Source organism: Pseudonocardia sp. ICBG162 (genome assembly GCF_020496225.1).
GTDB lineage: Bacteria > Actinomycetota > Actinomycetes > Mycobacteriales > Pseudonocardiaceae > Pseudonocardia > Pseudonocardia alni.
Genome location: NZ_JAHLJD010000017.1, coordinates 448,917 through 503,538 on the forward strand (window position 1 = coordinate 448,917; position 54,622 = coordinate 503,538).

Consider the following 54,622-nt stretch of genomic DNA (forward strand, 5'->3'; position numbering starts at 1 on the left):
GGCGAGCTCGTGGGCGTAGACGGCGCCGAGCCCGCGGCTCGCTCCGGTGACCAGTGCAGTCGGCATGTCGACGACGCTAGGGACGGTTCGCTGTGGCGCCCCTGAGAAGGCCCGCCCCGCTGAGAGCCCGCTGAGACCGGCCCCGCCCCGGCGGTACGGTCGGGGCCGCACGGTCGAGGGGAGGTGGTGTGGTGCAGCAGATCGGTGAGGTGGCCACGCGTGTCGGGCTGTCGCTGCGCACCATCCGGCACTGGGACGAGCTGGGGCTGGTCACGCCGTCGGCCCGCAGCACCGGCGGCTTCCGTCTCTACACCGAGGACGACGTCGAGCGCCTGCGGTTCGTCAAGACGCTCAAGCCGCTCGACCTCGGCCTGGACCAGATCCGCGCGCTGATGGCGGTGATCGACGGTGCCCGCGCCGACCTCGACGCGGGCCGCCCGGTCGGCGACGACGCCCGGGACCGGCTGGCGCTCTACCGCACCGCCGCCGAGTCGCGGATCGAGGCGCTGCACGCCCGGATCCACGGGCTGGAGCTGCTCTCCCGCGAGCTGCGGGCGCTGTCCGAGCCGCGGACCGGCGACGCGGACGACTAGCGCGGCGACGGCAGTCCGCGCACCGCGCCGAGGTCCTCGGGCACGTCGACGTGGCGCCACAGGTCGTCCAGCCCGGTCAGCGGGCGGTCCGGCAGGGCGGCGTCGAGCACCTCGTGCAGACGGGCCCTGGCGTCCTCGGCGCGGGCCGCGGCCAGCAGCGCCGCACGGGGCACCGGACCGTGGCCGAACAGCTCACCCACGAAGTCCAGCACCTCGACCCGGGTGACCGGTACCCGATCGGGGTCGGCGGGACGGTCGTCCTGACCCACGGCACCCTCCCCTTTCCGCCGGGACGGCCCGGCACGTGCACCGGCCGGACTGCCGGAGGACCGGACTCTACCCTCACGCGCCGGGAGGGTTGCCCGGCCCGCCCCGACGAGGGGCACACTCCGTTGCCCGTCGCAACGCCATCTGGGCTAACGTGCGCGGCCATCCGCACCAACCAGCGGTGGTCGATCAAGCCGAGGAGGCCCCCTGTGGCAGGCAAGTTCGAGGTGTACGAGGACCGGGGCGGGAAGTTCCGGTTCCGGCTGAAGGCGAGCAACGGGCAGGTCGTCGCCGTCGGCGAGGCCTACGAGAGCAAGTCGGCCGCCCACAAGGGCTGCGAGGCGGTCCAGCGCGCCGCCGAGGGCGCCACCGTCGTCGAGACCGACGCCTGAGCGGACCTGCCGGGGCCGGTGTCGCGGCCCCACCGGCAGCCCGCCGGACGCGTCCGCTCCGAGACGGGTCGGAACGCCTCCGGCGGGTAGTCGCGCACCATGCAGCGACACACCGCACCGCACGACTCCGGCCGCGACCACTCCGGCCCCCAGGACACGGGACTCACCGACCGGCGGGTCCGCGCCTTCGCCGACGCACTGCAGGCGTTCGAGCGGGACGGCGGGGCGGAGGACCTGCTCGCCCGCTTCCGCGACGGTGCGACGGCCGAGCGCCTCGACGGCCGCGGGGCCCGCACCGATCTCGGAGCGTTCTGGCAGGAGTACCGCTCTCCGTTCGACCACGTCGCGACGACCTTCCGCCACGCCGTGCAGACCGAGGACTCGGTCGCACTGGAATGGCACAGCGACGCCGTACTCGCCGGGGGTGGCCCGGTGACCGTGCGCGGTGTCACCGTCCTCGATCTCACCGACGCCACCGACGAGGACGGCCTCGGCACGGTCACCGCCCTGCGCACCTACTACGACACCGCGGTGTTCGTGACGCCGCCGCACGCCCGGGCCTGAGCCGCACCGCGGTCCCCCGCCCCGGGTTGTGGACCGCACGGGCCGGGGTTACGGTCGGGCTGCCGGAACCGGGCACGCAGGACACCGCCGACGCGGGTCCGCCCGCCCACCGGTCCACACGAAATCCGTTCAACCGTGCAGCGGACCCCGCACCTGCCATCGGCGATTGCGAGGGACCATGCGAAGTCCCACTCTGCCCACCCGGCCCGCGACGACCTCCCGCGACGGCCGACGGGGCTACGACGACCTCATCCCCGATCTCGACCAGCTGGCCGGGACCCCGCCGGGCACGCCGGGCCGCGATGCGTTGCGCGAGTACGTGATCCGCGAGTTCCGTCCACTCGTGCGCAACCTGTCCCGCCGCTTCGCCGCCCCCGGCCGGGGCGTCGAGGACATCGAGCAGGCCGGCATGCTCGGTCTGGTCAAGGCGGTCGACCGCTACGATCCGTCGTCGGCGACCGGCGGCCCGCTCGGCTACCTGGTCCCCAGCATCCGCGGCGAGATGAAGCGCCACCTGCGGGACTACTCCTGGGCGGTGCGGGTCCCGCGTGACCTGAAGGAGCTCGCCGTCACCGTCGGCCGGGTCGCCGACGAGATGGGGCAGCGCCTCGGCCGCCCGCCCCGCCCCTCGGAGATCGCGGCCGAGGTCGGCGTGCCAATCGGCGAGGTCGTCGATGCGCTCGGCGCGCTGGAGTCGCACCACGCCAAGTCCCTGGACGCGCCGGTCGGCGACGACGGTTCCGGTGAGGGCCTGTCGCTCGCCGAGCGGATGGGCTCCGACGACCCGGCCCTGGACCTCGCGGCGCACGGCCCCGGAATGCGGGCGGCGCTCAACGAGCTGCCCGAACGGGAGCGTCGGATGCTGGTCCTGCGCTTCTACGGCGACCGGACCCAGTCCCAGATCGCCACCGAGCTGGGCATCTCGCAGATGCACGTCTCGCGACTGCTGTCACGGACCCTCGCGCGGCTGCGCGAGCGGCTGGCCGACGACTAGAGCTGGCCGACGACTAGAGGAGCCCCGCCGGGCCGCAGGCCGCGGCGGGGCCCGGACGCTCAGCCCGGCAGGGTCTCCCCGCCGACCGGTGCGAGCACCTCGCCGGTGTAGTACGACGACAGCCGCGGCGCCGCGAAGAACACGAAGGACGGCGCGATCTCGTCCGCGGACGCGGGACGACCCATCGGGGTCTGCTCGCCGAACCCGTCGACCGTGTCGGGCGGCATCGTCGCCGGGATCAACGGCGTCCACACCGGACCCGGGGCGACGCAGTTGACCCGGATGCCGCGGGGGGTCAGCGACTGCGCGAGCGAGTAGGTCAGCGACTGCACCGCGCCCTTGGTGGCCGAGTAGTCGATGAGGCTCCTGTTCCCGCGCAGGCCGTTGATCGATCCGGTGTTCACGATCGCGCCGCCGTCGGGCAGGTGCTCCAGGGCCGCCTTCGTGACCCGGAAGTAGCTGTGGATGTTGACCTCGAAGGTCCGCAGCCAGGCGTCGTCCTCGATGTCGGTGAGCGCGTCGACCGGTTCCTGGGTGGCGACGTTGTTCACGACGGTGTCGAGCGCACCCAGCTCCTCGACGGTGCGCCGCACGATGTCGGCGCAGTGCGCGGCGTCTCCGAGGTCCCCGGGAAGGGTCAGGCAGCGCCTCCCCTCGGCGCGGACGAGCCCGGCGGTGTGTTCGGCGTCGTCGTGCTCCTCCAGGTAGGCCAGGGCGACGTCGGCGCCCTCCTTGGCGAACGCGACGCACACCGCGCGCCCGATGCCGGAGTCACCACCGGTGACCAGGGCGACGGTGCCGGCGAGCAGGTCGCGGCCCTGGTAGCCGCGCATCTCGTCGCGGGGCCGGGGGTCCATCGCACCGGTGTCACCGGGCGGGCTCTGCTGCTGGGCGGGCGGACTGTCGGACACGGGGCTCCCTCTCGATCGGTCCGTGACCGGCGACGGGACGAACCCGTCGACGGGCCGGGACGGTGCGCCGGCGGTGCGACCGGGGAGGACCACGGCCGCACCCGTCGGCCACGCCGCGCCTACCCGCGTCGCCCGGGGGGAAACGGCGTGCGTGTGCGCGCCCGCCGGTGGGGTAGTCCGGTTCCCGTGCGGCCGTCCGGTCGCGCGGCACGAGAGGAGACCCGATGGACGCGCAGCGGGCACGCACCCTGCTGACCGAGGAGCTGGACCAGCTGGAGGACAGCTCGGCGGTGACCGAGCGGCCGGCGCCGGGTGACGACCGCGTCGGCGAGGGTCTCGACTTCGGCGACGAAGGCTCGCGGGCCTACGAGACCATGGCCCACGACCTCGACGAGAACACCCGCCGGGCCCGCACCGCGCGGGTCCGGGCGGCGCTGACCCGTCTGGACAAGGGCGAGTACGGACGCTGCGACGTGTGCGGCGAGCAGATCGACGACGAGCGGCTGGAGGCACGCCCCGACACCGACCGGTGCCGCGACCACCCCGAGGACGTCGCACAGATGGCCGGCCCCGTCGAGGGCTGACCCGGACGCGGACGGGCCCGGCCCCCGCTCGGGGTGCCGGGCCCGTCGCGTCGTGCGGGCGGGTCAGGCGGTCGCACCCTCCGGGTGCACCGGGTGCTTCCCCTCGGCGAACTCCTCGATCAGCTTCGCGCAGAACGCGTCGAGGTCGTCGGGGTTGCGGCTGGTGACCAGGCCCTTGTCGTTGACGACCTGCTCATCGACGACGGTCGCGCCCGCGTTGCGCAGGTCGGTCCGGATGCTCGGGAACGACGTGAGGGTGCGGCCCTTCACCACGTCGGCCTCGACCAGCGTCCACGGGCCGTGGCAGATCGCACCGACCGGCTTGCCCGCCGTGAAGAAGGCCTTCACGAACGCCACCGCGGTGGCGTCGGCGCGCAGGTTGTCCGGGTTCACGGTGCCGCCGGGCAGTACCAGCGCGTCGTAGTCGTCGGCGGACACGTCCGCGACGGCCCGGTCGACGTCGAGCTTCTCGTCCGGGTTGATGTCGGCCGACATGGACTGGATCGGGTCCGTGGACAGCGAGACCACCTCGACCCGGGCCCCGGCCTTCTGCAGCTCCTCGCGGGGCTGGACCAGCTCGACCTTCTCCACGCCGTCCGCGGCCAGGATCGCGACGGTCCGGCCCTGCAGTTCGTTCGCCACCGTGGGTTCCTCCTCGGTCTCGTGCTCGTGTGTTGTCCCCTCCCGGCTTCCCGCTGTGCGCACGATCAATCGCGCACGACGGGACCGGGCACTGTCGCCGTCCGCCGCGCCGGGCTACTCTGCCTCCTGAGTAGCGCAGCGATACCCAGGAGGCGGGGATGGACGCACGGACGGCGGCGGCGTCCCAGGTGTGCTCGGTGGCCCGCACCGCGGCGCTGCTGGCCGACCCGTGGACGGTGCTGCTCGTGCGCGACCTCGGCCGCGGGGTCACCCGCTTCGACGAGCTGGCCCGCGGCCTGGGCGTCGCACGCACCGTCCTGAGTCGACGACTGTCCGAGCTGGTCGGCGACGGCGTCGTCGAACGGGTGGACTACCGCGAGCCCGGCGCCCGGACCCGCGCCGAGTACCGCCTGACCCGCCGCGGCCGCGACCTGGGCGTGGTCCTGGCCGCGCTCATGGACTTCGGCGACCGGCACCTCGCCGGCGACGCCGGCCCGCCCGTGGTCCGCGTGCACACCGGCTGCGGCGCCCCGGTGCGCCTGGTGAGCGTGTGCACCGCCGGGCACCGCCTGGGCCGCGCCGACGACGTCCACCTCGAACCGGGCCCCGGAGCCCCCGTCACCGATCAGGAGCCACGATGACCTCCGCAGCAGAACCCGTGACCGATCCGGCCACCACGCGCCGCCGCGAGCACGAGTGGACCGACCCGATGGTGCTCGCCGCCGCCGCGTCCGGTCTGGACGGACTGGAGTACCTGCGCCGGATCGTCGACGGCCGCCTCCCCGGGGCGCCCATCGCGAGCCTCGTCGGGTTCCGAGCCGTCTCCGCCGAGCACGGGCGGGTCGCGTTCGCCTTCGAACCCGGCGAGCACCAGTACAACCCGATCGGCTCGGTGCACGGCGGGGTGTACGCCACGCTGCTCGACTCCGCCTGCGGGTGCGCGGTGCACTCCACGCTCCCCGCCGGGACCGGCTACACCAGCCTGGACCTGTCGGTGCGCTTCCTGCGCCGGATCACCGTCGACACCGGCACCGTGACCTGCACCGGCCACGTCGTGCAGGCCGGGCGCCGCACCGCGCTGGCCCGGGCCGAGCTGACCGACGCCGAGGGCCGGCTGCTGGGCGAGGCCACGTCGAGCTGCCTGATCCTGCCCGGCGGCTGAGCCCGCCTCGGCGCGGTGCGACCGGGCCCCGGGTCGACCCCGGAACGGTCGGCTCAGCGCGGCGCGACCGGGCCCTGGGTCGGCGCGGTGCCGGAGCGGTCGGCGCGCTGCGCGGCCTCCACGCAGGTCGCGGCGCGGACCGCGCCGGCCGCGTCCGGGCCGGTGGCGTAGAGCGACGGCCCGGGGAGCTCGGGGGTGAGGGCACGCGCGTCGTCGGTGACGGCGGCGAAGCCCTGCCGCCCCCACACCCACACGGCGCGGTCCCCGGCGCCGCGCAGCGTGCCGGTGATCGGCGCCGAGACGAACGTGAGGTCCCCGTCGGTCGCGGTGAACCGGTCGGCGCCGGGCACCGCACCGAGCGGGAGCGCCCCGGACAGCGCGTCGACGAGGGTCCCGCGGGCGGGGGTGCACGAGCGCAGCGCGGCGGCCGGGTCGTCGACGGCGAGCCGGGCGAACTCGGTGGCCGGGTCGATCTCGCGGGACGCGCGCGCCTCCCCCGGTGCGACGAGCGCGCCGAACCCGACGACGACGGCGGCCAGCACACCGGCACCCACCAGCAGGACCCCGGCACACCAGGCGACGGTCCGCAGGACCACCGACCCGGATGCGCTCATGGCACCAATCTATCCGCGTACCGGGGCATCGGCCCCGCTGAAACATGATCGGTTACCGAGCGGTGACACCGGCCGGGTCGCGCACGACCCCGATCGGGTCGGCACGGTTCCGTTCCACATTCGTGTGGGGTAATGCGCGGAATGAGATCACCGGACCATTCCGTCACCACCGGTATGCATTCTCCTACCGAACGTGACCGTGGCCGTGACCGGCGTGGTCGTGGTTGTGGTCGTGACCGGCCGGGCGGGCGGCGAGGCCCGCGGCGCGGGTGGACACGTCGTCCCCGTCCAGCCGGCCCGCGGCAACGAGCGCGTCCTCGCAGGCGGCGAGCCAGCAGCCGTAGTAGGGGGCGGCGATCCGCGCGACCAGCCGGTCGCGGAAGCCGTCCCAGGTGAACACCCCCGCCTCGGCGAGCGCGACGGCCAGCCCGAACGCGCGTCCCTCCCAGGGCGCGGTGAACACCAGCTCGCCGTTGGCGCGCGGCGGGGCGGCGGGGCCCGCGACGTCGAGCAGTGGAGCGCTCACGACGGCTCCACCGCCTCGGCGACCCCGACCATCGCGTCCCGCCCGACCAGCCCGGCGAGCTGCTCGGCGGTGAGTCCGTCGGTGCCCGCGGGCCGGCGCGGCAGCACCAGGTAGCGGACCTCGGCCGAGGAGTCCCACACCTCGATCCGCCGCTCCGGGGGCACGTCGAGCCCCATCTCGGCGAGCACGGTCCGCGGCTCCCGCACGACCCGGGCGCGGTAGGCGGGGTCCTTGTACCAGCTCGGGGGCAGCCCGAGGACCGGCCACGGGTAGCAGGAGCACAGCGTGCAGACCACGACGTGGTGCACCTGCTCGGTCTGCTCAAGCACCACCATGTGCTCGCCCTGCGGTCCGGTGAACCCCAGCGAGGCGATGGCCGCGGTGCCGTCGCGCAGCAGCCACTCCCGGAACCGCGGGTCGGTCCAGGCGCGGGCGACGACCGTCGCGCCGTTCAGCGGGCCGACGTCGCGTTCGTAGGTGCGCACGAACCCGTCGACGACGGCCGGGTCCACCAGCCCCCGTTCGACCAGCAGCTCCTCCAGCGCCGCGGTGCGCAGCGCCGGACCGGGATCGTCGTCGGTCATCGTGGCTCCAGGTAGGACTCGAACAGGTCGGCGTGCACGGTGACGTGCGGGTCCGCGCCGGGGCCCCACACGTCCGGTGCGGCGAACGCGACGGTGTACACGTGCTCGGGGTGCTCACCGGCGAACACCGCGTGGGTGTCGGGCAGCACGTGTGAGGGCCGCACCGCGGTCACGGCGCCGGGCGTCCCGCGCAGGTAGCGCGGGAGCTTGCACGGCCCGCGGCCGACCGGGCCCGCCGACGGCGCGGGCGGGGCGACGTCCGGGGGCTCGCGGCGCGCGCGGACCGGGTCGCCGGGGGCGAAGCGCGGGGCGGCCTCGACGGTCCGCAGCGACCCGGGCGCGGTGGGCGCGTAGTCGGGCTTCGCGACCGGAGGGTCGGCCGGCTCGGGCACGTCCTCGCCGCGACCGCGCCGGGCCCGTGCCTCCACCGCGCCGGGCGCCAGGACGCCCGAGTCGACGAGCATCAGCTCGGCGGCGTGCAGCCAGCGGCCGTAGTAGCCGTCGTCGAGGTAACGGGTGCGGTCCAACCGGGACAGTGCGTGCCGGAACGCGTCCAGGTTGCGCCCGGAGATCCGGCCCATGGTCAGCGCGGTCATGGCGAACGCCCGCCCCTCCCAGGGCCGGGCGAAGGGCGGCTCGGGCTCGACGTCGGGCGGGGCGACGACCCGCCCCCAGCCCGTCGTCCCACCCAGGTCGGCCGGGTCGGCGGAACCGTCCACTCAGGACCCCAGGGCGAGGACGTTGCAGACGTCGCCGCGTCCGCCGGTCGAGGTCAGGCCGCGCTGCGAGCGGATCCGCTCGGCGAGGAACGCCGCGTCGGCGCCCACCCCGGAGAACCGCCCGGACCCCCAGGTCCACTGCCAGGGCAGGCCGAGGAAGAACAGCCCGGGGACACCGGTCGCGCCGCGGCTGTGCACGGGCGAGCCGCGGCCGGTGAACACGCCCAGGTCGATCCAGGAGAAGTCCTGCCGGAACCCGATGCACCAGACCACCGAGGTGATCCCGGTGCCGGCCAGCGCCAGCTCCGTGACCTCGCGCTCCGGGCGCCACACCGGGGTGTAGCGCTCCTCGACCGGGGCGTCGATCCCCTCGTCGGCGATCCAGCCGTCGATGGTGTCCTTGATGGACTCGCTGACCTCGTCGGCGTGGTCCAGTGAGGACTCCAGGTCGGGGGCGAAGGTGAGGCTCCCCGCGGCGTGGTCGGTGAGCGCGCCGTAGAGCCGCATGCCCTCGGCGGCGAAGCGGCGCAGGTCGATGTCGCGACCACCGTCGCGGCCGGTCACGTAGTGGTTGGCCTGGGCGCGCACGGCCTCGCGGCGCGGGTGCCGGGTCACCGGCATCCGGTAGTAGCCCATCTCGTCGAGCCAGTCGGTGACGTCACGGCCCCGGTAGAAGCGGGCCACCCGCGGCGCGTGCCCGACGACGAGGTGCACCCTGCGCCCCTCCAGGTGCAGGTCCTCGGCGATCTGGGCGCCGGACTGCCCGGATCCGACCACCAGCACCTCCCCCGGCGGCAGCTGACCGGGGTTGCGGTAGTCCTGGGACCCGATCTGCGTGATGCCGGCCGGCAGCGGCTCGGACAGCGGCGGGGTGAGCGGCGTGTGGTACCCGCCGGTGGCGACGACGACCTGGTCGGCGGTGCACGTCCCGGCGGAGGTCTCCACGACGAAGGTCCCCCGCTCGTCGCGGTGCAGCCGGGTCACCGCGACGCCCTCGAGCAGCGGCGGGTCGACGAACGCCCGGTAGGCCTCCAGGTAGTCGACGATCTCGCCGCGGACCATGAACCCGTGCGGGTCCGGCCCGGCGTAGGGGAAGTCCGGCAGGTCGCACTGCCAGTTCGGCGTGACCAGGCTGAACGTGTCCCAGCGGTGCCGCTTCCAGGAGGAGGCGACGACGTCGCGTTCGAGCACGAGGTGGTCGATGCCGCGCACGTCCAGGCAGCGGCTCATCGACAGCCCCGCCTGCCCGCCGCCGACGACGACCACCGTCCGGTGCTCGCCGTCCAGCCGGGCGGGCGGGGTGCGCCGGTCCTCGCGCCGGATCACCGCGGTCATGGGGCCTCCTCGTGGGGGATCAGGGGAACGGCCCCACGGTCGACCCGTCGTATTACCGGATCGTGTCGTTCGGACGACGGGAGCATTGCCCCGTGTTACGCAACACGGCGGTCACACAAGGCGGATCCGGAATTGTCGTCGTAGTCCGCTCTCAACGTTCCGGCAACAGATCACTGGTGTCGTAGTGCTCGCCGGAAACGGTGGGACCCGATTCCATCGCATTCTCCCTCCCCCGGCGCTCCCACGCACCCGTATTCCCGGCGTGGATCCGTCACACCACGAGGAGCATCCCCATGACCAGCGCCGAGCTGTCCGACATCGAGAAGAAGAGCCTCGAGGAGATCCCGCACCCCTCGCTGCCCGAGGGTTCGAGCATCTACGGCGGGACGAAGGTCTTCCCGGACCTGCAGGCCGAGGACGGCGAGACCTACTTCACCCTGGTGCACGGCATCGCGCACGAGTCCTCGGTCAGCTTCGTGGCCGTGCTGCAGGCGACCCGTGCGCTGCGCAAGGGATTCGAGTCGGCCATGTACTTCTACGGTCCCGGCTCGCTGAACTGCCTGGCCACCCGCGGTTTCCCGACGACCGGCACGTCCGCGTTCCCCGGAGAGCACAACATCAACGACCAGCTCAAGACGTTCATGAGCGAGGGCGGCAAGGTGTTCTGCTGCCGCTTCGGGCTGTCGCTGCACGGTGCCCGCGAGGAGGACCTGATCGAGGGCGTCATCCCGACGCACCCGCTCGACGTCCAGGACGCGCTCATCCACTACGCCCGCAAGGGCGCGATCATCAACTCGACCTACCAGCTCTGACGACGACGGGACGCCATCGCGTCCCGGATCCGTCCCGGGATGCGGCCCGATGCCTCGGCCACGGGCTGCATCCCGGCGGGTCCGGGCGCGGGCGGTCCCCCGCCGTACCCGGCCCGTCGCATCCCCGGAGGTCCGCCCCCATGTCCGCACCGTCCCGTACCGAGCCCGGTCTGCGGGCCCGCGCCGAGCTCGCCGTCCGCGGCGTGGCGCTCGACCCCGACACCGGCACCGGGCCGGACCGGCCCTCCGGCGTGACCGACCTGGGCTCGGTCATCCCGCTGCGCCGCCCCGGCGGGGCGGGCCCGTCCGCCGACGGGCACGTCCTCGTCGACGGGCTGGCGACCACCGTCCCGATCGTCGCCGACTCCCCGTACCGGCTGCGGGACGGGCGGCTGCTGCGCCGCGAGCCCGGCGGCGGCGTGACCGACATGGGCGTCGCGGTCGACACCGTCGCCCGGCCGGCGTTCTACGACCTCACCACCGCCGACGGCGTGCCCTACGAGAAGATCGCCCGCCTGCACGGCGACGACGTGCTCGCCTCCACGGTGGTGCAGACCTGCGTGCGCTACGGCGAGGCCGACCGCTGCCGGTTCTGCGCGATCGAGCAGTCCCTGGCCTCCGGCGCGACGACGGCGGTGAAGACGCCCGACCAGCTCGCCGAGGTCGCCGAGGCCGCGGTCCGCCTGGACGGGGTGCGCCAGATGGTGCTGACCACCGGCACCTCCAACGGCCGGGACCGCGGCGCCCGGCACCTGCTGCGCTGCGTGCGCGCGATCCGCGAACGCGTCCCCGCGCTGCCGGTCCAGGTCCAGTGCGAGCCGCCCGCCCCCGACGACCTCGGTGTGCTCGCCGAGCTGGCCGCCGCGGGCGCCGACGCGATCGGCATCCACGTCGAGTCCCTCGACGACGACGTCCGGCGCCGCTGGATGCCCGGCAAGGCCACCGTCCCGCTGTCCCAGTACCGGGCGGCCTGGGACGAGGCCGTGCGGGTGTTCGGCCCGAACGCCGTGTCGACCTACCTCATCGTCGGCCTCGGCGAGGACCCCGACGAGCTCGTCGCCGGCGCCGCGGAGCTGGTCGCGGCCGGGGTGTACCCGTTCGTCGTCCCCTACCGGCCGCTGCCCGGCACCCTCGCCTTCGCCGACGGGGTGCCCGCCCCCGACCCGGACCTGCTCGCCGACGTCACCGGCCGGGTCGCCGCGGTGCTCCGCGCCGCCGGGATGCGCGGCGCCGACCAGGCCGCCGGCTGCGCGGCCTGCGGGGCGTGCAGCGCGCTGTCCGCGGCGGGGGGCTGAGCATGAGCACCACCGACCCGCGCCCCCGCTTCGTGACCGGGGCGCCCCGCCACCTGACCCCCGCGCCGCGCTGGATCGCCGACGAGCTGCTCGGCGGCCGCCCGGCCCGCACCGGCGGAACCCCGGCGGTGACGGTCCGCGAGGCCCGCGCCGACGACGCTCGCGACCCCGGCGTCGCCGGGTACCGGGCGCTGCGCCGCGCGGTGTTCTGCGTCGAGCAGGGCCTGTTCCCCGACCGGCCCACCGCCGACCTCGACGACCACGACGCCGACCCGCGCGTCGTCGTCCTGCTCGCCCACGACGCCGACGGGACCCTGCTCGGCGGGGTACGCCTCGGCCCGGCCCGGGCGGCCCACCCCGACATCGGGTGGTGGACCGGCAGCAGGCTGGTCGTGGCTCCCGCCGCGCGCCGTCGCACCGGTGTGCGGGTCGGCGCCGCGCTGGTCCGCGCCGCCTGCGCGCGCGCCGAGGCCGCGGGCGCCCTGCGCTTCGACGCCGACGTGCAGGCCGCGGGCGCGGTCCTGTTCGAGCGGCTCGGCTGGACCCGGGTGCGCGACTGCGTGGTCGCCGGGGCCCCGCACGTCACGATGCGCCGGCCCATGACCCGCGTCCAGGACCTCGTCGTCGCCACCAAGGCCCCGCTGGGTGCGCTGGTCGGCGGCGTCGGCCCGGCCGGGTTCATCGGCGACGACGGCGCCCCCGTCCCGGGCAGCGACCTGGTGGCCTGCTGCGACGCGATCGTGCCCGCCATGGTCGAGCGCGACCCGGAGTGGGCGGGCTGGGCCGGGGTGCTGGTCAACGTCAACGACCTCGCCGCGATGGGCGCCGCCCCGGTCGGGCTGCTCGACGCCGTCGGCGCCCGGGACGCCTCCTTCGCCCACCGCGTGCTGAGCGGCGTGCGCGACGCGGCCGCCGCCTACGGTGTCCCGCTGCTCGGCGGGCACACCCAGCTCGACGTGCCCGCGGCGCTGTCGCTGACCGCGCTCGGGCGCACCGACCGGCCCGTCCCCGCCGGTGGCGGGCGCGCCGGGCACCGGGTCCGGCTCACCACCGACCTCGGCGGCGGCTGGCGGCCCGGCTACACCGGGCGCCAGTGGGACTCGACGACCTCCCGCACCCGCGCCGAGCTGGCCGCGACCGTCGGCGCCATCGGCCCGGACGCACCGCACCGCCCGGCCGCGGCGAAGGACGTGTCGATGGCCGGGCTCGCCGGGACCCTCGGCATGCTCGCCGAGGCCTCCGGGGTCGGCGCCGTGCTCGACGTCGCCGCCGTCCCCCGCCCGGACGGTGCCACCGCGGGCGACTGGTTCACCTGCTTCCCCGGGTTCGGCCTGCTCACCGCGGACGACCCGGGCTCCCCCGCCCCCGACGCCGGTCCCGCGGTGTCCGCCGAGTGCGGCGAGCTCGTCGCCGGTGCCGGGGTCCGGCTGCGCTGGCCCGACGGCGAGCAGACCGAGGCCGTCACCGCGGGCGTCACCGGCATGGGCCGCGCCGGTACCCCCGCCCCCCACCCCGAGGAGACCCGATGACGCCCACGACGTTCGGCGCCGCCGCGCAGGGCTTCGTCCGCGACCTCGACGAGGACTTCGCCCGGATCGCCGCCACGATCGCCCGCGCCCGCGCGGCCGGGGTGCAGGTGCTCGCGCTGCCCGAGGCGGCGATGGGCGGGTACCTGTCGTCGCTGCACGACGTGCCCGGCACCCCCGCCGACCGGCCCCCGCAGCTGGACCCGGACGGGCCGGAGGTCCGGCGGCTGGCCGCGCTGGCCGGGGACATGGTCGTCGCCGCCGGGTACTGCGAGACCGGGGACGCCGCATCCGGCGGGCGGCCCTACAACTCCTGTGTCGCCGTCACCGGGGACGGGGTGCTCGGGCGGCACCGCAAGGTGCACCAGCCGATCAACGAGAACTCCAGCTACGCCGCGGGCGACCGGTTCGCCGCGTTCGACACGCCGTACGGCCGCACCGGCATGATGATCTGCTACGACAAGGCGTTCCCGGAGGCGGCCCGCGCGCTGGCCGACGACGGCGCCCGGACCGTGCTGTGCCTGTCGGCGTGGCCGGCGTCGCGGACGAACCGGGCCCCGGTGCTCGCCGAGGACCGGTGGGCCCGCCGCTTCGACCTGCACGACCGCTCCCGCGCGTTGGAGAACCAGTTCGTCTGGGTCTCGGCGAACCAGGCCGGTAGGTTCGGCGACATGCAGCTGGTGGCGAACGCCAAGATCGTCGACCCGGGGGGCGAGGTGCTCGCGGCCACCGGCAGCGAGGCCGGGCTGGCCGTCGCCACCGTCGACGTCGACGCATCCGTGGACGCCGCCCGCCGCGTCATGGGGCACCTGCGCGACCGCCGCCCGGCGGCCTACGGGCCGGGTCCGGTCCGCGCGGGGGTGTGAGGTGCGCGTCGCCGCGGCGGCCGCGAACTTCACCCGGGACGTCGCGTTCGACCTGGAGCGGATCGGCGTGATCGTCGCGCACGCCCGGGAGCAGGGCGTGAGCGTGCTGGTGCTGCCCGACGGCGCCCTCGGCGGCTACGTGCACGACCTGCGCAGCCCCGATCCCGCCGACCCGGACGACGGCGCGGTGCTGCCGCCCGAGCTCGACCCGGACGGCCCCGAGGTGCGCGCGGTCGCCGCGCTCGCCCGGGAGATGGTGGTGTGCGTCGGGTTCTGCGAGGCCGGCCCCGAGCCGGGCGTGCGGTGGAACTCCGCGGTCTGCCTGACCGGGGACGGCGTGCTCGGCAGGCACCGCAAGGTGCACCAGCCCGCGGGTGTCGCCGGCCTGTTCGCCGCCGGGGACGGGTTCACCGCGTTCGACACCCCCGCCGGCCGGATGGGGATGCTCATCGACCACGACAAGACCTTCCCCGAGTCGGCCCGCTCGCTCGCGCTCGACGGCGCGCAGCTGCTGGCCTGCCTGTCGGCCTGGCCGACCTCGCTGACCAACCGGGCACCCCGGATGGCGCAGGACCGCCAGGCCCGGCTGTTCGACCTCTACGACCAGTCCCGCGCCGCCGAGAACCAGGTGCTGCTGCTGTCGGCGAACCAGAGCGGGCGCAACGGATCGCTGCACTTCCTGGGCCGGGCGAAGGTCGTCGGGCCGGGCGGGGACATCCTGGCCCGCACCTGGTCCAAGGGCGGGCTCGCCGTCGCCGACGTCGAGCCCGAGGAGATGATCGGCTCCGCCCGCGCGGTGCTGCACCACCTCAAGGAACGCCGACCCGACCTGTACCGGGGCTGAGCGGTGCGGATCCGGCTGTCCACCTACTCCACCAAGCCGCGCGGCGGGGTCGTGCACACCCTCGCCCTGGCCGAGGCGCTCGCCGCCGCCGGCCACGAGGTCACGGTGTTCTCCCTGGCCCGGGGCGGGGACACCGGCTTCTTCCGAGCGGTCGACCCCCGCGTCGCGGTGCACCTGGTCCCGGTTCCGGAGATCGACGGCGAGACCGTCGGCGCCCGCATCCTCCGCTCGATCGACCTGCTGGCCGCCGGGCTGGCCGACGCCCCCGCGGTCGACGTGCGGCACGCCCAGGACTGTCTGTCCGCCAACGCCGAGGGCCGCGCGCACGGCTACGGCTCGCTGCTGCGCACCGTGCACCACCTCGACGAGTTCAGCACCCCCGAGCTGGCCGCCTGCCACGAACGCGCGCTGGTGCATCCGGCCGCGCTGGTGTGCGTCTCCCGGGCCGTCGCCGCGGAGGTGCGCGCCGGCTGGGGCCGAGAGGCGACGGTGATCGGCAACGGCGTCGACGCGGCCCGGTTCGCCCGGGCCGCCGACGCCGGCGCCGGTGCGCCGTGGCGGGCCCGGTTCGGCCGCTACGTGCTGTCGGTCGGCGGGATCGAGCCGCGCAAGGGCACCGCCGACCTGGTCGAGGCGATGGCGCTGCTCGGGCCCGGTACCCGCCTGGTGATCGGCGGCGGCGAGACGCTGTTCGACTACCGCGACTACCGCGCCCGGGTGCTCGCGCGGGCCGACGAGCTGGGCGTCGTCCCGGACGTCCTCGGCCCCGTCGACGACGACGCGCTGCCCGGCCTGATGGCGGGTGCGGCGGCGTTCGCGTTCCCGTCGGCCAAGGAGGGCTTCGGCCTGGCCGCGATGGAGGCACTGGCCGCCGGGGTCCCGCTGGTGACCCGGGACCTGCCGGTGCTGCGCGAGGTGTTCGGCGACGCGGCACGGTTCGCCCGCGACCCGGCCGGGTTCGCCGCCGCGCTCGCCGACGCGCTGGCCGTCCCCGACCCGCGGCGGGCGGCCGCCGGTCGCGCGCTGGCCGCCGCCCACACCTGGACGGCGGCCGCGGACCGGCACGCCGACCTCTACCGCACCCACCTCGCCGACCGCGGCGTGACGACGACGGGGTGACGGGGGCCACACCGACTGCGCTAACCTGGGGTGACCACACGACGACGACGTCCCGGGGGTACGCCGATGCCTGCTCACGAGGCACCCGCTCCGGCCACCGTCGTGCCCCTGTGCCGCGCCGCCCGCCACGGCGACGCCGCCGGGGTCCGCTGCCCGCACTGCACCCGCCCCACCCGCGACGACCGCGACGCCGTCGTGCTGCGGCTGCCCCGGCTGCGCGGCCACGAGGTGCTCGCGGGCGAGCTCTGACCCACCGCCCGCCCGCCCGGCCCCGCCGCGCCCGCGCCGGTCCGCCGCTGCCGCAGTGCTCCGCCGCTCCTGCATCGACCCGCCGCCCGCGCGCTGGTCCGCGGCTGCCGCAGGGCTCAGATGCCCCCGCAGGGCTCCGTTGCTCCCACATCGACCCGCCGTCGGCGCGCCGGTCCTTCGCCCACGCGGTGATCCACCGCCCACACGCTGATCCTTCGCCCGCGCGCCGGTCCCCCGCCCAAGCCCTGATCCGCTGCGCGCGCTGATCCCCCGCCCGCCCGCGCGCTGATCCTTCGCCCGCGCGCTGATCCGCTCCGCGCGCGTGTCCGGACGCGCGCGCCGAGCGGATCACCGCGCGAGAAGGCGATCATCGGGTGCCCGTCCACAATCGCGGGAATGCTCCACAGGTGGCGGATCCGCTCCGGCGCGGGCGCCGGGCGCAGGCAGGGTCGGAACCGTGGACGAACCGCTGCTGCGCCGCGACCTGCTGAGACTCGGGACGACCGAGGCCGAGATCCGCGCCGCCCTGCGCACCGGTCGCTGGACCGGGCTGCGACCCGGCGTGTACCTGGAGACCGGCGACGAGCGTCTGCGGTTCGCCTCGACGCGGCACGCGACCCTGGTGGAGGCGACGTTCCCGACCCTCGCCCCCGGGGCCGTGGTCAGCGGCCCGTCCGCCGCCGTACGACACGGCCTGCCGGTCTGGGGCGTGCCCCTGACCACGGTGCACGTGGCCCGGGACCGCGTGTCCGGCGGGCGCGGCGGACCGCGGTTGCGCGTGCACGCCTCCCCGTTGCCCGCCGACGACGTCGTCGACGTCCGAGGCATCCCGACGACGTCGGTGGCCCGCACCGTCGTCGACCTGGCCCGCACCGCGCCGTTCGAGACCGCCGTGGCCGTCGCCGACGCGGCCCTGCACCGCCACCTCGTCACGCCGGACCGGCTATGCGACGCGGTGCTCGCCGCCTGCGGACGCCACGGCGTCGGCCGGGCCCGGGCGGTCGTCGCCTTCGCCGACGCCCGCGCGGACGGGCCCGGCGAGTCGCGCAGCCGCGTCCGGATGGCACGCCTGCACGTGGCGAGGCCGGTGCTGCAGCACCCCGTGCTCGACGGGCGGGGCCACCGGATCGGGGTCGTCGACTTCTGGTGGCCGGACCACGGGGTGGTCGGGGAGTTCGACGGCCTCGACAAGTACGGGCGGCCGGGGCACCCGGGAGACAGCGCGGCCGACGCCGTCGTCCGGGAGAAGCGGCGGGAGGACGCGCTGCGGGCCCGGCCCGGGGTGCGCACGGTCGTGCGCTGGACCTGGGACGACCTCGACGACTTCGCCGCCGTCGCGCAACGGCTCCCACGGGCAGCATGATCCGCTCCGCGCGCGGTGATCCGCTGCCCGCGCGTGTCCGGACGCGCGCGCGGAGCGGATCACCGCGCGAGCAGTGGATCAGCACGCGGCCAGCCGGTCGATGAGCGGCCGGCCGACCAGCGTGGCCGTGGACCAGCGCGATCGGTGGGCCTGCTCAGCCGACGGACCAGCGTGGTCGCCCGACCAGCGCAGCCGGGGGGGGGCGGCGCGCAGACCCGGTCAGTCGGCCGGGCGCAGCACGGCCGTCCCGAGGACCCGGCAGGCCAGGAGCGCCACCTCGACGTCGAGCCGGTCGTCGCCGAGGGGCCGGCCCCGCACCTCCTCGGCGCGGCGCAGGCGGTACTGCACGGTGTTCTTGTGCAGGTGCAGCTCGCCCGCCGCCGCGACGAGGCTGCCGCCGCCGCGCAGGTAGGCGGCGAGGGTGTCACGGAGGCGGGCGTGCTGCTCGTCGTCGATCGCGAGGTCGCCGAGGATCTCGGCGACCCGGTCGGCGAGCAGGTCGGTGCCCGCGTCGAGCAGCAGCAGCGGGCCGAGGTCGTCGGCGGTGGTGACCGGGAGCCGGGCGGCGGGAGCGGCGGCGGTGACCACCTCCTGCACCCGGCGGGCCCGGCGGTGCGCGCCGCGGAACCCGTCGAGGCCGCGGCCGGGGCCGCCGAGCGCGACCGACACCGGTCCGGGCGGCAGGGTCACCGGCCCGCCCGCACCCGGGTACCAGGCCCAGGAGGTCACCGCGTCCGGGGCGACGACGAGCGGGGCGCGGGTGCAGCCGAGGGCGGCGCCGACGTCGGCGACGGCACGTTCCAGGGCCCGGCCGGGATCGGGGGCGTCCGGGTCGACCCAGAGCACCGCGGCCAGGTGCTCCCCCGCGACCGGGTGCCCGAGCGCCGTCTCGACCTCGGTGACGGTGCCGCCGCGCCCGGCGAGCACGGCGTCGACCATCGCGAGCCGGGCGGCGTCGCGGCGGCGGACCCAGCCGTCGCGTTCGGCCTGGTGGACCGCGACCATCTCCTCGGAGACCCGGTCGACGTAGCCGAAGGCGACCGCGGTGAGCGCCCGGACGGCGTCGCCGACCTCGGTGGTCCCCAGCCCGGACCCGGCGATGCGGCCGATGAGCTCCTGCTGGAACACCGACTGGCCCAGCCGGTAGGCCCGCAGGACGACCGTGACCGGGACCCCCTGCTGGGCGAGTCGGCGGGCGAGCTCCCCGGCGACCGGAGGCAGCGGCACGTCGTCCGGGGCCCGGCCGGTCAGCACGACCAGCGCGCCCTCCAGCGAGCCCTGCACGGTGGCGACCAGCAGCTCGCGCACGCGGGGGTCGCGGCCGAGCTCGGGCAGCCCGGCGTCGATCTCGACGAGCACCCGCGCACCGAGCGCCTCGACGTCGTCGCGGACCTCGGTGGCGAGGCGGGCGAGCAGGGCGGTCACCGTCGACACGGGACCGACCGTAGCGCGACGCCCGCCCGGCTCCGGGGATCCGGTGCCGGGCGGGCGTCGGGTGGAGGGCTCAGTTCTCCAGGGCCAGTGCGCGGGCGGGGCAGGCGCGGACGGCGGCGTCCACGTGGGCCCGCTCGGACTCGGGCGGGTGCTCGTCGCGGACGACGACCACGTCGTCCTCCCCCACCTCGAACCAGCCGTCGGCCATGGCCTCGCACATCCCGATGCCCTGGCAGGCGTCGAGGTCGGCGACGATGCGCATCAGACCTCCTCGGTGGTCAGCGCGACGAAGTCGACCTTCTCGCGGACCCCGCAGTCCGGGCAGCACCAGTCGTCGGGGATCTGCGACCACGGGGTCCCCGCCGGGAAGCCCTCGGCCTCGTTGCCCGCGGCGACCTCGTAGGTGTACCCGCAGCCGGGGCAGCGGGCCGCGGTGACGGCGTCGCTCTGCGCGCGGCGGGTGACGTCGGCGGCGGTGTCGGCGACCGGAGCCGGGTCGGCGGGCGGCGGGTACGCGGCGAGGAGCTTGTCACGCTTGCCGGGCTGCAGGTTGGCGAAGCGCAGGTCGCCGTCGTAGTGGGCCACCACCAGCGGGTCCATCAGCCGGCGGAACACCGGCGGGACGGTCGCGGCCAGCATCATCCCGGTGTAGCCGGTCGGCAGGACCGGGGCCTCCGGGAAGTCGCGCAGCGTCTGGAACCGGCGGACCGGGTTCGCGTGGTGGTCGGAGTGTCGCTGCAGGTGGTAGAGCAGCACGTTGGTGGCGATGTTGTTGGAGTTCCAGGAGTGCTCGGGCAGCACGCGCTCGTAGCGGCGGCGGTCCGGCGGGCCGACCTTCTGGCGCAGCATCCCGTAGTGCTCCATGTAGTTCACCAGCTCGAGCAGGGTGAACCCGAAGACGGCCTGGATCAGCAGGTAGGGCAGCACGCCCCAGCCGAACAGCGCGATGATCGCGCCCCACAGCACCACCGACATCAGCCAGGCGTTGAGGACGTCGTTGCCGATCCGGAACGGGTGCCGGTCGCGGCGGGCGTAGCGCTTGCGCTCCAGGCGCCAGGCGCTGGTCAGCGAGCCGAACACGGTGCGCGGCCAGAACCGGTAGAAGCTCTCGCCCATCCGGGCCGAGGCCGGGTCGTCCGGGGTGGAGACGCGCACGTGGTGGCCGCGGTTGTGCTCGACGTAGAAGTGGCCGTAGAACGCCGGGGCGAGCGCGATCTTCGCGGCCCAGCGCTCCACGTCCTCGCGCTTGTGGCCCAGCTCGTGGGCGGTGTTGATGGCGACGCCGGCGACGGTGCCGAGCGTGACCGCGAGACCGATGTTGCCGACGACCGGCGCCCCGGCCGTGGCGATGTAGAACATCCCGGCGAACAGGCCCGCGTACTGCAGCGGGAGGTAGGCGTAGGTGACCCAGCGGTAGTAGCGGTCCTCCTCCAGCTCCTCCATCACCTCGTCCGGCGGGTTCGTCGGGTCCTTGCCCGCGAACAGGTCGATCGTCGGGACGATGCCGAGCACGACGATCGGACCCAGCCACAGCGCCACCGACCAGCCGGTGGCCAGGTGCAGACCGATCGCGAGGAACGGCAGGACCGGGACCAGCAGGCCCAGCAGCCAGGCGTAGCGCTTGCCGTCGTGCCAGGTGTGTTCACCGTTCACCGGTTCGGACAGTGCGTAGGTCCGCATCGGATTCCTCCTCGCGTCGGCTCTGACGGGATGTTGTGAGCAGACGTTAGGGAGATCGGCCCGCGATTCCTCGGTCGTCGGGACCGAAGATCGGCGCCCCGTTCGGTCCCGCGGACCGAACGGGGCCCGCCTCAGCGGTCCCAGCGGAACAACCGGACCGCGCCCACCCCGCCGACCAGCAGCGCGACGACCAGCCCGACGACGGCGCCGGTGTCCGGCGGGACCCCGCGCCACGCCGTCCCGAGCACTTCCGACGTCGCGCCGTAGGGCAGGGTCCGGCCGGTCTCGGCGAGCGGGCCGGGCAGCTTCCGCGGGTCGCCGAGCATGCCGCCGAGCAGCCCGGTGCCGAAGAACAGCAGGACCCCGCCCGCGACGGCCGCGTTCGCCGTCGGGGCCAGCGCCGCGACCAGCGCGCCCACCGCGAAGAACGCCGCCGTGGCCAGGACCAGCCCGCCCAGCGCCGCCCACGGCGCGGCGGGCATCCGCGCGCCGTACACCGGCACCGCGACCGCCAGCGCGACGCCGACACCGGCCGCGACCTGCCCGACCCCGACCACCGCCTGCGCCACCAGCACCGGGACCGGGCCCGCCGGGGTGACCCCGAGCCGGCGCAGCACCCCGCTGCGCCGGTAGGCCGCCACGAAGCTCGGCACGTTCACCATGCCGACCAGGGCGAGCACCGTGGCGATCGCGATCGGCAGCCCGACGACCTCCACCACCGAGCGGTCGCCGAGGACGTCCGGGGGCAGCTCCGGCGCCGTCGCGCCGACCATCACCAGGATCAGCAGCGGCAGCACCAGCGGGACCACCAGGCCCGCGGTGTCCCGGACGACCATCCTGAGCTCCGCGACGACGAGCGCCCGCCACCCGGCGAGCGGCAGCCCGGACCGGACCGGGGCGCTCACGCCGCCACCTCCCCCGCCGTCGCCGGGCGGTCCCCGCGGCCCCGGTCCCCGGTGAGCGCCAGGAACGCCTCGTCGAGACCGGGGCGCTCGGCACGCAGCCCGGTGGCGACGACACCCTGCCGGACCAGCTCGGCCCCGACCGGGCCCAGCAGCCCGCCCCCGCCGGTCACGGTGACGTCGTGCCCGACCCGGGACACCTCCGCGACGCCGGGCAGGGCGAGCAGCCCGGCCCGGTCGAACCCGGCGTCGGTCCGGAACCGGACGTACTCCCCGAGCCCGGCGGCCGCGACGAGCCCGGCCGGGGTCGCGTCGGCGACGACCCGGCCCGCGTCGAGCAGCAGGACCCGGTCGCAGAGCCGTTCGACCTCGTCCATCCGGTGGCTGACCAGCAGTACCGCGACACCGTCGGCGGCGAGGTCGCGCACCAGGTCGAGCACGGTCTCCCGGGACGCCGGGTCCAGGCCGGTGGTCAGCTCGTCGAGGACCACCACCCGGGGCGCCCCCACCAGCGCGAGCGCCACCGACAGGCGCTGCGCCTGGCCGCCGGAGAGCCGGTCGAAGCGGGTCCCGGCCTGCGCGGACAGCCCGACCGCGTCGAGCAGCTCCGCCGGGTCCCGCCCGGTGCGGTGCAGGGACCGGTGCAGGCCGACGAGCTCGGCGGCGGTGAGCATGTCGTGCAGGGCCGCCTCCTGCAGCTGCACCCCCAGGACCGCGCGCACGGCGCGGCGGTCGCGGCGCGGGTCGAGCCCGAGCACCCGCACCGTGCCGGAGTCGGGGGCGCGCAGCCCCGCGACGCACTCGACGGTCGTCGTCTTGCCGGCTCCGTTGGGTCCGAGCAGCCCGACGACCGACCCCGCGGGCGCCGACAGGTCGACCCCGTCGGCGGCCACCGTGTCGCCGTAGCGCTTGTGCAGCCGGTGCACCTCGATCGCATCCATGCCGTCCACGGTGGCGGCCGGGCGGGCGCCGGGGTCAGTGCCGGACGTCGTGACCCCGGACCATGACTTCCGGCACCGGTGCCCGCGCCGCACCGTGCCCTACCGTGTCCGGTATGCGCCGGATCGACCCGAACGTCGTGGCCGGGCTCATCATGACCGTCCTGTGCGGCATCCTCGCCGTCCCGGTGGCGCTGGAGCAGGCCGCCGGGACGGCGAGCCCCCTGGGCCCGCCGTGGCTGTGGTGGGCCGCCTACGCCGCGTTCCTTCTCGCACTGGTGGTGGGAGGCTGGCTGGACGAGGTCGTCGGGGTGGTCGCGGCCCGCGCGCTGCTCGCGCTGATGGTGCTCGCCTCGGCGTCGCTGGTCCTGCTCGGCGCGCAGTTCGGCTGGCTGCCGATCTTCCTGGTCGTCACCGCGTCCGTCTCCACCTACCACCTGCGGGGCCCGGCGACCGCCGCGATCGTCGTCGGCAACGTCGGGGTGGCCGCCGCGGCGACGCTGGTCGCGGGCGGGTCGGTGCAGGTCGCGGCGGTCACCGGCGCGATCTACCTGCTGCTGCAGAGCGCCTCGGTGCTGCTCATCGTGGCGCTGCACCGCGAGGAGGCCTCGCGACGACGCCTCGCCGCCGCGCACGCCGAGCTCGCGGCCGCGGGCGCCGCGCTCGCCGAGACCAGCCGGGCCCAGGAGCGGCTGCGGATCTCCCGGGAGCTGCACGACCTCGTCGGACACCAGCTCACCGCGCTCGCCCTGGAGCTGGAGATCGCGACGCACACCGGCGACGACCCGGGCGGGCACGTCGCGCGGGCCCGTGCGCTGGCCGGTGACCTGCTCGCCGACGTCCGCACGACCGTCGGGCAGCTGCGCAGCCGCGCCCCCGACCTGGCCGCCACCCTGGAACGGATCGGCGAGCAGCTGCCCCACCCGGTGGTGCACGTGCGCGTCGCCGACGGGGTCGCCGCCGACGAGGAGCGCACCCTCGCGGTGGTCCGCTGCGTGCAGGAGATCCTCACCAACGCCATCCGGCACGGCGACGCCGACACCGTGTGGATCGACCTGTCCCCCGTGCCCGGCGGCGGTCTGCGGCTGGCCGCCCGCGACGACGGCCGTGGCGCCGCCGCCGGCGCGGTCCCCGGCAACGGGCTGCGCGGCCTGGCCGAGCGGGCCGGGGCGTTCGGCGGGTCGGTCGACTGGGGCCCGGCCGCACCGCGCGGGTTCGCCGTGACCGCGGTGCTGCCGTGAGGGCCGGTGCGGGCCCGGGCGGTGCCGGACCGGGGGCCACGACGGTCCGCGTCGTGCTCGTCGACGACCAGACCCTGGTCCGCCACGGCATCCGCGGGCTGCTCGGCCTGGCCGGTGGCGTCGAGGTCGTCGCCGAGGCCGGGGACGGCGCGGAGGGGGTGGCCGCCGTCGCCGAGCACGAGCCGGACGTGGTGCTGCTGGACCTGCGCATGCCGCGTCACGACGGGCTGTGGGCGCTGGCCGAGCTGCGCTCGCGCGGGCTCGACGTGCCGGTGCTCGTCCTCACCACCTTCGACGACGACGAGCTGGTCCTGTCCGCGCTGCGCGCCGGGGCCCGCGGCTACCTGCTCAAGGACGTGACCCTGGACCAGCTCGTCGGCGCGGTGCGGACCCTCGCCGACGGCGGCACCCTGATCAGCCCGGCCGTCACCGACCGGCTGCTGCGGGCGGTGCGCGACGGCCCGCCCCCGTCCGACGACGTGTCCGGTCTCGCCCCGCAGGACCTGTCGGCCCGTGAGGTCGAGGTGCTGCGGCTGCTCGCCGCCGGGCACAGCAACCGCGAGATCGCGCAGGTCCTCGTGCTGGCGGAGGGCACGGTGAAGAACCACGTGTCCAGCGTGCTGGCGAAGCTGGGGACGCGGGACCGGACCCGCGCGGTGCTGCGGGCCCTGCACCACGGCCTGCTCGACCCGCCACGGGGACGGGACGAGCAGGACGGGGCCTGACTCAGTCGTCCGACGGCGGCGCGGCGGTGGTGTCCTCCCCGACCAACGGCGGGTCGTCGGGCAGCACGCCCGGCTCGGTGCCCGCCTCGTCGGCGGTGCGGCCGGGTGCCTGCCGTTCCACCGTGTTCTGCTCGGTCTCGAACTGCTCGCCTGCCGGGTCGGGTGCGTCCCGGGGGTCCTGGGCATCGTTGTCCATGCCCCGGTCGTACCCGCCGGACGGGGCGTCACGCGGTCCGTCTCAGAACGAGACAGGGTGTCATGATCGCGCTCCGTGGTCGCGGGTTCACCCGTCCCGACGCGATTGAGGTGCCCGCTCCCGGGGTAACCACCCCTCGGCCGGGTGAAGATCGACGGAAGGATCGTCATGACCGACACGCAGATGGGTATCCGTTCCGGACTCCGTTCGTGTCGTCGTCGGACGTGCACCTGCCGCCGGTCCGCCGGTGGCCTGCGGTGACGCCGGACCTCGCCCGGGCCACCGACGCCGTCAGCCGGCTGCTCGACGAGCTCGGCCCGGCCATCAGCCGCGACGCCGTGGTCGCCGCCGTCGCGCAGGCCTGCGACGACCTGCGGGGCAGCCCGGTGGGCGCGCTGCCCGAACTGGTGGAGCGCCTGGCCCGGGTCCGCCTGGACCAGCCGACCGTCGGACTCTGAGCCTCCCGCTGCCGGTATGGGCCTCGCGGGGTCCGGGTATCCCCGTCGAGTGAGTGACGACGAGAACGACACCGGACGCGCGAGCCCCCCGATCGACCCGGAACGTGCGCTCGACGAGCTCGAGGAACGGGTGCTCGGCCAGCGGATCGACGCCGGGGACACCGAGGCCGACCGCGAGGAATCCGCGGACACCACGTCCGAGGGCGCGGCCGAGCCGCAACCCGTCGGGGGAGCCGGGGAGCCGGACGACGCCGGGACCGGGGTCGACGCCCCGACCGACTGACCCGGCACCCCGCCGGTGCGGGGCCGTCCGGGGCCGGACACAGCGCGACCGGACCCGGACACGGTTCGTCATGCCCGGATGGTGACGCGCGGCACGTAAGCGACATAAGGTGCGTCCTCGACGAAGCCGTCCGAGGAGGTACGCATGACCGACGTGTCCGACCGTTCCGCACCACCCGGTACCGGGACCCGCTCCCGCGCCTGGGTCATCGCGCTGTGCTGGACGGCGATCGTCGTCGACGGCTACGACCTCATCGTCTACGGCACCGTGCTGCCCACCCTGATCTCCGGCGAGTGGGCCCTCGACGCGGGCACCGCGGGCTGGATCGGGTCGCTGGCGCTGGTCGGCATGCTCGTCGGCGCGCTGCTGGCCGGGACGGTCACCGACCGCATCGGGCGGCGGCGGCTGATGATCCTCTGCATCGCCTGGTTCTCGATCGCGATGGCGCTGTGCGCGCTCGCGCCCTCGCCGGAGGTGTTCGGGCTGCTGCGCTTCGTCGCGGGCGTCGGGCTGGGCGGGGTGGTGCCGACCGCGATCGCGCTGACCGTCGAGTACGCCCCCGCCGGGCGGCGCAACGCGGCGAACGCGCTGATGTTCTCCGGCTACTCCGTCGGCGGTGTCGTCGCGGCGCTGTCCGGGATCGTGCTGCTGGAGCAGCTGGGCTGGCGGGCGCTGTTCTGGATCGGCGCCGGGGTCGGCGCGGTGTTGCTCGTCGTCGTCGCCGTGGCGCTGCCGGAGTCGGTGTCCTACCTGGTCGGGCGGGGTCGCCGCGAGGAGGCGGCCGCGCTGGCCGCCCGCTACGGGATGCCCGTCCCCGGCGACGCCCCGGCCGGCACCGGCCGCGCCGGGCTGCGGGCGCTGCTCGACCGCCACCACCTGCGCGGGACGCTGCTGTTCTGGGTCGGCACCGGGTTCGGGCTGCTGCTGGTCTACGGCCTCAACACCTGGCTCGCCCAGATCATGCGCCAGGCCGGCTACCCGCTGGGCGGGGCGCTGGCGTTCCTGCTGGCGCTCAACCTCGGCGCGATCGTCGGGGCACCGCTGCTCGGGGCGCTCGCCGACCGGGTCGGGCCGCGCCCGGTCGTCACCGGCATGTTCCTCACCGCGGCGGCGTCGATCCTGCTGCTGATGAACCGCTTCCCGACGCCGGTGCTGCTCGGCCTGATCGCCGTCGCCGGGGCCTGCACGATCGGCACGACGATCATCGTCAACTCCTACACCGCCACCTTCTACCCGGAGCACCTGCGCGCCGCCGGACTCGGCTGGTCACTGGGGATCGGCCGCATCGGAGCCATCGCGGGCCCGCTCTACGGCGGCGTCGTGATGGCGACCGGGGCCGGGTTCGCCGCGAACTTCCTCGCCTTCGCGATCCCCGCCGTACTGGGCGCGATCGTCATGGCGCTGGTGCCGCGGGGTGCCGCCACGCAGACGTAACAGTGGGTGTGCGCGGTCCGGCCAGCGGCCGCGCGGATCGGATCGTGGAGTGGGTGCGACGCCGCCCACACTCGCCGCACCACTCCACGACCCCATCCCAGGAGCGACCATGGTCAAGCCCGTCGCGGACGGCAAGGGCTTCAAGCTCGGGCTGTTCTCCGCCAACTGTTCCTCCGGCCTCGCGGTCACCCGCGTGCCGGAGCGCTGGTCGGGCAGCTGGGAGGACAACCTCCGGCTCGCCGAGCTGGCCGACGAGGTCGGGATCGACTTCCTGCTGCCGATCGCCCGCTGGATCGGCTACGGCGGCGAGACCAACTTCCACGAGGGCGTCCTGGACCCGACGACGCTGGCCGCCGCGCTGCTCGCCCGCACCCGGCGGATCACCGTCTTCGCGACGGTGCACACCGCCTTCCACCACCCGGTCGTCGTCGCCAAGCAGCTCGCGACCGCCGACCTCGTCGGGCAGGGGCGCGCCGGGATCAACATCGTCGCCGGCTGGAACGAGCCCGAGTACCGGGCTCTCGGCGCGACCCTGCCCACCGACCACGACGCCCGCTACGAGCTGGCCCAGGAGTGGTGGGACGTCATCCACCGGATCTGGACCGAGCAGGGCCGCTTCGACCACGAGGGCCGCTTCTTCCGGCTCGAGGGGGTCGAGGGCATGCCGAAGCCGCACGACGGGCCGCTGCCGGTGCTCAACGCCGGGTCGTCCCCGCAGGGCCGCGACTACGCCGCCCGCAACGCCGACGTCGCGTTCACCGTGGTCGGCGGGCCCGAGGACGGTGCGGCGATCGTGTCGGGCATCCGGGACCGCGCCCGCGAGCAGTACGACCGCCGGGTCGGGACGTTCACCCTCGGCCACGTCGTCTGCCGTCCCACCCGCGCCGAGGCCGAGGACTACCTGCGGTACTACGCCGACGAGAACGCCGACTGGGCCGCGGTGGAGAACCTGATGCGGCTGCAGGGGATGCACGCGCAGTCCTTCACCCCCGAGATGCTGGAGACCTTCCGGCACCGCTTCGCCGCGGGGCACGGCTCCTGCCCGCTCGTCGGCACCCCCGACGAGGTCGCCGACCGGATCGTCGCCTTCCACGAGGCGGGGTTCGCGGGTATGACGTTGTCGTTCGTCGACTACCTCGGTGAGCTGGGATACTTCGCCCAGGAGGTGCTCCCCCGGCTCGAGGCGCGGGGCATCCGCCTCCCGGTCTGAGCCGGAGGTGACCGTGACCGAGCCGTCGTCGCCCGCCCTGCCGGCGCGGCGCAGCGACCGCCTCGCCGAGCTGCGCGACGAGGTCGCCCAGGTCACGGTGGTCCACGAGATCGGTGTGCGCCGCGGCCGTCCCGACGGGGCGGTCGCGGTCGCCGGGCTCGACGGCGTCAACGTCGCGTTCGTGCGCTACGGCGCCGAGGTGACCGTCGACGCCTTCCCCACCCGCAACCGGTTCGCCCTCACCGTGCCGCTGGGCCCGATGCGGGTGCGCGCCCCCGGCATCGCCGACGGCGGGATCGTGCCCGGGCCGTTCGTGCTGGCCGCCGACGCGCACACCCTGATGGAGCCCGACCCGGTCGCCGGGGCGCTGGTCGTCTCGGCCGGTGCGGGGCGACTGGAGGAGCAGCTGGCCGCGCTCACCGGGCGCCCGCCCGGGCACGCGCTGCGGTTCCTCCCGCCGGGGGCGGCGACGCCGGCCGCGCCGCCGTCGCTGCTCGACCAGGCCTGGCGCACCACGTGCGCGGTGCTCACCGAGTGCGGCGGGCGGCCCGCGCCGCTGGTCCGCCGGGTGCTGTCGGAGCAGCTGCTCACCGCGGTGCTGCTGCCCCAGCCGCACACGGCGTCGGACGCGTTGCGCGACGAGGCCGCCGCCGGGCCCGCCGACGCCGTCGACCGGGCGCTGGCCTGGATCGAGGCACACCACGCCGAGCCGGTCACCGTCGCCGACATCGCCCGCGCCTCCGGGGTCGGTGTGCGACGGCTGCAGGAGGAGTTCCGCCGCCGGCTCGGCACCGGCCCGGCGACGGCGCTGCGGGAGGTCCGGCTGGCCCGGGCGCACCGGGTGCTCGTCGAGGACGGGCACGCCCCGGTCTCCGACGTCGCGTACGCCTGCGGTTTCGGCCACCTGGGCCGGTTCGCCCACGACTACCGCGACCGCTACGGCGAGCTGCCCTCGAAGACCGCCCGGCGTCGTCGCGGGTGACCGCTCCTCCGATCTCGGCGGGATCGGAGGAGCAGCGTCGGGTCAGCGCCCGGTGAGACGCCCGCGGAGCCGGGCCACCGGCCCCGGGGTCGCGAGCCGGTCGGCGACCAGGAACCCCGACGCCCCGCCCAGCCCCGGGCCGGGGTGGGTGGACGCGCCGATCTGCCACAGCCCGGGCACCGGCGTCGCGTGCCCGCCGGAGGTGGGCAGCGGGCGCCACCAGAAGTTCTGGTCCAGCTCGGCCGACCCGGCGTAGGGGTCCCCGCACAGTGCGTTCGGGTTGTGCGCGGTGATCGCGGTCGGGTCGAGCACGTCGACCCGGCCGACGAGCTCGCGCAGGCCCGGCGCGTGCGCGGCGACCCGGTCGAGGACGCGCTCGGCGTAGCCCTCGGCGAGCTTGCGGTCCCAGCCGTCGGCGGTGTCCAGCTCGCCCGCCGCGTCGCCGACCGGGGCGAAGGGCAGCTCCTGGAGCTGCAGCCACAGCGCGGCGGCACCCTCGGGGACCCGGGTCGGGTCGAGCACGTGCTGCTGCCCCACGACGACGGTCGGCCGGCGCGGCAGCAGCCCCGCCTCCGCCTCCGCGCAGGCGATCCCGGTCGAGGACGAGCCGTCGGAGACGTGCACGAGCGGCACCCCGGCCAGCCGGGCGTCGGCCCACGGGACCGGCCCGGACAGCGTCACGTGGATCTGCATCGCGGCGCGGCCGGGGCGGTAGCGGGCGGCGGCCTCGGCCACCGGCGGGGGCACCACGGTGGGCGGGAGCAGCGAGCCGTAGAGCGCGGGCGGGGTCACCGAGGCCAGCACCGCACGGCGCGCCCGGAACGCGAACCCGTCGCCGGCGACGCCCGTCGCGCGCCCGGACCCGACCGTGACCCGCTCGACCCGGCGGCCGGTGTGCACGGCGACGCCCAGCTCGTCGAGCAGCCGCTCCCAGGCGGTGAGGAAGTGGCCCGCCCCACCGGCGACGACCGGCAGCCCGGCGCCGTGCATGGTCGCGGCGAAGATCGGGACCATCAGCCCGCCGGACGCGGAGTCCGGGGCCAGGCCCGCGTGCAGCAGCCACGGCGCCCAGAGCCGGTCGGTCTCCGGACCGGCGAACCGCGCGCGCATCCAGGACCGGCCGGAGGTCAGCGTGTCGCGGGCGTAGGTCTCCATCCCGGCGACGCCCGCGGCGCGGGCCAGGGTCGCGACCGGGCCGAGCGTGCCGGGGGCGTGCAGCTCGGAGCCGAGCAGCCCGCCGATCCCGGCGGCGTGCGCACCGAAGCGGTCGATCATGGCGCGGTAGGCGTCGCGGTCGGCGGCCTCGGCGAACCCGGCGACGGTCTCGTCGACCGACCGGTGGGCGAGCGCGACCGAGCCGTCACCCGCGACCGTCGCGGTGAGCGGGCCGTCGGTGTTGGCGTAGGCGAGACCGTGCCGGTGCAGGTCCGCACCGAACGCGGCGTAGGCCGGGCCGGTGACGAACAGCGGGTGCCAGCTCGACCAGGTGTCGCGGACGAACCCGTCCTGCTCCTGGGCGGCGACGAACCCGCCGATCCGGTCGTGGTCGTCGACGAGGGCGACCGACCAGCCGGACCGAGCCAGCCGGGCGGCGGCCGCCAGGCCGTTGATCCCGCCGCCGACGACGACGGCGTCGTACGTGGCGTGCACGGCTCAGCCCTCGACGAGCGCGAGCACGCGCGCCGGGCTGCCCGAGCCGCCGACGATCGGCAGCGGGCACACCACGAGCACCGCGCCGGTCGCCGGGAGCTGGTCGAGGTTGCGCAGGCTGGTCAGGCCCCACTTGTCGGCGCCCATCAGCTCCGAGTGGCACGGGAACGCCGGCTCCAGGTTCGGCGCCTGCCCCGCGTCGGTGCCCACGGTCTCCACACCCAGGCCGGTGATCGGGGTCTCGCGCGCCAGCCACCGCGCGCACTCCGGCGCGACGCCGGGGGTGTGCGGGCCGTTCTCGTCGGCGTTGGCGAAGGCCGCCTCGTCCTCACCGCGGGCGGACCACCCGGTGCGCAGCAGCAGCCAGCCGCCCTCGGGCAGCGGGCCGTTCTCGGCCTCCCACGCCTGCACGTCGGCGATCTGCAGCAGGTAGTCGGCGTCCTTCTCGACCTCGGCGGTCCGGTCGATCACCACGACCGGCGCGACGAGGGTCGACAGCGGCGCCTGCGAGACGTCGAGGCCGTCCTTGCCGGTGATCCAGTGGTTCGGCGCGTCGAGGTGGGTGCCGGTGTGCTCACCGGTGCGGATGTTGTTCCAGTACCAGGCCGGGCCACGGTCGTCGTAGCGGGAGATCTCCTCCAGCTCGAACCGGCTGGTCTGCCCGAAGGGCTCGGGCAGCTCCAGGATCGGCGTCGAGGACTGCAACGGCGTGGTCAGGTCGACGACCCGCACCGATCCGGAACGGGCGGCGTCGAGCAGGGCGGAGAGCACGGACACGGGGACCTCCAGGTCGGGCGGGGCGTGCCGGACAGCTTCGTCGCACCGATGCGTGTGCGGCCATCCGTTGTGCGCGGTGACTGTCCGCGCGGCGTGGGCCTATCCGCGCAGGGTGTCCGACGGCGACTCGCCGAACCGCTCCTTGTAGGCGACGGCGAACCGGCCGAGGTGCCCGAACCCCCAGTCCGCGGCGACCTGCGAGACGGTGCACCGGGTGGGGTCGGCGTCGGCGAGCTCGGTGCGCACCCCGGCGAGGCGGGCGTCGCGCAGCCGCGCGGTCGGCGTGGTGTCGAGGTGGCGGCGGAAGCCCTCCTGCAGGCTGCGCACGGACAGCCCGACGGCCTCGGCGACGTCGTCGACGGTCAGCGGCTCCCGCGCGTGCCCCTCGATGAGCGCCTCGGCCCGGCGGATCACCTTCGGCACCGCGGGTGCCGGGTCGGCGACGGCGAGCAGCTCCTCGGTCGCCGAGTGCGGCACCGCGGCGAGCAGCTGGCTCATCAGCAGCTGCTCGACCTGGGCGCGCAGCACGGGGTGGGTGAGGCCGCCGGGCCCGTCGAGGTCGGTGCGGACCATGTCGACGGTCGAGAGCCAGGACCGTGCCGCCGGCGTCCGCAGGTCGACGCTGGTCGCCAGGCGCAGCGGCTTCGACGGCGGCCGCCCCAGCATGCGGTGCAGCTGGGCGTCCAGTGCCGCGCGCTCGACCCGCACGATCAGCTGCTCGTTGCCGGCCTCCCAGGTCATGTCCAGCCCGGCGTCCGGGTCGGGCACCGACGCCGTCGTGGGGTCGGAGACGACCTCGGTGCCGCCGGTGCGCACCAGCGCCCGGCCCGACAGCGGGATCTGCACCAGGACGAACGAGCGCAGCGGCTGCGGGCGGATCCGCACCGACGCCCCGTAGGACAGGTACGACAGCCCGACCGCCCCGAACCCGGCCGTGTTGAACCGGACCGGCGTCGGGATGCCGCGGTCGACGGGTTCGAGCCGGTGCGGGCAGAACACCTCGCCGACGCGCTCGCGCGCCTCCTCCAGATCGGGCGAGTGCACCCGGCAGAAACCGCTCAGCACCTCGGTCATGGCACCTCCTCGTGCTCGACCCCGGCTCCGTCGTCCCGGCCGCGTCCCCCGGACAGCGACCGCGTGGTGGGGATAGTCACCCCGACTATATAGCCAAAAGATGACTGCCATCACGGGTCCGCTAGATGACCGTTCTGTTTCGGAGGCTCCCATGACTGACCTGCACGGCCGCACGATCCTCGTGACCGGCGGATCCACCCTGGTCGGGCACGGTGTCGTCCGCGCCCTGCACGCCGCCGGTGCGACGGTCGCGATCGCCGACGTCGACGCCGCGGGCGCCAAGCCGCTGCTCGACGAGCTCGGCGGGCGCGTCTCGTTCCACCTCACCGACATCACCGACGACGACGCGGTGTACGCCTGCGTCTCCGCCGTCGCGGCACCGTCCGGCCTGCACGGCCTGGTCAACCTGGCGTGCAGCTACCTCGACGACGGCGCCGACACCGTCCGCGCCGACTGGCTGCGCGCCCTCGACGTCAACCTGGTCAGCACCGTCCAGACGACCCGCACCGCTCGGGCGCACCTCGCCGCGGTCGGCGGCGCGGTGGTCAACCTGACCTCGATCTCGTCGAAGGTCGCCCAGACCGGCCGGTGGGTCTACCCGGCGTCCAAGGCGGCGCTGGTGCAGGTCACCCGCTCGATGGCCATGGACCTGGCCGCCGACGGGATCCGGGTCAACTCGGTCTCGCCGGGCTGGACCTGGTCGAAGATCATGGACGACCTGTCGGGCTCCGACCGCGCGCACACCGACCGCGTCGCCGCCCCGTTCCACCTCACCGGCCGCGTCGCCGACCCGGACGAGGTCGGCGCCGTCGTCGCCTTCCTGCTCTCCCCGGCCGCCTCCGCCGTCACCGGCGCGGACTGGGCCGTCGACGGCGGCTACTCCGCCATGGGCCCGGAGCAGGCCGTCCCCGCCATCCCCCAGCTCGCGACCGCTTCGGAGTGACCACCATGAAGATCGCCGTCGTCGGGGCCGGATTCGCCGGCCTCTCCTCCGCCAAGGTCCTGACCGGTTTCGGTCACGACGTCACCGTGTTCGAGAAGGCGCCGGACGTCGGCGGGGTGTGGAGCGCCAGCCGCCGCTACCCCGGACTGACCACCCAGAACGACAAGGGCACCTACTCGCTGTCGGACTTCCCGATGCCGAAGCACTACCCGGAGTGGCCGAGCGGGCAGCAGGTGCAGGAGTACCTGGAGGCCTACGCCCGCCACTTCGGCATCCGCGACCTGGTGCGCACGGACACCGAGGTGCTGTCCGCCGAGCCGCGCGACGGTGGCGGCTGGACCGTCACCACCGCCGGAGCGGCCGCCGGGGTGGGCGAGTTCGACCACCTCGTCGTCGCGAACGGGATCTTCTCCGAGCCGTTCCTGCCCCCGTTCCCGGGCACCGAGGAGTACCGCGCCGCGGGCGGGCGGTACTGCGCGCCGTCGGACTTCACCGACATCGACGACGCCCGCGACCGCGACGTCGTCGTGATCGGCTACGGCAAGTCCTCCTGCGACGTGGCCGTGGCGCTGGACTCGGTGTCCCGCTCGACGACGGTCGTGGCGCGCGAGCTGCTGTGGAAGATGCCGCGCCGGATCGGCGGTGCCCTGAACTACAAGTACCTGCTGCTCACCCGGCTCGGCGAGGGCCTGTTCCGCTACGCCCACCTGGTCGGCTTCGAGAAGTTCCTGCACGGCGCCGGGCGGGGTGTCCGCAACGGCATGATGTCGAGCCTGCAGAGCCAGATCGTGCGGCAGCTGAAGCTGCAGAAGCTGGGCCTGGTGCCGGACGGGTCGCTGGAGGACATCGCGCGCTCCACGGTGTCGCTGGCCACCGAGGGCTTCTACGAGGCCGTCGCCGACGGCTCGATCACCGTCCACCGGGACACGCTCATCAGCGCGCTCGGTGCCCGCGACGGCAGGCCCGTCGCGATCCTGCAGGACGGCACCGAGGTCCCGGCCGACGTCGTCGTCGCGGCGACGGGGTTCCACCAGCGGGTGCCGTTCCTGTCCCAGGACGTGCGGGACCGGCTGGTCGACGAGCGCGGCAACTTCGAGCTCTACCGCCAGATCCACCCGCACACCGTGGCGGACCTGAGCTTCTGCGGGTACAACTCGTCGTTCCTGTCCCCGCTGTCGGCCGAGGTCGCGGCGCTGTGGATCGGTGTGCATCTGGCGGGCGGGATCGACCTGCCGTCGGTGGAGGAGCGCCGGGCGTTCGTCCAGGAGCGGCTGCGCTGGATGGAGGAGCGCACCGAGGGCAAGCACGCCCGCGGCACGAACATCATCCCGTTCTCCCTGCACAACATCGACGAGATGCTGTCCGACCTCGGGGCGGGCATCGGCCGCCGTCGCCGGTTCGGCGAGTGGCTGCTGCCGGTCGACCCGGGTGCCTACGCCCGGATCACCGCCGACCTGACCGCCCGGCACGCACCGGTCACCGCGGACGCGCCCCGGCCCCGGGCCACCCCGCTGCGGGCCGCGGGGTGACGAGCTCCGCTCCCCCGCGACGCGCCGCACCGTCCTTCCCGGACGGTGCGGCGCGTCGCGCTCGTCCGGGGGTGCGGGCACGCCCGTACGATGTCGTCGTGACGACCGTCGCCGAACCGGACGAGATCCTCGCTCCCGTCCCCCCGCGTCGGCTCATCGTGTCGGTGTACGGGCTCTACGCACGTGAGCGCGGCGGGGCCCTGTCGGTGTCGTCGCTGGTGCGGCTGCTCGGCGGGCTCGGGGTGGACGGCCAGGCCGTCCGCTCCGCGGTGTCCCGGCTCAAGCGACGCGGCCTCCTCGAACCGCAGAAGGTCGGCGGCGCCGCCGGGTACCGGCTGTCCCCCGCGCTGGCCGACGTGCTCGCCGAGGGCGACGAGCGGATCTTCTCCCGCCGCCGCGCCGGCGCCGGGGAGGGCTGGCTGCTGGTGGCCTTCTCGGTGCCCGAGTCGGCGCGCGACCAGCGTCATCAGCTGCGCAGCCTGTTGATCCGGCTCGGCCTGGGCACGGTCGCACCGGGCCTGTGGGTCGCCCCGGCACACCTGGAGGCCGAGGTCTCGCACGCCCTGGACCGCGCCGGTCTGCGCGGCTACACCGAGCTGTTCCGGAGCCGGCACGTCGCCGGCCGCCCGCTGCGGGACACCGTCGCGTCCTGGTGGGACCTCGACGCCCTCGCCGGCCAGTACTCCGCCTTCGTCGCCCGTCAGGAGCCGGTGCTGCACGCCTGGCGGGACGCCGACGGCGAGTCCGAGCAGGCCTTCGCCGACTTCGTGACGCTCGTGACGGTGTGGCGACGCCTGCCCTACCTCGACCCGGGCCTGCCGCTGGAGGCGCTGCCCGAGAGCTGGGTCGGCGACCGCGCCGAGGAACTCTTCGGCGACCTGCGCGCCCGCCTCGCCGGTCCGGCGCGGGAGCACGTCAGCAGCGTCCTGGACGCCTGAGCCGCTCGAGGCCGGCCGTGCCACCTCCGGCACGGCGTGGGCGATCGCACCGTTCACCGGTGAGGGTTTCCGGCGAATTCGCTTACCCGGTAAGCGAATTCGTCGAGGTCGATCCCCGGACCAGCGGCGACGCCGCGGGCCGACGCCGCGAGCGGACGGTCGGCACGCCGGGGACGTCGATGCCGGCCATCCCCTCGGGCGGATTCGCTTACCGGGTAAGCGAGTTCACCCGAACCACCCTGCCCCGGGCCCCGCACACGCCGGAGCGCCGGGCCCGGTGATCCGGACCCGGCGCTCCCGGGGACACCCCCGGCGGGACGGGTGCTCAGACCCGGCGCGCCGCGACCGCCTCGATCTCGATCAGCGCCTCGGGCTGCCACAGCGCGGTGACCCCGACGCCGGTCATCGCCGGGTAGGTCCGCCCGCACAGCTCCTTCCAGATGGCGCCGATCTCCTTGCCGCGGGCCTGGTAGCCGGGCACGTCGAGCAGGTAGATCCGCACCGACAGCAGGTCCCCGGGCTCGGAGCCCGCGGCGCGCAGGGCGGTGACGACGTTGGACAGGGACTGCCGGAACTGGTCGACGATGTCGCCGTCGACGATCCGGCCGGTCGCGTCCATCGCGGTCTGGCCGGAGAGGTGGACGGTGTCGCCGTGGCGGACGGCGTGGGTGAAGCCGGACGGCTTCGCCAGGGTGTCCGGGTTGATGAGCTCGACGTCGGACGCGGTGCCGGTCGTGGTGCCGGTGGTCATGTCAGTGCTTCCTCTTCCTCGACGGAACGGTGGTGGGCAGGCCGGCCCCGGACAGTTGGGCCCGCAGGGCCGCGCCGTCCTCGTCGGCCAGTGCCGCGGAGCGGAGCCGGGCGAGCGTGGCGGCGGCGCCGTCACGGCCGCGCAGCTGCCGTGCCGCCTGGCTGAGCAGGGCAAAGCTGTCGTTGCCGTGGGCGTAGGTCTCGCCGTAGCCCTTGAGGACCTTCTGGCAGACGAGGATCTCCACGGCGAGGTCCGCGTCGGCGGCGACGGTGTCGAGCGCGAGCGCGGTCCAGGCCTCGATCGCCTTCTGCTCCTCGACGAACCGCAGCGACCGCGGCCGCAGGGGCCGCATCCGCGCCATCGTCGCGAGCATCGCGTAGCCGGTCACCGAGGTGGTGTTCAGGACCATGCCCTCGCGGGTGACCCGGTCGACGGTGCGGGTGAACGCCTTCGAGCGGCGCAGCACCTTCCCGAGCCGGTACGGCAGCGTGTCGGTGATCTCCTCGGCCTGTGGGTGCAGGTACTCGCGCACCTGGGACAGCTGCGCCGAGCTCACCCCGGCCTCGTCGCGGACCCGCTCGAGCCGCCGGGCACGGGTCTTCTGCAGCGCGACGTGGATCGTGTCCTGGTAGCACATCCACAGCGCCAGGTGCCGGGCCGCCTCGGTGGTGAGACGGGCGTCGCCGAACGGGTCGGGGTCGACGGCGGCGAACGCGCGGACCCGGTCGAGGTAGCGGGCGGCGTAGTCGAGGTCCTGGTAGACGCCGGTCCGCACGAGCCCGTGCAGGACCGTGGAACGCGCCGCGGCCGGGAGGTCGGCGACGGTGCGGGCGAGCGGGCGCAGGTCCTCCCCCACCAGTGACTCCGGGTCGGTCGCGGCGACGGCGTTGCGCCGCGCCTCCTCGCGCTCCTTGCGCTCCTCGGCGGAGACGGGCCGCGGGCCGATCGCGATGTCGACCGTCGCCGGTGCGCGGGGCGCGGGCGGCGTGGGCGGGGCGGGCGCGAGCGCGGCGGTGGCCGCGTCGAACCCTCCCGCGAACGCGGCCAGGCTCGGCTCGACGCCCTTGCCGGCGTCGCGGATGGCCTGCTCGAAGCGGTCCCGGGAGAAGGGCAGCGCCCCGGACCCGGCGAGCGCCCCGAACAGCGCCGCGGAGATCACGCTGCGGTGCTCCTCGGCGATCGCGGCGAAGTCCGCGGCGACCAGGTGCTGCGCGGCGCGGCCCGCCGCCGCGACGAGCTCGGCGGAGTCGACGCGGCCGTCGCCGAGGTGCATCTTCTCGTCGATGGAGTAGACGCGGTTGGTCGAGGTGATCAGCGTGGTGCGGTCGGGGGTGGCGAAGCCGCGCTGGACCGCGCGGCCGCACTCCATCAGCTCCGAGGCGACGACGACGTCGACCTCGCCGGGCGTCGGGAACACCGACAGCACCGGCTCGGCCCGGCCCGCGCCGTCGGCCGAGTCGGTCCCGGGCACCGGGGGGTGCAGCTCGGCGTAGTAGACGGTCGCCCCGGTCCGCTGGGCGACGCCGGCGACCGAGGTGGTCTGCGCGTGGTAGCCGGCGGCCTCGGCGACGGCGACGACCCAGTCGGCGAGCACCCCGCCGCCCTCGCCGCCCATCGCGAGGATCGCGAGGGTGATCGGGCGGGTCCCGGTGTACCAGGATCCGGTGGGACCCGCCGGTGCGGGCATCACGGTGGGCATCAGGCTGCCTCCATCCGGGCGGCGCGGCGGTCGAGGCCGCGCCCGACGAGGGTGATCCACCAGGACCGGAGGCGGGCGCGGACCCGCTCACCGGCCGTGGGGTTGTCGACGACGTCGGTGCGGTAGAACGACGGGCACAGCACCGCCGCGTGGGCGTTGTTGCCGCAGACCCCGCACCCGACGCAGGAGTCGAGCACGGTCGCGATCGGGTCGGTGCGCAGCGGGTCCGGGTTGTCGGTGATCGTCAGCGACGGGCAGCCGGAGATCCGGATGCAGGCGTGGTCGCCGGTGCAGGTCTCCGGGTCGACGCCGAACCGCTCCCGCACGACACGCTCGCCGCGCTTCAGCTTCGCGGCGCGGTCCTTCTTCACGCGGCGCTGCCGGTTGAGCTGGCACTCCGACTGCATCACCAGCAGCTCGGGCCCGCGTTCCTTGCGGCGGAACGCCTTCAGGAAGGTGTCGCGGACCTTGGCGACGTCGTAGGTGTGGTCGATCGTGGTGGCGTTGGTGATGCCGAGACCACGCGCGGCCTTCTCGATCGGGTGCTTGGTCGAGCGGCGCTCCAGGTCGGCGTGGCTGGACAGCACGTCCTGCCCGCCGGTGGCGGCCGCGTAGTCGTTGTCGACGACCACCATGACCTGGTCGGACTTGTTGAACACGGCGTTCCCGACGCCGGACACGAGCCCGTTGTGCCAGAACCCGCCGTCGCCCATGATCGACACCGGTCGCTTCTCAGCGTCGCCGCCGGCCAGCGCGGCCGAGCCCGCGGCGCCCATGCCGTAGCCCATCGTCGTCGCACCCAGGTCGAACGGGGCGTTGATGGCGAACAGGTGGCAGCCGATGTCGGCGGAGATCTGGTGCTGCCCGGTCTCGCGCTCGGCCAGCTTGAGGCCGGAGAAGATCGGGCGCTCCGGGCAGCCGGTGCACAGGCCCGGCGGGCGCGGGCGCACGACCTCGGCGGCGACCCGCGGCGCGAACGGGCTCGCCGGGTCGGCCGGGTCGCGCAGCAGCGACGGCCGGTGGGTGACGACGTCGGGGGCGTACTTGCCGAGGAACTGCTCCAGGCCGCGGGTGATGACCTGGGCGGTGTACTCGCCGCCCGCGGCCAGCATGTCCTTGCCGTGCAGCACCGTCGGGACGTCGGCGCGGCGCAGGATCGCGTGCAGGTTCTGCTCGATGTAGTCGGGCTGCCCCTCCTCGACCATGATCACCGCACGCTTGCCGGAGCAGAACTCGACGATCTCGGAGTCGACGACCGGGTAGGTCACGTTCATGACGTAGGTCGGGACGCGGGTGCGGCCGAGCGTGTCGGAGGCCCCGAGCAGCTCCATCGACCGGTTCAGCGTGTTGTACAGCCCGCCCTGGACGATGATGCCCACGTCGGAGGCGGTGCCGTCGCCCGGGAACAGCTCGTTGAGACCGTGCTCGCGGATGAACTCGACCGCCCGGGGCCAGCGGTCCTCCAGCTTCTCGCGCTCGTGGGCGAACGACGCGGGCGGCAGCACGATCCGGTCGACGCTGCGCCGCGGGGCGTCCGCGGCCTGGGCGACGGTCATCGGCGGCCGCACGTTGTCCTTGGCGACGAACCCGCCGTGCAGGTGGCAGGACCGCAGCCGCAGCTCCAGGAACACCGGGGTGTTCGACGCCTCGGACAGCGCGAACCCGGACTCGACCGCGTTCACGATCGCGGTGGTGTTGGCGCGCGGGTCGAGCAGCCACATCTGCGACTTCATCGCGAACGCGTGCACCCGCTCCTGCATGATCGAGGAGCCCTCGCCGTAGTCCTCGCCGAGGATCACCAGCGCACCGCCGGTGACCCCGCCGGAGGCGAGGTTGGCCAGCGCGTCGGAGGCGACGTTCGTGCCGACCGGGGACTTGAAGGTGATCGCGCCGCGCAGCGGGTGGTGCACCGACGCCGCCAGCATGGCCGCGGCCGTCGCCTCGGAGGCGGAGTTCTCGAACCGGACGTCGAGCTCGTCGAGGATCTCGCGGGAGTCGCCGAGGACGTCCATGAGGTGCGAGATCGGCGCGCCCTGGTAGCCGCCGACGTAGGCGACGCCGGACTGCAGCAGCGCCTTCGTCACGGCCAGGATGCCTTCGACGTGCAGTGTCTCGCCGGCTCCGGCGCGCAGCTTCTGCACCTCGGCGGCGAAGGACCGTTCGGCCATGGCCGTCCTCTCGTCGTGGTGGTCGTGGTGGTGGGGGTGGTCGTCGGTACCGACGCTAGGCACCGGATCGCGTGGCGCCTATCCCGTGGGCGTGGTCGCTGTCCGATCGGCGCTGCGCGGAGCGCGCCGCGCGGCTACACGCCCAGGTCGGTCAGGTGCTCGAAGCGCAGGCCGAGATCGGTGACGGCGACGGCGACCGGGGCGAGCGCGGCGCGCAGGTTCGCGGCGACGCAGGGCGGAAGGTCGTCGCGGCGCAGCGCGGCGACGATCCGGTCGTAGACGTCGAGCAGGGCCTGCTCGGCGTCGTCGAGCGGGGCGCCGAGCAGGTCCGTCGCCCGGTCGGCGGCGGCACGCGGGGCGGGCGGCGCGGTGGTCGTGGTGCTGGTCGTACTCATGGCGGGCTCCTCGCGGGTCGGGTCGGCGGCGGGCCCGGTCAGACGGCCGGACGCAGGTCGGTGAGCCGCTTGGCCTTCAGCTCGAAGCGGGGCAGCTCCCCGGTCGCGGCGCGGCGCACGTGGAAGCGCAGGCCCTCGTGGGAGTCGGCCAGCTCGGCGGCGACCCGCCCGGACAGCAGGTCCCACCCGGTGTCGTCCACGGTCGCCGCGGGCTCGAGCAGCAGCTCGATCTCGTCGCGGTCACCGGGGCGGGAGATGCGGATCTGGAACTCCTCGACCCCGTCGAAGCCCCGGACGATCGCCTCGACGGCGCCCGGGTAGACGTTCGTGCCGCGGACGAGCTTCATGTCGTCGACCCGGCCGATGATCCCGCCCTCGTAGAGGTCCCAGGTGCGGCCGGAGGTCGTCCGGGAGCCGGGGACCTTCACGACCAGGTCGGCGGTGCGGTAGCGCAGCAGCGGGGTGGTCGAGCGCCCGAAGGAGGTGCAGACCCGCTCGCCGCGTTCGCCGTAGCCGACCTCGCGCCCGGTCTCCGGGTCGATCACCTCCTCCAGGAGGTGGTCCTCGATGACGTGGCAGCCGCCGGGCTGCTCGGCCGGGGTGAACATGACGATCGTCGACACCTCGGTCATGCCCGCGGTGTCGTAGGCCGCCGCGCCCCACTTCCGCTCGATGAGCGCCTTGGTCTCCGGGATGGACCCGGCGGGCTCACCGGAGAGGATCACGCGGCGGACCGGGCCGTTCACCAGGTCGATTCCCAGCTCCTCGGCCTCGGCGGCCAGGCGCAGCGCGTAGGTCGGGGTGGACGCGACGACGGTCGCGCCGAAGTCGTGGATCTGGCGCACCCGCTGGGCGGTGGACTGCGCGCCGCCCGGGATGGTCAGCGCGCCGATCTTCTCCAGCCCGTTGTGCAGGCCCCAGAACCCGATGAACGAGCCGTAGCCGAACGCGACGTAGCCGACGTCGTGCGGGCGGACTCCGGCGCCCCAGAGCGCGTAGCACCACATCTCCGCCGACCAGGACCAGTCCTTGCGGGAGTCCAGCGCACGCAGCGGGGTGCGCCCGGAGGTGCCGGAGGTGGTGTGCAGCCGGATCGCGTCGTGGGCGCCGGTGACCGGCAGCTCGCCGAACGGCGGGTGCGCCTCCTGCGAGGCCATCCACTCCTCGCGGGTGAGGAACGGGATGCGGGCGAGGTCGTCGCGGGTGCGGATCCGGTCCGGGTCGACGCCGGCGAGGGTCCGCCGGTAGTGCGGGCTGCGGTCCTTCGCCCAGGCCAGGACCCGGCGCAGCTTCGCGAGCTGCAGCTCGACCAGCTCCGCGCGCGGCATGAGCTCGGTCTTGGGGTTCCAGAACGGCTGGTCGGTCACGGCGTCCCCTTCTCCCGGCACGAGCCGTATATCGCTGACGTGACGACAGTCATCAGAGCATGCGATCACCGGAGCGGGCAAGCCCCACGCGCACTCCGATCACAGCCGAGATCAGCACGTCATGGCCACGAAACGCGAGCACTGTCCGCATGACGCAGATCGTGCAGGCGCGCTTGCCGAGGCCGTGTTCATCGTGTTTCAGTGGTCACCGTCAAGGACACGACACATCAGGAGGTCGGGATGCGTCTGGCGACCCTGCGGTCGGGCGACGAAACCGTCGCCGCCGTCGCCGCCGGCGAGGAGTGGGTGGTGCTACCCCACCGCGACGTCGGCGACCTGCTCCGCGACCCGGACGGGCTCCGGACGGCCCGCGCGGTCGCCGCCCCGTCCCCCGCGGAGGGCCCCGCCACCCCTGCCGGCGGCCTCGCCGCGGTCGTCCCCCGGCCGTCGAAGATCGTCTGCTGCGGGCACAACTACGCGGGACACATCCGCGAGATGGGCCGCGACCTGCCCGAGCACCCGACCCTGTTCACCAAGTTCGCCGACACCCTCACCGGCCCCGCCGACACCGTGACGCTGCCGGACTGGGCGGGGCGGCCGGACTGGGAGGCCGAGCTCGCCGTCGTCGTGGGCGCCCCGCTGCACCGGGCGACGCGGGACGAGGCGCTGGCCGCCGTCGCCGGGTACACCGCGGCGAACGACCTGTCGGTGCGCGCCTGGCAGCACCACACCGGGCAGTGGCTCCCGGGCAAGGCGTTCGACGCGACCACCCCGCTCGGCCCGGTCCTCGTCACCCCCGACGAGCTGAACCCCGCCGCCGGGCTCGCGCTGACCTGCCGGGTCAACGACGAGGTCGTGCAGTCCGGCGACACCGCGGACCTGGTGTTCGACGCGCCCGCCCTGCTCGCCTACATCTCGGCGTTCACCCGCCTGTCCCCCGGCGACGTCGTGCTCACCGGCACCCCGGCCGGCGTCGGCGCCGGGGCGACCCCGCCGTGGTTCCTGGCCGACGGCGACGTCGTCGAGGTCGCGCTGGCCGGCGTCGGCGTCCTGACCACCCCGATCCGCATCGAGAAGACCGGTACCGCGAACACCGGCACACCGAAGACCGGCACCGAATTCGAGGAGTGCGCATGAGTGAGCAGAGCAAGCAGGACGGCACCGAGCTCGCCTGGTCCGCCGTACCCGTCGTCACCCGCGCCGGGTCCGAGGACACCGGCACCGGCCAGTCCGGTGGCTGCGTCCGCGTCTCGGGCGTGTCGCCGCAGCACACCCCGGCCACCCGGATCTGGTTCGGCCGGGTCTCCAACGAGCCGGGCTACCGCTCGCTGCCGCACCACCACGGCGAGGCCGAGACCGGCGGCTACGTGCTCAAGGGCACCGGCCGGATCTGGTACGGCGAGAACTACGAGCAGTGGACCGAGATGACCGAGGGCGACTTCGTGTTCGTCCCGCCGTTCATGCCGCACGTCGAGGGCAACATGTCGACCACCGAGGAACTGGTGTGGCTGACCTGCCGGACGCCGGACAACATCGTCGTCAACCTCCCCGAGGTCGACGACGCGAGCCTCGAGGGGTACCGCCGCGCATGACCACTCCGATGCCCTCCACCAGCGAGAGGTCCGTCGCCCCGCTGCTCGCGGCGCTGGACCTGACCAAGGACGGGGACGACGCGTTCCTCGCCCACCACCAGGTCATCCCGTCGGGCCGCGCCTACGGCGGCGAGCTCGTCGCCCAGGCCGAGCGGGCCATGACCCTCACCGTCGGCGACGACCGTCGCGTCGCGAACCTGCACGGCTACTTCCTGCGCGCGGGCGACGTGCACACCCGGACCCGTTGGGAGGTCGAGCGCGTCCGCGACGGCCGCGGCTTCTCCCACCGTGCGGTCCGCGGCCTGCAGGGCGGCAAGGAGATCTTCCGGGCGATGGCGCAGTTCGCGGTGCCGGTCGACGGCGCCGTCGAGCACGCCGACACCCTGCCCCCGGAGGCGGGTGACCCGGAGGAGCTGCCGAGCACGGCCGACGTGCTGGTCGGCGCGGACACCCGCGACGCCGAGTACTGGCGGTACCACCGCTCCTTCGACATCCGGCACGCCCCGTCGGCGCTCTACACCACCCACGACGGTGTGCGGGTCGCCCGCCAGACCGTGTGGCTGAAGGCCTGGGAACGGCTGCCCGACGACCCGGCGATCCACCGCAGCGCCCTGGCCTACGTCTGCGACTACACGCTGCTGGAGCCGATCCTGCGCCGCCACGGCGCCGCCTGGGCCGACGACGGCGTCGTCACCGCCAGCCTCGACCACGCCATGTGGTGGCACCACGACGGCCGCATGGACTCCTGGGTCGCGCTGGTCCAGACCTCCCCGGTCGCCACCCGCGGCACCGGGCTCGGCACCGCCCGCCTCTACTCCGCCGACGGCCGCCCGCTGGCCTCGGTCGTCCAGGAAGGACTGGTGAACCTCCCGTGAGCGCCCACTCCATCGCGTCCGTCGGCGGCGGCCCCGGCGGGCTGTTCTCCGCCATCCTGCTGAAGAAGACCGACCCGTCGCGCGAGGTGGTCGTCTACGAGCGCAACCGCGCCGACGACACCTTCGGCTTCGGGGTCGTGTTCTCCGAGGAGACCCTGGACAACATCTCGGCGGCCGACCCGGAGTCCCTCGAACGCATCTCCGCGGAGTTCCGGCACTGGTCGGCGATCGACGTCGACGTCCTCGGCGCCCGCGAGCGCAGCGACGGCCATGCCTTCGCCGCGCTGGAGCGCAAGCGGCTGCTCGGCATCCTCGGCGAGCGCGCCGCGGAGCTGGGCGTGGACGTGCGCTACTGCACCGAGGCGCCCGACCTGGACACGCTGCGCCGCGAGAACGACCTCGTCATCGCCGCCGACGGCGTCAACTCCCGCATCCGCGAGGCCCTGTCGGAGGAGTTCCGGCCGAGCCTGGACCGGCGCACCGCCAAGTACGTCTGGTTCGCGACCACCCGGCCGTTCGACTGCTTCACCTTCCAGTTCGTGGAGACCGAGTTCGGGCTGTTCTGGGCGCACATCTACCCCTTCGACGGGGAGCGCTCCACGTTCATCGTCGAGACCGACTCCGACACCTGGGAGCGCGCCGGGCTCGCCGGGTTCGCCGCCGCCGAGCGGAGGCCCGGCGAGAGCGACGAGCGCTCCCTGCGGTTCTGCGAGGAGGTCTTCGCCGACCTGCTCGACGGCCACGGCCTGATCGGCAACAACTCCGGCTGGCTGTCGTTCGCCGTCATGCGCAACGGGTCCTGGCGGGCCGGGAACGTCGCGCTGGTCGGCGACGCCGCGCACACCGCGCACTTCTCCATCGGCTCGGGCACCAAGCTCGCGCTGGAGGACGCGATCGGCCTGGCCGGCGCGATCGACCGGGAGCCGACCGTCGAGGCCGCGCTCAAGGCGTACCAGGAGGACCGCAAGCCGGTCGTCGAGTCGCTGCAGCGCTCCGCGCAGACCAGCCTGGAGTGGTTCGAGGGCGTCCGCCGCTACCGGCACCTGGACCCCCAGCAGTTCGTGTTCCAGCTGCTCACCCGCTCGCAGCGGGTCACCTACGACAACCTGAAGCTCCGCGACGCCGGCTACGTCGGCCGGGTCGACGCCTGGCTCGCCGACCGGACCCGCGACCAGGGTCTCGAGGTCGAGACCGGCACCCCGCCGATGTTCCACCCCTACCGGCTGCGCGGCATGACGCTGCCGAACCGGATCGTCGTCTCGCCGATGGCGCAGTACTCCGCCGTCGACGGCGTGCCGACCGACTGGCACCTGGTGCACCTGGGCGGGCGCGCGCAGGGCGGCGCCGGCCTGGTCATGACCGAGATGATCTGCACCTCCGCCGACGGCCGGATCACCCCCGGCTGCCCCGGTCTCTACACCGACGCCCAGCGCGACGCCTGGGCCCGGGTCGTGCGGTTCGTGCACGAGAACACCGACGCGAGGATCGGCGCGCAGATCGGGCACGCCGGGCGCAAGGGCTCGACGAAGGTCATGTGGGAGGGCATCGACGAGCCCCTCGACGAGGGCAACTGGGAGATCCTGGCGCCGTCGCCGCTGCCCTACCGGTCCGACAGCGCCGTCCCGCGCGAGGCGACCGAGGCCGACCTGGACCGGGTCGTCGCCGACCACGTCGAGGCGGTCCGCCGCGCCGACGAGGCCGGGTTCGACCTGGTCGAGCTGCACTTCGCGCACGGCTACCTGGTGTCGGGCTTCCTCTCGCCGGTGTCGAACCGGCGCACCGACTCCTACGGCGGCAGCCTGGAGAACCGGGCCCGCCTGGCCCTGCGCATCCTCGACGCCGTCCGCGAGGTGTGGCCCGCCGACAAGCCGGTCAGCGTCCGGATCAGCGCCACCGACTGGGTCGCCGACGGCGGCTTCGACGGCGACGACGCGGTCGCGCTGGCCCCGATGCTGCGTGCGCACGGCGCGGACATCGTCGACGTCTCCACCGGCCAGACCAGCACCGAGGCGAAGCCGGCCTACGGGCGGCTCTACCAGACGCCGTTCGCGGACCGGATCCGTCAGGAGACCGGCGTCCCGACGATCACCGTCGGCGCGGTGTCCAGCGTGGAGGACGCGAACACGATCATCGCGTCCGGCCGGGCGGACCTGTGCGCGATCGCGCGGCCACACCTGGTGGACCCGTACTGGACGCTGAACGCGGCCCTGGACCAGGACTTCCGGGGGCACGCGATCCCGCGGCAGTACCGGTCGGGGCTGTCGGCGCGGCGGCGCGCGCAGGTGCCGTGAGGGCCCGCTACATCGCCGTCCGCACGGCGTAGAGCTCGGGGAAGAAGGTGAGGTCCAGCGCCCGGCGCAGGAAGTCCCGGCCGCTGGACCCACCGGTCCCCCGCCGCACCCCGATCGTCCGCTCGACGGTCTTGAGGTGCCGGAAGCGCCACAGCTGGAAGTTCTCCTCGATGTCGACCAGCTCCTCGCAGGCCTCGTAGAGGTCCCAGTGCGTCTCGGGGTCGGCGTAGACCTCGGCGAACACCGGCACCAGGTCCTCGCGGTAGGTGTGGGCGAGGGTGACGTCGCGGTCGAGCAGGTCGGCGGGGACGGCGAACCCGCGGCGGGCGAGCAGGCGCAGGAACTCGTCGTAGAGGCTGGGCCGGTGCAGCGCCGCGTCGAGCAGCGCGTGCGCCGCGGCGTCGTCGGCGAACAGCTCCAGCATCGCGGCGTTCTTGTTGCCCAGCAGGAACTCCACGGCCCGGTACTGGTAGCTCTGGAACCCCGACGAGGTGCCGAGCGCGCCGCGGAACTGCACGTACTCCGACGGCGTCAGCGTCGCGAGCACCGACCACTGCTCGATGAGGGTGCGCTGCACGTGCTTGACCCGGGCCAGGCGCTTGAGGGCGAGCGACAGGTCGTCGGCGGCCGTGTCGTCGGCGGCGCTGCCCAGCTCGTGCAGCACCAGCTTCAGCCACAGCTCCGAGGTCTGGTGCTGGACGATGAACAGCAGCTCGTCGTGGTGCTCGGGGCGGCTGCGGGGGTGCTGCGCGCCCAGCACCCGGTCGAGGTCGAGATAGCCGCCGTAGGACAGGTTCTCCCGGAAGTCGCGGACCACACCGTCCTCGACCGGCCGGGTGTTCGTGCCGTCGTCGCTCATCGGGCGACCTCCTCGGCGAGCGCGGTCATCCCGGCGAGGACCTCGGCGAACGAGGTCGACAGCGGCGCGAGCCCGATCCGGATGCCGTCCGGGGCCCGGAAGTCCGGGATGACCCCCGCTCCCACAGCCGGGCGTTGACCTGCGCGAAGTCCTCGCGGCGCAGCGTGACGTGCCCGCCGCGGCGGTCCGGGTCGCGCGGTGAGGCCACGGTGACGCCGTGCGGGGCGAGCAGGGTGTCGGCGAGGTCGAGGGCGAACCCGGTGAGCCGCACCGACTTGGCGCGGACGGCGTCGATCCCGGCCTGCGCCAGCAGCTCCACCCCGCACTCCAGCGGCACCGAGGCCAGCACCGGCGGGGTGCCGGACAGCAGGGCGCGCACGTCGGGCGCCGGCTCGTGGCCGGGCCCCATCGCGAACGGCGCGCGGTGGCCGAACCAGCCGGTGATCGGCTGGCGCAGCGTCGTGGTGTGCCGGGCGGCGAGGTAGCCGAACGCCGGCGCGCCCGGACCGCCGTTGAGGTACTTGTAGCCGCAGCCGACGGCGAGGTCGGCGCCCCACGCGTCGAGCCGGACCGGGACCGACCCGACCGAGTGCGACAGGTCCCAGAGCACCAGCGCACCGGCATCGTGGGCGGCCCGGGTGATCGCGGGCGCGTCGGCGAGGAACCCGGAGCGGTAGGCGACGTGGGACAGCAGCACCAGCGCCGTGTCCGGCCCGACGACGGCCGCGACCTGCTCGGGCGTGACGCCCGAGGCCGGGTCGGAGGTGATCCACCGCAAGACCGCGCCGCGCTCGGCGGCGATGCCCTCGAGCACGTAGCGGTCGGTCGGGAAGTTGTCGGTGTCGACGACGATCTCGCGGCGCCCCGCGGCCGCCTGGTGGTCGACGGCGGCCCGGGCCAGCTTGTAGAGCAGCACGGTCGTGGAGTCGGCGACGACGACCTGCCCCGGCGCGGCGCCGAGCGCGGCCGCCCCGATCCGGTCCCCCAGGCTGCGCGGCCGGTCGACCCAGCCCTCGTCCCAGCCGCGGATCAGCCGGGTGCCCCAGTCCGCGCGCACGAACCGCTCCATGCGCTCGGCCGTCGCCCGCAGCGGGCGGCCGAGGGAGTTCCCGTCGAGGTAGGCGACGACGCCGTCGGCGGGCAGGAACCGGTCGCGGTACCCGGCGAGCGGGTCCTCGGCGTCGAGCCCCGCCGCGACGGCCGTGAGGTCGGTGCTGCAGTCGGTGGTCGGGTCGGTACGGCGGTCGGTCACGGTGTCCCCTCCGGTCGCGGTGTGCCCAGCCGGTGCAGCCGCAGCGCGAGCTGCAGCTCCAGCCCGTGGTCCGGGTCCTGCCAGCGTGGGCCCAGCAGCGACGCGACCCGGTCGAGCCGCTGGGCCACGGTGTTGACGTGCACGTGCAGCGCCGCCGCGGCCCGGGTCGGGCTGGCGCCCGCGGCGTAGTAGGCCTCCAGGGTGCGCAGCAGCTCGCTGCCGCGGCGCGCGTCGTGCTCGGCGACGGGCCCGAGGATGCCGCGCACGTACCCGGCGACGTCCGGGCGCTCGCCGAGCAGCAGCCCGGCGAACCCGAGGTCCGACGCCGAGGCGCACTCCCCCTCCCGGTCCAGCGCGACCAGCGCCTCCGCCGAGCGACGGGCCTCGGCCAGCGCGGCGTCCGCGCCGTCGGCCGGGTGCAGCGGGCCGACGCCGCCGACCGTCACCGCCCCGTCGGGGTCCTGCTCCGACGCCGGACGCGCGAGCCGGGCACCGGCCGCGGCCGGGTCGGTGCCGGGCAGCAGCACGACCACCGCGCCGTCCCGTTCCCCGACCAGCCCGGAACGGCCGCCGAGCGCGGCCGCCTCCCGGGCCAGCGCCCGTCGCCGGGCGGGGTGGCAGCGGCAGACCAGCAGCACGTGCGGCCGCCGGGGCGACACCCCGAGCGCGGCGAGCCGGGTCAGCGTCGTCGGTCGCGGGGCCCCGGACGCGGCGAGGAGCTCGGTGAGGGCGTCGGCGCGGTCGAGCCGGTCGGCCTCGTCGGCGCGCTGGGCGAACAGCAGCACCAACGCCGTGACCATCGCCGCCCGCTCCACGGTGCGGACCTGGCCGGGGGTCAGGGGGTCCCCGGCACCGAGCCCGCCGATCAGCAGCGTCCCGAGGCGCTGACCACCGGCGATCACCGCGGTCACCCAGACGCCGCCGGCGCACGGCACCGGTACCGGGCGCCCGGCGCCGTCGCGCTCCCCGGCGCGGCGCAGCGCGGCGCGGGCGTCCAGGCCGGGCGGGACCGGGCCGTGGGCCGCGGCGGTGGCGCCGTCGCCGTCGAGCACCGCGACCCACCCGCCGAGCAGCCTGCCGAGCGCCTCGGCGATGTCGCCGACGTCGCCGCCCTCCAGGACGACCCCGGCGAACCGGTCGTGGGCGTCGGCGGCCTCGGCGATCGCGGCGTGCGCGCCGCGCAGCTCGCGCAGCGTGGTGGCGGTGTCGGCGAGGCGCCGGGTCTGCACCAGCGACACCGCGGCGAGCGCGGCCAGCGAGCCGAGCAGGGCGACGTCCTCGGCGGTGAAGGGGCGGGCGGACCGGTTGGCGGCGAACAGGACGCCGACGAACTCGTCGTCGACCAGCAGCGGGGTGCCGCAGATGCCGACGATGCCCTCCTCGGCGACCGCGGTGTCGATCTCCTCGGTGTGCCGGTAGCGGCCGTCGCCCGCGTAGCGGCCGGTCCAGTGCGGGGTGCGGCTGGCCGCGACGAGACCGCCCAGCCCGGCCCCGAGCGGGAGCCGCAGCGACTGGAAGCGGTGCGAGACCGATCCGGAGGTGACCCGCATGAACGTGTCCCCGCGCTCGGGGTCGTGCAGGGTCAGGTAGGCGACGTCGGTGCCGAGCAGTCCGCGCGCCCGGCGCACGATCGCCTGCAGCACCGAGCCGGGGTCGGACTCCGAGGCGAGGTCGCGGGCGATGCCGACCAGCGCGGCGAGCTCGGACTCCCGGCGGCGCCCGGCGTCCATCGCCGCCCGCACCCGCAGGGTCAGTGCGCCGGCCTCCGGCTCGGAGGCCGCCAGCTCCGCGACGACGCGGTCCAGCTCACCGTCGCGGGCACCGCCGTCGGCCCGGTCGGCCAGCAGCCGGAGCAGGTCGAGGACGGTGCGCACGCCACCATCCTGCCGTGCGCGGCACTCAGTCGGACTTCCACGCTCCCGGGCGGCCGTAGATGTCGCGCAGGTCGAGCAGGTGGCTGCGCATGGCCTCCTCGGCCTGCGCCGCCTCGCCCCGGGCGATGTGCTCGGTGATCGTCGCGTGGCAGGCGTCGACCTCGGCCCAGTGCTCGGCCGCGACGACGTGCCGGTTCAGCCGGGTGCGGAGCACGTCGCCCACCGGCTGGCCCATCATGGTGATCATCAGGTTGCCGGTGGCCATGAGCACCGTGGTGTGGAAGTCCATGTGCTCGACGAACCCGCTGGGGTCGCGCGGGTCCCGCGGTGCCGCCGCCGCGGCGCGCAGCGCCTCGATCGTCTCCGGCGCGGCGCGCTGGGCGGCCAGCCGGGCCGCCGCGGGCTCGAGCAGCAGCCGGGCCTCCAGCAGGTCGGCCATGCCGAGCTGCGGCGTCGCGACCAGCACCCCGAGCGCGCCGCCGACGTCCTCGACCAGGCGGGCGGGGTCCGGCGCGGCGACGAACGAGCCGCCCTGCACCCCGCGCCGGGTGTCGATCAGGTGCTGGCTGGCCAGGACCCGCAGCGCCTCGCGGACGGTGGAGCGGCTCACCCCGAACATGCCGGTCAGCTCGGACTCCGCGGGCAGCCGGGTGCCGGCGGGCAGGGCGCCGCGCATGATCTGCGCGCGCAGCTCGTCGGCCACCTGCCGGTAGGCGGGACGGACCCGCTGGACCCGCAGCCGCGCCGTCGGCGGCCGGTGACCGTCGCGGGGCCGCTCCCCCGCCGGTGCGTCGGTCGGCACGGTGACGCCGTCACGCGGATCCCGGGTCGCACCCATGTTCACGCCGCCGCCCTGTCGTCCACCGTGCCGCGCGTCCCGCGACCCGTTCCAGGGTACCGGTCGGGCGTTGCCCGGGACCATCGCCCGACGGCATAGGTCTGACACATCGGTCGAGCACTTCTAGCAGCTCGTGACCGTTGGAAGGTCTTGCTTCTGAAAGTGTCTGATGTTTACCGTGCGGAGGCGGGGTCCGGTCGGCCCCCGCGGACCGGAAGGCGGGCGACGGCGCCCGCCGAGGGGAGTACGCGATGACCGTCGACCCACCCGGTGACCGGCAGGCGGCCGGCGTGCCGCCCGCTCCGGCCCCCGTCACGGACCTGGCCGCCCGGCTCGACCGCATCCCGGTCGCCACCCCGACACACCGCCGCTGGGTGGCGGTGCTCGGTGCGCTGTTCGTCTTCGACCTGGTGGACCTCAACTCCTTCGCCTACGCCGCGCCCGCGCTGCGGGCCGAGTGGGGGCTGTCCATCGGGGAGGTCGGCGCGGTCACCTCGGCCGCGTTCGTCGGGATGTTCGCCGGGGCGATCGTCGGCGGCCGCCTCTCCGACCGCTACGGCCGCCGCCCCGTCCTGCTCGGGGCCGTCCTGTTCTTCTCCGTCTGCTCGCTGCTGAGCGCGCTGAGCTGGGACGCCTGGTCGCTGGGCGTGCTGCGGGTGCTGACCGGGTTCGGGCTGCAGGCCACGACCGGGGTCCTGCTGGTCTGGGTGAGCGAGATGTTCCCGCGCTCGCTGCGGGGCCGGTACCAGGCGCTGCTGCTCGCCGTCGGCCTCGCCGGCATCCCGATCGCCGCGTGGCTGGCGCGGATCGTCGTCCCGCTCGGACCGGGCTCCTGGCGCTGGATCTTCGTCGTGGGCGCGCTCGGCGCGGTCGTCGCCCTCGTCGCCTGGCGGACGGTCCCCGAGTCGGTCCGCTGGCGCTCGGCACAGGGCCGGTCCCCCGACCCCCGCGACGAACGGCTCGTGGCCCGGATGGAGCACGAGGCCCGCGCCCAGCTCGGCACCGACCTGCCCGAACCGGTCCCCGACCCCCCGAGGCCCGAGGGACGGCTGTCGGACCTGCTGCGCGGCGCGACGCTGCGCCGGACCGTGGTCGCCTCGACGGCCTGCGTGTTCCTGATCCTCTCGTTCTACGGTTTCAGCTCCTGGGTGCCGACGCTGCTCGTGGAGCGCGGGTACACCACGGCCGAGAGCCTGACCTTCGCCTCGGTCCTCGCGATCGCCGCCGTGCCCGGGGCGCTGCTCGTGGCGCCGGTGGTGGACCGCTTCGACCGGCGCGCGGTCGTCCTGGTGCTGCAGACCCTCTCCGCGGGCCTGGTGCTCGCCTTCGGCCTGGTCACGCACCCGGTCGCGATCGCGGTGACCGGCTTCCTCGCGGCGATGTTCATGCAGGCGACGGTGCCGGTCCTCTACACCTACATCGCCGAGGTCTTCCCGCTGCACCTGCGCGGCCTGGGCTCCGGCATCGCGAACGGCTCCGGCCGGCTCGCCGGGGTCGCCGGCGGCCTCCTCGTCGCCGCGACCTTCGCCGGCCTCGGCCTCACCGCCGTCTACGTCTACCTCGCCGCGGCGGCACTGCTGCTCGGCCTGGTCATGGCCCTGTTCGGCGAACGCACCACGAACCGCCGCCTTGAGGACATCGAGCGCGGATGACCACCACCCACCGGAAGGACGACACGCACGTGACGATCAAGCAGGGCTGGCAGGGACGCTTCTACGAGGACTTCGAGATCGGCGACGTCTACCAGCACCCGCTGGGCCGGACGATCACCGAGACCGACAACACCTGGTTCACGTTGCTGACCATGAACACCAACCAGGCGCACTTCAACCGCCAGGTCGGCGAGTCCTCGGAGTTCGGCCGGATGCTCGTCGTCTCCCCGCTGACGATCTCCATCGCGATGGGCCAGTCGGTCACCGACACCACCCAGAACGCGTTCGCCAACCTGGGTCTCGACGACCTGAAGCTCACCGCGCCGGTGTTCGCCGGGGACACCATCTGGTCGGAGTCGATCGTGCTGGACAAGCGCGAGTCATCGTCCCGCCCGACCGCCGGGATCGTCACCGTGCGGACCCGCACCCTGAACCAGGACGCGGTCGAGGTGCTGAGCTTCCGGCGGACCTTCTACGTGCACAAGCGGGAGGTGGGCGGGGCGTCGTCGCTGTTCCCGCAGGCCGCGGATCCGCTGACGGTGGAGGGCGCGTGACCCGGCGGCCGTTGGAGGACATCCGGATCGTCTCGCTGGAGCAGTACGGCGCCGGCCCGTTCGGGTCGATGCACCTCGCCGAGCTGGGCGCGGAGATCAT

The 54,622-nt window shown here is 75.0% G+C and carries 58 protein-coding genes and 1 pseudogene (2 of these 59 only partly in view); 32 read left to right on the forward strand and 27 right to left on the reverse strand.

Annotated features, from left to right (window positions below; genetic code table 11):
• Positions 1–66, reverse strand: the 5' portion of a protein-coding gene (locus KPL60_RS16175; RefSeq protein WP_226366343.1) for an SDR family oxidoreductase. It extends 1,068 nt beyond the left edge of the window; only the first 66 of its 1,134 coding nucleotides appear in the window; the start codon lies at positions 64–66; its stop codon lies off the left edge, out of view.
• Positions 67–188: 122 nt separating this feature from the next.
• On the opposite strand from KPL60_RS16175, the gene KPL60_RS16180 reads away from it, so the two are divergent.
• Positions 189–593 (forward strand): MerR family transcriptional regulator, encoded by a 405-nt coding sequence (locus KPL60_RS16180; RefSeq protein WP_226366344.1) that lies wholly within the window; start codon positions 189–191, stop codon positions 591–593.
• Here KPL60_RS16180 and KPL60_RS16185 read toward each other — a convergent pair.
• Positions 590–862, reverse strand: coding sequence for a hypothetical protein (locus tag KPL60_RS16185; protein WP_226357961.1), 273 nt, complete (start codon positions 860–862; stop codon positions 590–592). The two genes, KPL60_RS16180 and KPL60_RS16185, sit on opposite strands and share 4 nt — an antisense overlap.
• A gap of 207 nt (positions 863–1,069) precedes the next feature.
• On the opposite strand from KPL60_RS16185, the gene KPL60_RS16190 reads away from it, so the two are divergent.
• The 3 genes from KPL60_RS16190 (at position 1,070) to KPL60_RS16200 (ending at position 2,810) form a co-directional block, all read left to right on the forward strand.
• Complete coding sequence (locus tag KPL60_RS16190; protein WP_178374004.1) at positions 1,070–1,252, forward strand: DUF1508 domain-containing protein; 183 nt, start codon at positions 1,070–1,072, stop codon at positions 1,250–1,252.
• 99 nt (positions 1,253–1,351) lie between these two features.
• Positions 1,352–1,816 carry a nuclear transport factor 2 family protein gene (locus KPL60_RS16195; protein ID WP_226366345.1) on the forward strand — a complete coding sequence of 155 codons (465 nt, stop codon included), beginning with the start codon at positions 1,352–1,354 and terminating at the stop codon, positions 1,814–1,816.
• Positions 1,817–1,994: 178 nt separating this feature from the next.
• Positions 1,995–2,810, forward strand: a complete 816-nt coding sequence (locus tag KPL60_RS16200; protein ID WP_226357963.1) for a sigma-70 family RNA polymerase sigma factor — start codon at positions 1,995–1,997, stop codon at positions 2,808–2,810.
• 59 nt (positions 2,811–2,869) lie between these two features.
• Here KPL60_RS16200 and KPL60_RS16205 read toward each other — a convergent pair whose 3' ends face one another.
• A complete protein-coding gene (locus tag KPL60_RS16205; RefSeq protein WP_226358040.1) occupies positions 2,870–3,667 on the reverse strand; it encodes an SDR family oxidoreductase in 798 nt (265 codons plus the stop codon).
• 278 nt (positions 3,668–3,945) lie between these two features.
• On the opposite strand from KPL60_RS16205, the gene KPL60_RS16210 reads away from it, so the two are divergent.
• Positions 3,946–4,305, forward strand: a complete 360-nt coding sequence (locus KPL60_RS16210; protein WP_226366346.1) for a TraR/DksA C4-type zinc finger protein — start codon at positions 3,946–3,948, stop codon at positions 4,303–4,305.
• Positions 4,306–4,368: 63 nt separating this feature from the next.
• On the opposite strand, the gene KPL60_RS16215 is transcribed toward KPL60_RS16210, so the two are convergent.
• Entirely contained in the window at positions 4,369–4,947 is a 579-nt protein-coding gene (locus tag KPL60_RS16215) for a type 1 glutamine amidotransferase domain-containing protein (protein ID WP_161152328.1), read from the reverse strand.
• Positions 4,948–5,105: 158 nt separating this feature from the next.
• Between KPL60_RS16215 and KPL60_RS16220 the strand changes: the two genes are divergently transcribed.
• The gene (locus tag KPL60_RS16220; protein ID WP_226366347.1) at positions 5,106–5,588 is read left to right on the forward strand and encodes a helix-turn-helix domain-containing protein; all 483 of its coding nucleotides are present in this window, start codon (positions 5,106–5,108) and stop codon (positions 5,586–5,588) included.
• A complete protein-coding gene (locus KPL60_RS16225; RefSeq protein ID WP_226366348.1) occupies positions 5,585–6,109 on the forward strand; it encodes a PaaI family thioesterase in 525 nt (174 codons plus the stop codon). Before KPL60_RS16220 ends, KPL60_RS16225 begins: the two co-directional genes overlap by 4 nt.
• Before the next feature lie 53 nt (positions 6,110–6,162).
• Here KPL60_RS16225 and KPL60_RS16230 read toward each other — a convergent pair whose 3' ends face one another.
• The 5 genes from KPL60_RS16230 to KPL60_RS16250 form a co-directional block, all read right to left on the reverse strand.
• Positions 6,163–6,723, reverse strand: a complete 561-nt coding sequence (locus KPL60_RS16230) for a hypothetical protein (protein ID WP_226366349.1) — start codon at positions 6,721–6,723, stop codon at positions 6,163–6,165.
• A gap of 184 nt (positions 6,724–6,907) precedes the next feature.
• Complete coding sequence (locus KPL60_RS16235; protein ID WP_226366350.1) at positions 6,908–7,249, reverse strand: nitrile hydratase accessory protein; 342 nt, start codon at positions 7,247–7,249, stop codon at positions 6,908–6,910.
• Complete coding sequence (nthA, locus tag KPL60_RS16240; RefSeq protein ID WP_224401978.1) at positions 7,246–7,833, reverse strand: nitrile hydratase subunit alpha; 588 nt, start codon at positions 7,831–7,833, stop codon at positions 7,246–7,248. The genes KPL60_RS16235 and nthA overlap by 4 nt, the downstream gene beginning before the upstream one ends.
• On the reverse strand, positions 7,830–8,552 hold the full coding sequence (locus KPL60_RS16245) for an SH3-like domain-containing protein (RefSeq protein ID WP_226366351.1): 723 nt from the start codon (positions 8,550–8,552) through the stop codon (positions 7,830–7,832). Before KPL60_RS16245 ends, nthA begins: the two co-directional genes overlap by 4 nt.
• Positions 8,553–9,887, reverse strand: a complete 1,335-nt coding sequence (locus KPL60_RS16250) for an MSMEG_0569 family flavin-dependent oxidoreductase (protein WP_226366352.1) — start codon at positions 9,885–9,887, stop codon at positions 8,553–8,555. It lies immediately after the preceding gene.
• Positions 9,888–10,180: 293 nt separating this feature from the next.
• Between KPL60_RS16250 and KPL60_RS16255 the strand changes: the two genes are divergently transcribed.
• The 8 genes from KPL60_RS16255 (at position 10,181) to KPL60_RS16290 (ending at position 17,961) form a co-directional block, all read left to right on the forward strand.
• Positions 10,181–10,699 (forward strand): MSMEG_0572/Sll0783 family nitrogen starvation response protein, encoded by a 519-nt coding sequence (locus tag KPL60_RS16255; RefSeq protein WP_226357972.1) that lies wholly within the window; start codon positions 10,181–10,183, stop codon positions 10,697–10,699.
• A gap of 140 nt (positions 10,700–10,839) precedes the next feature.
• The gene (locus KPL60_RS16260; RefSeq protein WP_226366353.1) at positions 10,840–11,994 is read left to right on the forward strand and encodes an MSMEG_0568 family radical SAM protein; all 1,155 of its coding nucleotides are present in this window, start codon (positions 10,840–10,842) and stop codon (positions 11,992–11,994) included.
• 2 nt (positions 11,995–11,996) lie between these two features.
• Positions 11,997–13,523 (forward strand): MSMEG_0567/sll0787 family protein, encoded by a 1,527-nt coding sequence (locus tag KPL60_RS16265; protein WP_226366354.1) that lies wholly within the window; start codon positions 11,997–11,999, stop codon positions 13,521–13,523.
• On the forward strand, positions 13,520–14,386 hold the full coding sequence (locus tag KPL60_RS16270; protein ID WP_226366355.1) for a carbon-nitrogen hydrolase family protein: 867 nt from the start codon (positions 13,520–13,522) through the stop codon (positions 14,384–14,386). The genes KPL60_RS16265 and KPL60_RS16270 overlap by 4 nt, the downstream gene beginning before the upstream one ends.
• Before the next feature lies 1 nt (position 14,387).
• The gene (locus KPL60_RS16275) at positions 14,388–15,230 is read left to right on the forward strand and encodes a carbon-nitrogen hydrolase family protein (protein ID WP_226357976.1); all 843 of its coding nucleotides are present in this window, start codon (positions 14,388–14,390) and stop codon (positions 15,228–15,230) included.
• 3 nt (positions 15,231–15,233) lie between these two features.
• Positions 15,234–16,349, forward strand: a complete 1,116-nt coding sequence (locus KPL60_RS16280) for an MSMEG_0565 family glycosyltransferase (protein WP_226366356.1) — start codon at positions 15,234–15,236, stop codon at positions 16,347–16,349.
• Positions 16,350–16,415: 66 nt separating this feature from the next.
• Complete coding sequence (locus KPL60_RS16285; protein WP_157818271.1) at positions 16,416–16,598, forward strand: hypothetical protein; 183 nt, start codon at positions 16,416–16,418, stop codon at positions 16,596–16,598.
• A gap of 457 nt (positions 16,599–17,055) precedes the next feature.
• Complete coding sequence (locus KPL60_RS16290) at positions 17,056–17,961, forward strand: hypothetical protein (protein WP_226366357.1); 906 nt, start codon at positions 17,056–17,058, stop codon at positions 17,959–17,961.
• Positions 17,962–18,180: 219 nt separating this feature from the next.
• Here the strand turns inward: KPL60_RS16290 and KPL60_RS16295 are convergent, their stop codons facing one another.
• The 5 genes from KPL60_RS16295 to KPL60_RS16315 all read right to left on the reverse strand — a co-directional run bounded on the left by KPL60_RS16295 (position 18,181) and on the right by KPL60_RS16315 (position 22,918).
• Entirely contained in the window at positions 18,181–19,395 is a 1,215-nt protein-coding gene (locus tag KPL60_RS16295; RefSeq protein WP_226357979.1) for a CdaR family transcriptional regulator, read from the reverse strand.
• 70 nt (positions 19,396–19,465) lie between these two features.
• The gene (locus KPL60_RS16300) at positions 19,466–19,657 is read right to left on the reverse strand and encodes a ferredoxin (RefSeq protein WP_062396337.1); all 192 of its coding nucleotides are present in this window, start codon (positions 19,655–19,657) and stop codon (positions 19,466–19,468) included.
• Positions 19,657–21,075, reverse strand: a complete 1,419-nt coding sequence (locus KPL60_RS16305; protein WP_226357980.1) for a fatty acid desaturase — start codon at positions 21,073–21,075, stop codon at positions 19,657–19,659. The genes KPL60_RS16300 and KPL60_RS16305 overlap by 1 nt, the downstream gene beginning before the upstream one ends.
• A gap of 131 nt (positions 21,076–21,206) precedes the next feature.
• On the reverse strand, positions 21,207–21,980 hold the full coding sequence (locus KPL60_RS16310; RefSeq protein WP_226366358.1) for an ABC transporter permease: 774 nt from the start codon (positions 21,978–21,980) through the stop codon (positions 21,207–21,209).
• Positions 21,977–22,918, reverse strand: a complete 942-nt coding sequence (locus KPL60_RS16315; RefSeq protein WP_226366359.1) for an ABC transporter ATP-binding protein — start codon at positions 22,916–22,918, stop codon at positions 21,977–21,979. The genes KPL60_RS16310 and KPL60_RS16315 overlap by 4 nt, the downstream gene beginning before the upstream one ends.
• Positions 22,919–23,031: 113 nt before the next feature.
• On the opposite strand from KPL60_RS16315, the gene KPL60_RS16320 reads away from it, so the two are divergent.
• Entirely contained in the window at positions 23,032–24,156 is a 1,125-nt protein-coding gene (locus KPL60_RS16320; RefSeq protein WP_226366360.1) for a sensor histidine kinase, read from the forward strand.
• Entirely contained in the window at positions 24,153–24,881 is a 729-nt protein-coding gene (locus tag KPL60_RS16325) for a response regulator transcription factor (RefSeq protein ID WP_226366361.1), read from the forward strand. Before KPL60_RS16320 ends, KPL60_RS16325 begins: the two co-directional genes overlap by 4 nt.
• Position 24,882: 1 nt before the next feature.
• Here KPL60_RS16325 and KPL60_RS16330 read toward each other — a convergent pair whose 3' ends face one another.
• Positions 24,883–25,077 carry a hypothetical protein gene (locus KPL60_RS16330; RefSeq protein WP_226357985.1) on the reverse strand — a complete coding sequence of 65 codons (195 nt, stop codon included), beginning with the start codon at positions 25,075–25,077 and terminating at the stop codon, positions 24,883–24,885.
• A 209-nt stretch (positions 25,078–25,286) separates the two neighbouring features.
• On the opposite strand from KPL60_RS16330, the gene KPL60_RS16335 reads away from it, so the two are divergent.
• The 5 genes from KPL60_RS16335 to KPL60_RS16355 all read left to right on the forward strand — a co-directional run bounded on the left by KPL60_RS16335 (position 25,287) and on the right by KPL60_RS16355 (position 29,444).
• Positions 25,287–25,535 carry a hypothetical protein gene (locus KPL60_RS16335; protein WP_226357986.1) on the forward strand — a complete coding sequence of 83 codons (249 nt, stop codon included), beginning with the start codon at positions 25,287–25,289 and terminating at the stop codon, positions 25,533–25,535.
• 49 nt (positions 25,536–25,584) lie between these two features.
• Positions 25,585–25,818: a hypothetical protein gene (locus tag KPL60_RS16340; RefSeq protein ID WP_226366362.1), complete on the forward strand. Its 234-nt coding sequence runs from the start codon at positions 25,585–25,587 to the stop codon at positions 25,816–25,818.
• Positions 25,819–25,962: 144 nt separating this feature from the next.
• Positions 25,963–27,252: an aromatic acid/H+ symport family MFS transporter gene (locus KPL60_RS16345; RefSeq protein WP_226357988.1), complete on the forward strand. Its 1,290-nt coding sequence runs from the start codon at positions 25,963–25,965 to the stop codon at positions 27,250–27,252.
• A gap of 109 nt (positions 27,253–27,361) precedes the next feature.
• A complete protein-coding gene (locus KPL60_RS16350; protein ID WP_226357989.1) occupies positions 27,362–28,462 on the forward strand; it encodes an LLM class flavin-dependent oxidoreductase in 1,101 nt (366 codons plus the stop codon).
• 13 nt (positions 28,463–28,475) lie between these two features.
• The gene (locus KPL60_RS16355; RefSeq protein ID WP_226366363.1) at positions 28,476–29,444 is read left to right on the forward strand and encodes an AraC family transcriptional regulator; all 969 of its coding nucleotides are present in this window, start codon (positions 28,476–28,478) and stop codon (positions 29,442–29,444) included.
• A gap of 42 nt (positions 29,445–29,486) precedes the next feature.
• Here KPL60_RS16355 and KPL60_RS16360 read toward each other — a convergent pair whose 3' ends face one another.
• The 3 genes from KPL60_RS16360 to KPL60_RS16370 all read right to left on the reverse strand — a co-directional run bounded on the left by KPL60_RS16360 (position 29,487) and on the right by KPL60_RS16370 (position 32,945).
• Entirely contained in the window at positions 29,487–31,094 is a 1,608-nt protein-coding gene (locus tag KPL60_RS16360; RefSeq protein WP_226366364.1) for an NAD(P)/FAD-dependent oxidoreductase, read from the reverse strand.
• Between the two features lie 3 nt (positions 31,095–31,097).
• Entirely contained in the window at positions 31,098–31,871 is a 774-nt protein-coding gene (locus KPL60_RS16365; RefSeq protein ID WP_224401959.1) for a cyclase family protein, read from the reverse strand.
• Between the two features lie 99 nt (positions 31,872–31,970).
• Entirely contained in the window at positions 31,971–32,945 is a 975-nt protein-coding gene (locus KPL60_RS16370; protein WP_226357992.1) for an AraC family transcriptional regulator, read from the reverse strand.
• Between the two features lie 151 nt (positions 32,946–33,096).
• Between KPL60_RS16370 and KPL60_RS16375 the strand changes: the two genes are divergently transcribed.
• The 3 genes from KPL60_RS16375 (at position 33,097) to KPL60_RS16385 (ending at position 36,355) form a co-directional block, all read left to right on the forward strand.
• Complete coding sequence (locus tag KPL60_RS16375; RefSeq protein ID WP_226366365.1) at positions 33,097–33,888, forward strand: SDR family oxidoreductase; 792 nt, start codon at positions 33,097–33,099, stop codon at positions 33,886–33,888.
• Between the two features lie 5 nt (positions 33,889–33,893).
• Complete coding sequence (locus KPL60_RS16380) at positions 33,894–35,417, forward strand: NAD(P)/FAD-dependent oxidoreductase (protein WP_226366606.1); 1,524 nt, start codon at positions 33,894–33,896, stop codon at positions 35,415–35,417.
• Positions 35,418–35,515: 98 nt separating this feature from the next.
• The gene (locus tag KPL60_RS16385; RefSeq protein WP_226366366.1) at positions 35,516–36,355 is read left to right on the forward strand and encodes a PaaX family transcriptional regulator C-terminal domain-containing protein; all 840 of its coding nucleotides are present in this window, start codon (positions 35,516–35,518) and stop codon (positions 36,353–36,355) included.
• A 325-nt stretch (positions 36,356–36,680) separates the two neighbouring features.
• On the opposite strand, the gene KPL60_RS16390 is transcribed toward KPL60_RS16385, so the two are convergent.
• The 5 genes from KPL60_RS16390 to KPL60_RS16410 all read right to left on the reverse strand — a co-directional run bounded on the left by KPL60_RS16390 (position 36,681) and on the right by KPL60_RS16410 (position 42,735).
• The gene (locus KPL60_RS16390; RefSeq protein WP_226357995.1) at positions 36,681–37,106 is read right to left on the reverse strand and encodes a RidA family protein; all 426 of its coding nucleotides are present in this window, start codon (positions 37,104–37,106) and stop codon (positions 36,681–36,683) included.
• 1 nt (position 37,107) lies between these two features.
• The gene (locus KPL60_RS16395) at positions 37,108–38,805 is read right to left on the reverse strand and encodes an indolepyruvate oxidoreductase subunit beta family protein (RefSeq protein ID WP_226357996.1); all 1,698 of its coding nucleotides are present in this window, start codon (positions 38,803–38,805) and stop codon (positions 37,108–37,110) included.
• On the reverse strand, positions 38,805–40,973 hold the full coding sequence (locus KPL60_RS16400) for an indolepyruvate ferredoxin oxidoreductase subunit alpha (RefSeq protein WP_226357997.1): 2,169 nt from the start codon (positions 40,971–40,973) through the stop codon (positions 38,805–38,807). Before KPL60_RS16400 ends, KPL60_RS16395 begins: the two co-directional genes overlap by 1 nt.
• Positions 40,974–41,107: 134 nt before the next feature.
• Positions 41,108–41,368: a hypothetical protein gene (locus KPL60_RS16405; protein WP_226366367.1), complete on the reverse strand. Its 261-nt coding sequence runs from the start codon at positions 41,366–41,368 to the stop codon at positions 41,108–41,110.
• Positions 41,369–41,406: 38 nt separating this feature from the next.
• Positions 41,407–42,735, reverse strand: coding sequence for a phenylacetate--CoA ligase family protein (locus KPL60_RS16410; protein WP_226366368.1), 1,329 nt, complete (start codon positions 42,733–42,735; stop codon positions 41,407–41,409).
• Positions 42,736–42,975: 240 nt separating this feature from the next.
• Between KPL60_RS16410 and KPL60_RS16415 the strand changes: the two genes are divergently transcribed.
• From KPL60_RS16415 to KPL60_RS16430, 4 genes are read left to right on the forward strand one after another with little or no spacing between them, the layout of a single operon-like run.
• Positions 42,976–43,872, forward strand: a complete 897-nt coding sequence (locus KPL60_RS16415) for a fumarylacetoacetate hydrolase family protein (RefSeq protein WP_226366369.1) — start codon at positions 42,976–42,978, stop codon at positions 43,870–43,872.
• A complete protein-coding gene (locus tag KPL60_RS16420; protein WP_226358001.1) occupies positions 43,869–44,327 on the forward strand; it encodes a cupin domain-containing protein in 459 nt (152 codons plus the stop codon). Before KPL60_RS16415 ends, KPL60_RS16420 begins: the two co-directional genes overlap by 4 nt.
• On the forward strand, positions 44,324–45,202 hold the full coding sequence (locus KPL60_RS16425) for an acyl-CoA thioesterase II (RefSeq protein ID WP_226366370.1): 879 nt from the start codon (positions 44,324–44,326) through the stop codon (positions 45,200–45,202). The genes KPL60_RS16420 and KPL60_RS16425 overlap by 4 nt, the downstream gene beginning before the upstream one ends.
• Positions 45,199–47,493 carry a bifunctional salicylyl-CoA 5-hydroxylase/oxidoreductase gene (locus tag KPL60_RS16430; RefSeq protein ID WP_226366371.1) on the forward strand — a complete coding sequence of 765 codons (2,295 nt, stop codon included), beginning with the start codon at positions 45,199–45,201 and terminating at the stop codon, positions 47,491–47,493. Before KPL60_RS16425 ends, KPL60_RS16430 begins: the two co-directional genes overlap by 4 nt.
• A gap of 7 nt (positions 47,494–47,500) precedes the next feature.
• Here KPL60_RS16430 and kynA read toward each other — a convergent pair whose 3' ends face one another.
• From kynA to KPL60_RS16450, 4 genes and pseudogenes are all read right to left on the reverse strand, one after another.
• Entirely contained in the window at positions 47,501–48,352 is an 852-nt protein-coding gene (kynA, locus tag KPL60_RS16435; RefSeq protein WP_226358004.1) for a tryptophan 2,3-dioxygenase, read from the reverse strand.
• A pseudogene (locus KPL60_RS16440) lies at positions 48,349–49,421 on the reverse strand (kynureninase). Before KPL60_RS16440 ends, kynA begins: the two are co-directional and overlap by 4 nt.
• A gap of 179 nt (positions 49,422–49,600) precedes the next feature.
• On the reverse strand, positions 49,601–51,478 hold the full coding sequence (locus KPL60_RS16445; protein ID WP_226366372.1) for a helix-turn-helix domain-containing protein: 1,878 nt from the start codon (positions 51,476–51,478) through the stop codon (positions 49,601–49,603).
• A 25-nt stretch (positions 51,479–51,503) separates the two neighbouring features.
• Positions 51,504–52,316 (reverse strand): FadR/GntR family transcriptional regulator, encoded by an 813-nt coding sequence (locus KPL60_RS16450; protein ID WP_226366373.1) that lies wholly within the window; start codon positions 52,314–52,316, stop codon positions 51,504–51,506.
• Positions 52,317–52,567: 251 nt separating this feature from the next.
• On the opposite strand from KPL60_RS16450, the gene KPL60_RS16455 reads away from it, so the two are divergent.
• The 3 genes in view from KPL60_RS16455 to KPL60_RS16465 are tightly spaced (each overlapping or abutting the next) and all read left to right on the forward strand, a layout consistent with a single transcriptional unit that may run on beyond the window.
• Positions 52,568–53,968: an MFS transporter gene (locus KPL60_RS16455; RefSeq protein WP_226358008.1), complete on the forward strand. Its 1,401-nt coding sequence runs from the start codon at positions 52,568–52,570 to the stop codon at positions 53,966–53,968.
• The gene (locus tag KPL60_RS16460; protein ID WP_226366374.1) at positions 53,965–54,522 is read left to right on the forward strand and encodes a MaoC family dehydratase; all 558 of its coding nucleotides are present in this window, start codon (positions 53,965–53,967) and stop codon (positions 54,520–54,522) included. Before KPL60_RS16455 ends, KPL60_RS16460 begins: the two co-directional genes overlap by 4 nt.
• Positions 54,519–54,622 carry the start of a CaiB/BaiF CoA-transferase family protein gene (locus tag KPL60_RS16465; RefSeq protein WP_226358010.1) on the forward strand. It continues 1,108 nt past the right edge of the window, so only the first 104 of its 1,212 coding nucleotides appear in the window; the start codon lies at positions 54,519–54,521; its stop codon lies off the right edge, out of view. The genes KPL60_RS16460 and KPL60_RS16465 overlap by 4 nt, the downstream gene beginning before the upstream one ends.

Excerpts from the sequence above, each read along its gene's own strand:
- KPL60_RS16195 (WP_226366345.1), top strand. The coding sequence starts at position 1,352 with ATGCAGCGACACACCGCACCGCACGACTCCGGCCGCGACCACTCCGGC.
- KPL60_RS16200 (WP_226357963.1), top strand. The coding sequence starts at position 1,995 with ATGCGAAGTCCCACTCTGCCCACCCGGCCCGCGACGACCTCCCGCGAC.
- KPL60_RS16205 (WP_226358040.1), bottom strand. The coding sequence starts at position 3,667 with ATGGACCCCCGGCCCCGCGACGAGATGCGCGGCTACCAGGGCCGCGAC.
- KPL60_RS16210 (WP_226366346.1), top strand. The coding sequence starts at position 3,946 with ATGGACGCGCAGCGGGCACGCACCCTGCTGACCGAGGAGCTGGACCAG.
- KPL60_RS16220 (WP_226366347.1), top strand. The coding sequence starts at position 5,106 with ATGGACGCACGGACGGCGGCGGCGTCCCAGGTGTGCTCGGTGGCCCGC.
- KPL60_RS16225 (WP_226366348.1), top strand. The coding sequence starts at position 5,585 with ATGACCTCCGCAGCAGAACCCGTGACCGATCCGGCCACCACGCGCCGC.
- KPL60_RS16230 (WP_226366349.1), bottom strand. The coding sequence starts at position 6,723 with ATGAGCGCATCCGGGTCGGTGGTCCTGCGGACCGTCGCCTGGTGTGCC.
- nthA (WP_224401978.1), bottom strand. The coding sequence starts at position 7,833 with ATGACCGACGACGATCCCGGTCCGGCGCTGCGCACCGCGGCGCTGGAG.
- KPL60_RS16250 (WP_226366352.1), bottom strand. The coding sequence starts at position 9,887 with ATGACCGCGGTGATCCGGCGCGAGGACCGGCGCACCCCGCCCGCCCGG.
- KPL60_RS16255 (WP_226357972.1), top strand. The coding sequence starts at position 10,181 with ATGACCAGCGCCGAGCTGTCCGACATCGAGAAGAAGAGCCTCGAGGAG.
- KPL60_RS16260 (WP_226366353.1), top strand. The coding sequence starts at position 10,840 with ATGTCCGCACCGTCCCGTACCGAGCCCGGTCTGCGGGCCCGCGCCGAG.
- KPL60_RS16265 (WP_226366354.1), top strand. The coding sequence starts at position 11,997 with ATGAGCACCACCGACCCGCGCCCCCGCTTCGTGACCGGGGCGCCCCGC.
- KPL60_RS16270 (WP_226366355.1), top strand. The coding sequence starts at position 13,520 with ATGACGCCCACGACGTTCGGCGCCGCCGCGCAGGGCTTCGTCCGCGAC.
- KPL60_RS16285 (WP_157818271.1), top strand. The coding sequence starts at position 16,416 with ATGCCTGCTCACGAGGCACCCGCTCCGGCCACCGTCGTGCCCCTGTGC.
- KPL60_RS16300 (WP_062396337.1), bottom strand. The coding sequence starts at position 19,657 with ATGCGCATCGTCGCCGACCTCGACGCCTGCCAGGGCATCGGGATGTGC.
- KPL60_RS16305 (WP_226357980.1), bottom strand. The coding sequence starts at position 21,075 with ATGCGGACCTACGCACTGTCCGAACCGGTGAACGGTGAACACACCTGG.
- KPL60_RS16315 (WP_226366359.1), bottom strand. The coding sequence starts at position 22,918 with ATGGATGCGATCGAGGTGCACCGGCTGCACAAGCGCTACGGCGACACG.
- KPL60_RS16320 (WP_226366360.1), top strand. The coding sequence starts at position 23,032 with ATGCGCCGGATCGACCCGAACGTCGTGGCCGGGCTCATCATGACCGTC.
- KPL60_RS16330 (WP_226357985.1), bottom strand. The coding sequence starts at position 25,077 with ATGGACAACGATGCCCAGGACCCCCGGGACGCACCCGACCCGGCAGGC.
- KPL60_RS16345 (WP_226357988.1), top strand. The coding sequence starts at position 25,963 with ATGACCGACGTGTCCGACCGTTCCGCACCACCCGGTACCGGGACCCGC.
- KPL60_RS16350 (WP_226357989.1), top strand. The coding sequence starts at position 27,362 with ATGGTCAAGCCCGTCGCGGACGGCAAGGGCTTCAAGCTCGGGCTGTTC.
- KPL60_RS16370 (WP_226357992.1), bottom strand. The coding sequence starts at position 32,945 with ATGACCGAGGTGCTGAGCGGTTTCTGCCGGGTGCACTCGCCCGATCTG.
- KPL60_RS16375 (WP_226366365.1), top strand. The coding sequence starts at position 33,097 with ATGACTGACCTGCACGGCCGCACGATCCTCGTGACCGGCGGATCCACC.
- KPL60_RS16380 (WP_226366606.1), top strand. The coding sequence starts at position 33,894 with ATGAAGATCGCCGTCGTCGGGGCCGGATTCGCCGGCCTCTCCTCCGCC.
- KPL60_RS16390 (WP_226357995.1), bottom strand. The coding sequence starts at position 37,106 with ATGACCACCGGCACCACGACCGGCACCGCGTCCGACGTCGAGCTCATC.
- KPL60_RS16395 (WP_226357996.1), bottom strand. The coding sequence starts at position 38,805 with ATGCCCACCGTGATGCCCGCACCGGCGGGTCCCACCGGATCCTGGTAC.
- KPL60_RS16400 (WP_226357997.1), bottom strand. The coding sequence starts at position 40,973 with ATGGCCGAACGGTCCTTCGCCGCCGAGGTGCAGAAGCTGCGCGCCGGA.
- KPL60_RS16405 (WP_226366367.1), bottom strand. The coding sequence starts at position 41,368 with ATGAGTACGACCAGCACCACGACCACCGCGCCGCCCGCCCCGCGTGCC.
- KPL60_RS16415 (WP_226366369.1), top strand. The coding sequence starts at position 42,976 with ATGCGTCTGGCGACCCTGCGGTCGGGCGACGAAACCGTCGCCGCCGTC.
- KPL60_RS16420 (WP_226358001.1), top strand. The coding sequence starts at position 43,869 with ATGAGTGAGCAGAGCAAGCAGGACGGCACCGAGCTCGCCTGGTCCGCC.
- KPL60_RS16425 (WP_226366370.1), top strand. The coding sequence starts at position 44,324 with ATGACCACTCCGATGCCCTCCACCAGCGAGAGGTCCGTCGCCCCGCTG.
- kynA (WP_226358004.1), bottom strand. The coding sequence starts at position 48,352 with ATGAGCGACGACGGCACGAACACCCGGCCGGTCGAGGACGGTGTGGTC.
- KPL60_RS16450 (WP_226366373.1), bottom strand. The coding sequence starts at position 52,316 with ATGGGTGCGACCCGGGATCCGCGTGACGGCGTCACCGTGCCGACCGAC.
- KPL60_RS16455 (WP_226358008.1), top strand. The coding sequence starts at position 52,568 with ATGACCGTCGACCCACCCGGTGACCGGCAGGCGGCCGGCGTGCCGCCC.
- KPL60_RS16460 (WP_226366374.1), top strand. The coding sequence starts at position 53,965 with ATGACCACCACCCACCGGAAGGACGACACGCACGTGACGATCAAGCAG.